The organism is Mariprofundus ferrooxydans PV-1 (assembly GCF_000153765.1).
Lineage (GTDB): Bacteria > Pseudomonadota > Zetaproteobacteria > Mariprofundales > Mariprofundaceae > Mariprofundus > Mariprofundus ferrooxydans.
On sequence record NZ_DS022294.1, the window covers coordinates 314,150 to 371,820 of the forward strand.

Annotated in this window: 51 protein-coding genes and 2 pseudogenes (1 of these 53 cut by a window edge); 23 read left to right on the forward strand and 30 right to left on the reverse strand. The window is 54.4% G+C overall.

From position 1 onward, the window contains the following. The 3 genes and pseudogenes from SPV1_RS01385 to SPV1_RS01395 all read right to left on the reverse strand — a co-directional run. Positions 1-659, reverse strand: a pseudogene (locus SPV1_RS01385) (IS5-like element ISMafe1 family transposase); the annotation flags it as partial. Positions 660-936: 277 nt separating this feature from the next. Continuing rightward, positions 937-2,088 carry an IS4 family transposase gene (locus SPV1_RS01390; RefSeq protein WP_009849287.1) on the reverse strand — a complete coding sequence of 384 codons (1,152 nt, stop codon included), beginning with the start codon at positions 2,086-2,088 and terminating at the stop codon, positions 937-939. A 48-nt stretch (positions 2,089-2,136) separates the two neighbouring features. Beyond that, complete coding sequence (locus tag SPV1_RS01395) at positions 2,137-4,101, reverse strand: N-6 DNA methylase (RefSeq protein ID WP_009849288.1); 1,965 nt, start codon at positions 4,099-4,101, stop codon at positions 2,137-2,139. Positions 4,102-4,571: 470 nt separating this feature from the next. Here SPV1_RS01395 and SPV1_RS01405 point away from each other — a divergent pair, with 470 nt between their 5' ends. Continuing rightward, complete coding sequence (locus SPV1_RS01405) at positions 4,572-5,912, forward strand: MobA/MobL family protein (RefSeq protein WP_009849291.1); 1,341 nt, start codon at positions 4,572-4,574, stop codon at positions 5,910-5,912. A 64-nt stretch (positions 5,913-5,976) separates the two neighbouring features. Here SPV1_RS01405 and SPV1_RS01410 read toward each other — a convergent pair whose 3' ends face one another. The 7 genes from SPV1_RS01410 to mgtE all read right to left on the reverse strand — a co-directional run bounded on the left by SPV1_RS01410 (position 5,977) and on the right by mgtE (position 14,402). Further along, positions 5,977-6,231 (reverse strand): hypothetical protein, encoded by a 255-nt coding sequence (locus tag SPV1_RS01410; protein WP_231288236.1) that lies wholly within the window; start codon positions 6,229-6,231, stop codon positions 5,977-5,979. 101 nt (positions 6,232-6,332) lie between these two features. Continuing rightward, positions 6,333-7,958 carry a recombinase family protein gene (locus SPV1_RS01415; protein ID WP_009849293.1) on the reverse strand — a complete coding sequence of 542 codons (1,626 nt, stop codon included), beginning with the start codon at positions 7,956-7,958 and terminating at the stop codon, positions 6,333-6,335. Between the two features lie 33 nt (positions 7,959-7,991). Further along, positions 7,992-9,872: a PAS domain S-box protein gene (locus SPV1_RS14685; RefSeq protein WP_009849294.1), complete on the reverse strand. Its 1,881-nt coding sequence runs from the start codon at positions 9,870-9,872 to the stop codon at positions 7,992-7,994. Positions 9,873-10,054: 182 nt separating this feature from the next. Then, on the reverse strand, positions 10,055-10,990 hold the full coding sequence (gene trxB, locus SPV1_RS01425; protein ID WP_009849295.1) for a thioredoxin-disulfide reductase: 936 nt from the start codon (positions 10,988-10,990) through the stop codon (positions 10,055-10,057). 67 nt (positions 10,991-11,057) lie between these two features. Continuing rightward, positions 11,058-11,939: a carbon-nitrogen hydrolase gene (locus tag SPV1_RS01430; protein WP_009849296.1), complete on the reverse strand. Its 882-nt coding sequence runs from the start codon at positions 11,937-11,939 to the stop codon at positions 11,058-11,060. Continuing rightward, entirely contained in the window at positions 11,936-12,964 is a 1,029-nt protein-coding gene (locus tag SPV1_RS01435) for an agmatine deiminase family protein (protein ID WP_040881375.1), read from the reverse strand. The genes SPV1_RS01430 and SPV1_RS01435 overlap by 4 nt, the downstream gene beginning before the upstream one ends. A 31-nt stretch (positions 12,965-12,995) precedes the next feature. Beyond that, the gene (gene mgtE, locus SPV1_RS01440) at positions 12,996-14,402 is read right to left on the reverse strand and encodes a magnesium transporter (RefSeq protein WP_009849298.1); all 1,407 of its coding nucleotides are present in this window, start codon (positions 14,400-14,402) and stop codon (positions 12,996-12,998) included. A 108-nt stretch (positions 14,403-14,510) separates the two neighbouring features. On the opposite strand from mgtE, the gene SPV1_RS01445 reads away from it, so the two are divergent. The 3 genes from SPV1_RS01445 to serB all read left to right on the forward strand — a co-directional run bounded on the left by SPV1_RS01445 (position 14,511) and on the right by serB (position 19,296). Continuing rightward, on the forward strand, positions 14,511-15,197 hold the full coding sequence (locus tag SPV1_RS01445; protein WP_009849299.1) for a response regulator: 687 nt from the start codon (positions 14,511-14,513) through the stop codon (positions 15,195-15,197). A 33-nt stretch (positions 15,198-15,230) separates the two neighbouring features. Continuing rightward, positions 15,231-18,560 carry a transcription-repair coupling factor gene (gene mfd / locus SPV1_RS01450; RefSeq protein ID WP_009849300.1) on the forward strand — a complete coding sequence of 1,110 codons (3,330 nt, stop codon included), beginning with the start codon at positions 15,231-15,233 and terminating at the stop codon, positions 18,558-18,560. A 76-nt stretch (positions 18,561-18,636) separates the two neighbouring features. Next, a complete protein-coding gene (gene serB, locus SPV1_RS01455; protein WP_050754698.1) occupies positions 18,637-19,296 on the forward strand; it encodes a phosphoserine phosphatase SerB in 660 nt (219 codons plus the stop codon). 199 nt (positions 19,297-19,495) lie between these two features. Here the strand turns inward: serB and SPV1_RS01460 are convergent, their stop codons facing one another. Both SPV1_RS01460 and SPV1_RS01465 read right to left on the reverse strand, forming a co-directional pair. Continuing rightward, the gene (locus tag SPV1_RS01460; protein WP_040881590.1) at positions 19,496-22,606 is read right to left on the reverse strand and encodes an SIR2 family protein; all 3,111 of its coding nucleotides are present in this window, start codon (positions 22,604-22,606) and stop codon (positions 19,496-19,498) included. A 184-nt stretch (positions 22,607-22,790) separates the two neighbouring features. Further along, positions 22,791-23,582 (reverse strand): ferritin-like domain-containing protein, encoded by a 792-nt coding sequence (locus tag SPV1_RS01465; protein WP_009849303.1) that lies wholly within the window; start codon positions 23,580-23,582, stop codon positions 22,791-22,793. Positions 23,583-23,617: 35 nt separating this feature from the next. On the opposite strand from SPV1_RS01465, the gene hflD reads away from it, so the two are divergent. From hflD to SPV1_RS01495, 6 genes and pseudogenes are all read left to right on the forward strand, one after another. Then, positions 23,618-24,268, forward strand: a complete 651-nt coding sequence (hflD, locus tag SPV1_RS01470; protein WP_050754699.1) for a high frequency lysogenization protein HflD — start codon at positions 23,618-23,620, stop codon at positions 24,266-24,268. Between the two features lie 84 nt (positions 24,269-24,352). Then, the gene (locus tag SPV1_RS01475) at positions 24,353-24,607 is read left to right on the forward strand and encodes a hypothetical protein (protein ID WP_009849305.1); all 255 of its coding nucleotides are present in this window, start codon (positions 24,353-24,355) and stop codon (positions 24,605-24,607) included. Beyond that, complete coding sequence (locus SPV1_RS01480) at positions 24,604-25,242, forward strand: OmpA family protein (protein ID WP_009849306.1); 639 nt, start codon at positions 24,604-24,606, stop codon at positions 25,240-25,242. The genes SPV1_RS01475 and SPV1_RS01480 overlap by 4 nt, the downstream gene beginning before the upstream one ends. A gap of 129 nt (positions 25,243-25,371) precedes the next feature. Further along, positions 25,372-26,902, forward strand: a pseudogene (locus tag SPV1_RS14765) (SulP family inorganic anion transporter). Between the two features lie 53 nt (positions 26,903-26,955). Then, positions 26,956-27,306, forward strand: a complete 351-nt coding sequence (locus SPV1_RS01490; protein WP_009849309.1) for a nuclear transport factor 2 family protein — start codon at positions 26,956-26,958, stop codon at positions 27,304-27,306. A gap of 229 nt (positions 27,307-27,535) precedes the next feature. Continuing rightward, on the forward strand, positions 27,536-28,009 hold the full coding sequence (locus SPV1_RS01495) for a PilZ domain-containing protein (RefSeq protein ID WP_009849310.1): 474 nt from the start codon (positions 27,536-27,538) through the stop codon (positions 28,007-28,009). Between the two features lie 27 nt (positions 28,010-28,036). On the opposite strand, the gene SPV1_RS01500 is transcribed toward SPV1_RS01495, so the two are convergent. Continuing rightward, a complete protein-coding gene (locus SPV1_RS01500) occupies positions 28,037-29,983 on the reverse strand; it encodes a penicillin-binding protein activator (protein ID WP_009849311.1) in 1,947 nt (648 codons plus the stop codon). Here SPV1_RS01500 and rsmI point away from each other — a divergent pair. The 9 genes from rsmI to SPV1_RS01545 all read left to right on the forward strand — a co-directional run bounded on the left by rsmI (position 29,982) and on the right by SPV1_RS01545 (position 35,943). Further along, positions 29,982-30,836: a 16S rRNA (cytidine(1402)-2'-O)-methyltransferase gene (gene rsmI / locus SPV1_RS01505; protein ID WP_009849312.1), complete on the forward strand. Its 855-nt coding sequence runs from the start codon at positions 29,982-29,984 to the stop codon at positions 30,834-30,836. The two genes, SPV1_RS01500 and rsmI, sit on opposite strands and share 2 nt — an antisense overlap. Positions 30,837-30,850: 14 nt before the next feature. Further along, positions 30,851-31,213 (forward strand): YraN family protein, encoded by a 363-nt coding sequence (locus SPV1_RS01510; RefSeq protein WP_009849313.1) that lies wholly within the window; start codon positions 30,851-30,853, stop codon positions 31,211-31,213. Positions 31,214-31,254: 41 nt separating this feature from the next. Then, positions 31,255-31,815 (forward strand): D-sedoheptulose-7-phosphate isomerase, encoded by a 561-nt coding sequence (locus SPV1_RS01515; protein ID WP_009849314.1) that lies wholly within the window; start codon positions 31,255-31,257, stop codon positions 31,813-31,815. Continuing rightward, positions 31,812-32,765, forward strand: a complete 954-nt coding sequence (locus SPV1_RS01520) for a deoxyhypusine synthase family protein (protein WP_009849315.1) — start codon at positions 31,812-31,814, stop codon at positions 32,763-32,765. The genes SPV1_RS01515 and SPV1_RS01520 overlap by 4 nt, the downstream gene beginning before the upstream one ends. A gap of 32 nt (positions 32,766-32,797) precedes the next feature. After that, positions 32,798-33,373, forward strand: a complete 576-nt coding sequence (locus tag SPV1_RS01525; protein WP_009849316.1) for a BON domain-containing protein — start codon at positions 32,798-32,800, stop codon at positions 33,371-33,373. Next, complete coding sequence (gene rfaE2, locus SPV1_RS01530) at positions 33,370-33,849, forward strand: D-glycero-beta-D-manno-heptose 1-phosphate adenylyltransferase (RefSeq protein WP_009849317.1); 480 nt, start codon at positions 33,370-33,372, stop codon at positions 33,847-33,849. Before SPV1_RS01525 ends, rfaE2 begins: the two co-directional genes overlap by 4 nt. After that, a complete protein-coding gene (locus tag SPV1_RS01535; RefSeq protein ID WP_009849318.1) occupies positions 33,846-35,009 on the forward strand; it encodes a 4-phosphoerythronate dehydrogenase in 1,164 nt (387 codons plus the stop codon). The genes rfaE2 and SPV1_RS01535 overlap by 4 nt, the downstream gene beginning before the upstream one ends. Positions 35,010-35,018: 9 nt before the next feature. Next, positions 35,019-35,570, forward strand: coding sequence for an oligoribonuclease (gene orn / locus SPV1_RS01540; RefSeq protein ID WP_009849319.1), 552 nt, complete (start codon positions 35,019-35,021; stop codon positions 35,568-35,570). Positions 35,571-35,730: 160 nt separating this feature from the next. Further along, positions 35,731-35,943 carry a hypothetical protein gene (locus tag SPV1_RS01545; protein ID WP_009849320.1) on the forward strand — a complete coding sequence of 71 codons (213 nt, stop codon included), beginning with the start codon at positions 35,731-35,733 and terminating at the stop codon, positions 35,941-35,943. Positions 35,944-35,993: 50 nt separating this feature from the next. Here the strand turns inward: SPV1_RS01545 and SPV1_RS01550 are convergent, their stop codons facing one another. The 15 genes from SPV1_RS01550 to rpsP form a co-directional block, all read right to left on the reverse strand. Continuing rightward, complete coding sequence (locus tag SPV1_RS01550) at positions 35,994-36,692, reverse strand: phosphoadenylyl-sulfate reductase (protein WP_040881378.1); 699 nt, start codon at positions 36,690-36,692, stop codon at positions 35,994-35,996. Between the two features lie 46 nt (positions 36,693-36,738). Beyond that, positions 36,739-38,118 carry a cysteine--tRNA ligase gene (gene cysS / locus SPV1_RS01555; RefSeq protein ID WP_009849322.1) on the reverse strand — a complete coding sequence of 460 codons (1,380 nt, stop codon included), beginning with the start codon at positions 38,116-38,118 and terminating at the stop codon, positions 36,739-36,741. Positions 38,119-38,122: 4 nt separating this feature from the next. Then, positions 38,123-39,550: a glutamate--tRNA ligase gene (gltX, locus tag SPV1_RS01560; RefSeq protein WP_009849323.1), complete on the reverse strand. Its 1,428-nt coding sequence runs from the start codon at positions 39,548-39,550 to the stop codon at positions 38,123-38,125. 110 nt (positions 39,551-39,660) lie between these two features. Further along, positions 39,661-40,014 carry an FtsB family cell division protein gene (locus tag SPV1_RS01565; protein WP_009849324.1) on the reverse strand — a complete coding sequence of 118 codons (354 nt, stop codon included), beginning with the start codon at positions 40,012-40,014 and terminating at the stop codon, positions 39,661-39,663. A gap of 8 nt (positions 40,015-40,022) precedes the next feature. Further along, positions 40,023-41,300 carry a phosphopyruvate hydratase gene (gene eno / locus SPV1_RS01570; protein WP_009849325.1) on the reverse strand — a complete coding sequence of 426 codons (1,278 nt, stop codon included), beginning with the start codon at positions 41,298-41,300 and terminating at the stop codon, positions 40,023-40,025. 148 nt (positions 41,301-41,448) lie between these two features. After that, on the reverse strand, positions 41,449-42,273 hold the full coding sequence (gene kdsA / locus SPV1_RS01575) for a 3-deoxy-8-phosphooctulonate synthase (RefSeq protein WP_009849326.1): 825 nt from the start codon (positions 42,271-42,273) through the stop codon (positions 41,449-41,451). Further along, positions 42,270-43,904 carry a CTP synthase gene (locus SPV1_RS01580; RefSeq protein ID WP_009849327.1) on the reverse strand — a complete coding sequence of 545 codons (1,635 nt, stop codon included), beginning with the start codon at positions 43,902-43,904 and terminating at the stop codon, positions 42,270-42,272. The genes kdsA and SPV1_RS01580 overlap by 4 nt, the downstream gene beginning before the upstream one ends. A gap of 63 nt (positions 43,905-43,967) precedes the next feature. Then, positions 43,968-47,876, reverse strand: a complete 3,909-nt coding sequence (gene purL, locus SPV1_RS01585; RefSeq protein WP_231288237.1) for a phosphoribosylformylglycinamidine synthase — start codon at positions 47,874-47,876, stop codon at positions 43,968-43,970. Between the two features lie 70 nt (positions 47,877-47,946). Further along, complete coding sequence (locus SPV1_RS13880) at positions 47,947-48,684, reverse strand: ferritin family protein (RefSeq protein WP_231288238.1); 738 nt, start codon at positions 48,682-48,684, stop codon at positions 47,947-47,949. A 114-nt stretch (positions 48,685-48,798) separates the two neighbouring features. Then, a complete protein-coding gene (rplS, locus tag SPV1_RS01595; protein WP_009849330.1) occupies positions 48,799-49,167 on the reverse strand; it encodes a 50S ribosomal protein L19 in 369 nt (122 codons plus the stop codon). A 26-nt stretch (positions 49,168-49,193) separates the two neighbouring features. Further along, positions 49,194-49,727, reverse strand: coding sequence for an RNA methyltransferase (locus tag SPV1_RS01600; RefSeq protein ID WP_009849331.1), 534 nt, complete (start codon positions 49,725-49,727; stop codon positions 49,194-49,196). Continuing rightward, the gene (locus tag SPV1_RS01605) at positions 49,720-50,325 is read right to left on the reverse strand and encodes a rhomboid family protein (protein WP_018293947.1); all 606 of its coding nucleotides are present in this window, start codon (positions 50,323-50,325) and stop codon (positions 49,720-49,722) included. Before SPV1_RS01605 ends, SPV1_RS01600 begins: the two co-directional genes overlap by 8 nt. Positions 50,326-50,446: 121 nt before the next feature. Beyond that, positions 50,447-51,112, reverse strand: a complete 666-nt coding sequence (gene trmD / locus SPV1_RS01610) for a tRNA (guanosine(37)-N1)-methyltransferase TrmD (RefSeq protein WP_009849334.1) — start codon at positions 51,110-51,112, stop codon at positions 50,447-50,449. Beyond that, entirely contained in the window at positions 51,091-51,639 is a 549-nt protein-coding gene (rimM, locus tag SPV1_RS01615) for a ribosome maturation factor RimM (protein WP_009849335.1), read from the reverse strand. Before rimM ends, trmD begins: the two co-directional genes overlap by 22 nt. A gap of 42 nt (positions 51,640-51,681) precedes the next feature. Then, on the reverse strand, positions 51,682-51,921 hold the full coding sequence (gene rpsP / locus SPV1_RS01620; RefSeq protein ID WP_009849336.1) for a 30S ribosomal protein S16: 240 nt from the start codon (positions 51,919-51,921) through the stop codon (positions 51,682-51,684). A gap of 149 nt (positions 51,922-52,070) precedes the next feature. Between rpsP and SPV1_RS01625 the strand changes: the two genes are divergently transcribed. Further along, on the forward strand, positions 52,071-52,691 hold the full coding sequence (locus tag SPV1_RS01625; RefSeq protein WP_009849337.1) for a carbonic anhydrase: 621 nt from the start codon (positions 52,071-52,073) through the stop codon (positions 52,689-52,691). A gap of 69 nt (positions 52,692-52,760) precedes the next feature. Here SPV1_RS01625 and SPV1_RS01630 read toward each other — a convergent pair whose 3' ends face one another. Both SPV1_RS01630 and SPV1_RS01635 read right to left on the reverse strand, forming a co-directional pair. Beyond that, complete coding sequence (locus tag SPV1_RS01630; RefSeq protein ID WP_009849338.1) at positions 52,761-54,395, reverse strand: potassium channel family protein; 1,635 nt, start codon at positions 54,393-54,395, stop codon at positions 52,761-52,763. A 79-nt stretch (positions 54,396-54,474) separates the two neighbouring features. Beyond that, the gene (locus tag SPV1_RS01635) at positions 54,475-54,855 is read right to left on the reverse strand and encodes a DUF6394 family protein (protein ID WP_009849339.1); all 381 of its coding nucleotides are present in this window, start codon (positions 54,853-54,855) and stop codon (positions 54,475-54,477) included. Positions 54,856-55,316: 461 nt separating this feature from the next. Here SPV1_RS01635 and SPV1_RS01640 point away from each other — a divergent pair, with 461 nt between their 5' ends. The 3 genes from SPV1_RS01640 to SPV1_RS01650 form a co-directional block, all read left to right on the forward strand. Continuing rightward, complete coding sequence (locus SPV1_RS01640) at positions 55,317-55,853, forward strand: hypothetical protein (protein ID WP_009849341.1); 537 nt, start codon at positions 55,317-55,319, stop codon at positions 55,851-55,853. A gap of 21 nt (positions 55,854-55,874) precedes the next feature. After that, the gene (locus tag SPV1_RS01645; RefSeq protein WP_040881382.1) at positions 55,875-56,546 is read left to right on the forward strand and encodes a hypothetical protein; all 672 of its coding nucleotides are present in this window, start codon (positions 55,875-55,877) and stop codon (positions 56,544-56,546) included. A 162-nt stretch (positions 56,547-56,708) separates the two neighbouring features. After that, on the forward strand, positions 56,709-57,671 hold the 5' portion of the coding sequence (locus SPV1_RS01650; RefSeq protein ID WP_040881384.1) for a hypothetical protein. Its footprint extends 3 nt past the window's final position; only the first 963 of its 966 coding nucleotides appear in the window; it begins with the start codon at positions 56,709-56,711; its stop codon lies beyond the right edge, outside the window.

Sequence of the window (57,671 nt, forward strand, 5' to 3'; positions counted from 1 at the left end):
AGCTCATCAATCAAGGACTCGGAGATCTCACGCGCCTCATTGAGCAGGCCGAGATCCGTCGGAAAGCGGATCATCTGGTCGGCCACCGTCGCATCCATCAGCAGCTTGCCATGGTGTGTCACGTCCTCTGCCTGCGCATCAACCGCATCAACCGGTGCCGGTCGATCCTGGTCGGACCCATCCCCGCAGGAAGAAGGAGGTGACCCATCACCGCCGGACGTGCTGACCCGGGTTGGTTTCCGCTTCTTTTGGATATGCACCGCCCGATCCACTATCGCCTGCTCAAACGCATCAAACACTTCCGCACCCATGCGCTTGCGTATCTCCACGAACAGGCTCGGAACAAACGGCGGTGCATCCACATATGCACCAAGGCCGCAAAAAAACTGGAGATAGGGGTTCTCCTGGATCTGCAATACTGTCTCTTCATCGCTCAGGTTCAGCTTGTGCTTGATGATCAGCGCACCGATCACCAGACGCGCAGGCTTCGCAGGCCGACCCTGCGTCGCGCTCATCACGGAATTGTAAGCCACGGCAAGATCATCCCAAGGCACAACCTCCGCCAGCTTCACCCAACGATTCTCAGAATTCAAATCACATCCAAATGGATGAATAAAGTCCTTCAACTGAAGTTGCCGGTCACTTGTCTCTCGTATCATGTGCAAACCTTTTGCGCCAGATGCGCCCATTCCCTTGCACTTCAGACTACCATGAACATCGCTTTGTCTCAATATATCAATGGGTTGTGACTTTTTGAGGGGAATCTACATAGGCGTTGTGTTCGGCAAGTGATTAAAAGGGATGCTTTGAATGCTTTGATTGAACAGGAATTTATATTTTTTTGATCGTTCGCCATACAAATCAAAGTGATAAACACCTGCTAAACCCTCAGGCTTTTTCTTGCCTGTTTTGATAAGGAAATTCACTGTTGTCCGGTTAAGCATTGATGAGGCACATTTGTCGCTGATTTATGGCGAATCGTCGCTTTGGCGGCGGTGGGGAATCAGCCAGCAATTCGAGCAAGTTTCGTCGCTGCATGAGGTTGACGGAAACGAGTCTCGCCAGTTGTTGCATGGATCGGCTTGCAGGCAGGATCCTTCTTGCCATGTGCAGCAGCAGATAGGCGATCATGGCAATGATAATCTGGATTTTGACAGCGTTCTCGGATGTGCCGATGAAGCGTTTGATCTTCAGGTTCTGTTTAATCCACCTGAAGAACAGTTCAATTTGCCAGCGCTGTTTGTACAGGGCTGCGATGGCTCCGGCGGAGCGCTTCAGGTCATTGGTGATAAAGACAAGCTTCTTGCCATCTTCCTCATGCACGAAGCAGATGCGGCGCAGGATGGTCGGACATTCCTTCCTGCCTTTGGCCGATGACAGACGGATATGCTGGTCTTCCAATACACCGTCATCTGATACAGGGAGCGTTGCCACTACCTCGAATTCCGCGTTGCGCTTCATGCGGCTGACGAAGCGGATATCCCTTTGTGTCAGGTCATGGAACCATGCGTAATCGTTGTAGGCCCTGTCGAACACATAAGTGGCGCCGGGCAACAGGGGCATGTGCTCCGCAGCCTTCTTGTCATGCTTTTTGGCTGCGGTGATGGAAAAGAAGGTGGGAACCTGCGCATCAGGGTCATACACCGTATGCACCTTCACGCCCGATTTGCCGGTGCGGAAGCTCGCCCATTCAAACTGATGCTTGCACAGGTCAATCGTCGTGGAGTCAATCAGCCGAACGGCATCCTTGCGGTGGATGCCCTTGCCGCGAAACTGATGCAAAAGCCAGTAAAACAGCTCCAGATACATGCCCGCAGAGCGCTTCACATTGGCATCAGCAAGCGTGGAACGCCTCACCGAGCCTGCTCCCAGGTGATAGTGCCTGCTGGCGTGACTTTCCCATGCCGAAACCACATCCCGCAGAGACTGCCGGGAGCAAAGCTGCGCATAGAGCATGACGCAAAACTGCGTCCAGCAGGACAAACTGCGGATACGCCTGTCACCATCATAACGCCTGACAACCTCCTCAAAACGGTGACGCGGAATCACTCTGAGCAATTGATGAAAAACCGTGTTAGCATGCTTCATGGTCTGAATTCTCCGGGGCGTAGATTTGCTGTCTCAATCACAATAAATCTACCATATCCCTTGGGAATTCAGACCTTTTTTTATCCCTCCGGATTCCTTAACCGGACAGCCGTGAAGGAAATTAATTGAAACACCCTGTTGAATATCGAACACGTTCTCGTCTTTGCTGCCATCAGGCGAAACTTCTTTTTTCTTGCTGTTACCATGCAAATCGATGGTATAAATCTTGTCGTAAGTCTTAAGCAAGTTCCAGCGCATGCCGCGAAAGGTCGGATTATCCAGAAAGCCATGTGGATTAATGAAAGCCAATATGCCTTCGCCATTCTTTTCAATGAAGTGCTGGCCGTAGCGCATGAATTTCACATAATCATCATTAATCCATTTCGGATTGCGTTCTTTCAGTTTCTCTTTACCACCGGGTTCCTTTTTATAATCCTCCATAAGCTTCATAATCCACTCACCCTTATTGGCGCTTTCACCACTGTACGGCGGATTACCCATCACTACCATCACGGGGGTGTCGCGTTTGATATGATTGGCTTCATTGGCTTCGGTACTTAGCCATGAGGAAAAGAGCGTGCCTGTATCGGGATGATGCTCTTCCAGTGAATTGGTCAGATAAATGTTTAAGCGCTGTTCCTTATTGGCCACAAAGCCAGTATCACGCAGCAGCATATCCAGCTTTAGATGTGCCATGGCATAGGATGCCATCAACAGCTCAAAACCATTGAGGCGCGGAATCAGGTGTTCATCGACATAACTGCTCCATGCGCCTTGCATGGCTTTGAACTTGCCGTTGTATATGAATTTGACCACTTCGGCCAAGAAGGTGCCCGTACCGGTGGCCGGATCAAGCACCTGAACCTTATGCACTTCTTTTTTCTGGATAAGCGGTTTGCCTTTGTTGCGCCCTTTGCTGATAGCCGCGCCTTGTACCTGTACTTCAATGGTGGTCTTGGAAGTATCCGCAAGTCCGTCTTTTAAGGCAAACTCGGTTTTCAGAATTTCATCGACGCCGCGCACGATGAACGAAACTACCGGCTCCGGTGTGTACCAGACCCCCCTGGCTTTCCTTAGTTTTGGATCATATTCGGCCAGAAATGTCTCATAAAAATGGATGATCGGATCATGGGTTTGCGTGGCGCGTCCAAAATTCTTTAGCAGCGCCTTCACATCCGTGGCACGGAACACATCGGCAAGGTTGTCCACTGTGGTTTTGATACGCTCGTCAATATCGGCACCGGCTACATGATTGAACAGCTTGCGAAGAAAAGGATTGCTCTTGGGAATCAGCTCCGCTGCCTCCTGGCGGCTGAATGTATCCAGCGTATCATCATGCAGGCGGGCAGCGAACATGCCGTAGGCCAGTGTTTGCGCATAGATATCAGCGAATGCAGCAGGCTTTAGATCATGGATCAGAACGTCCTTGAACGTTTTGAACTGCTGTTGCAGTGCCGTGTTATCCTGAGTCTGTTCATCGGAAGTAATTGCTTTTTCGAGGATGATTTGTAGCAGCCGAGCTTTGGCTGCCATCATGGAGGCCAGTTTTTTCGGTGAGCGAATCGTCTGACCGACAAATGTGCAGAAGTTCTGGAGCAGAGTGGTTAGTTCTACAAAGTTGTCAGGAATCGGAATGACTCTGCCCTTTTCGATAGAGGCAATGCGAACTTCGTGTTCCAATTCCCCATTTTGAAAGAACTGAAAGCAGAGATAATCCGTAATAATCAGGTTGTCCAGGGCCTTGCGATAACGATCAAATTGATCCTTGTAGGTTTTGCTGTTCAGGTCTTTTCCGATGTCTTTGGCTTCGATAAAACCAACCGGAATATTTTTTCGGGTAATCACATAGTCCGGGTTGCCGCAGTCGGTTACCTGTGACGGTTCGTTGATGACTTCGATTTGAGGAACAAGTTCCCGTATCAGTGATTCAAGATCACCCCGGTAAGCATGTTCGCTGGCCATGCCAGAGATGTAGCGATTGTTAATCGTTTCAATGTACTGGCTCAGGCTCATGCATGTTCTCCTGAATGAAGTGTTTCGAGACTCTTAATATAAATTGGCGGCCTTCTCCCCGTAACCGCGACGCCATGGCTCAGATCCAGCACGGTCTCCAGCAGCCGGTACGGCACCCGTTGCGCAGCATTCACTGCATTATTCTTGTTCAGCCAGTTCAGAAGGGGCATGCAAGCACCCCGCATTCAGATTTCAACGATCATCCCTCCACTCTTCACCCCCATACTGTGTCAGCAGAGTGGGTGCTTGCAAAGTATTTGCGCCATGATCCAGATGATTCAAGTTTTTTCCGGGTTGTCCGATAAAATGGACGAGCGCCTGTTTTGGCCCCTCTGGCCTGAAGAGCGCGCTTAGGCGTTTCTCTGCGAGAAACGGCGCGTAAGGGGCCAGCCCCTTAACCCCACCGCCTCACGGCGGCTTTTTATGACGTTATCTATTCAAAATTCTCCTGAAGGAGGAATGGATACGTCATGGCCATATTTCACCTCTCGCTCAAAATCGGAGCAAAGGGCAAGGCCGCCCCGCACTTCAACTACATCACCGCATCGGAAAAATATGCAGCCAGGCGCGGCGTGGTGCATCTCGAGCACGGCAATATGCCGCTATGGGCTGCCGCCAAGCCTGCTCTGTTCTGGCAGGCATCGGACGAGTTCGAGCGGGCCAATGGCACAGCCTATCGGGAGTTGGAGGTCTCTTTGCCCCGAGAGCTGCCGCTTGCGCAGCAGGTCGAGCTTGCCCGCCAGCTTGCAGAGGAAGCATGCGGTAACCAGCACGCCTTCAGCTTTGCCATTCACCATGCCAAAGCCAGCGATGGCGGCATGAATCCCCATGTGCACCTTCAGTTTTCCGAGCGTATTGACGATGGCATCGAGCGAGACCGGCAGCACTATTTCAAGCGTGCCAACAGGAAAGAGCCAGAGAAAGGCGGCTGTGCAAAGGACAGAAGCTGGCAGGCCAGTAAGCGCGGCAAGCAGAAGGTCGCCGAATCAAGCGAGCGCCTGCTGGACATTCGCAAAAACTGGGAAACGATGTGTAACAAGGCGCTGGCAGAATTCGGCAGTGATGCCCGCATCGACCACCGCAGCCATGAGGCGCGCGAGATAGAAACCGCTCCACAGCCCAAGGTGGGCGCGAAGTCGTGGCATCTGTTCCGGCGCACCGGTGAGAAGAACGAGCGCTATTGTCGCTGGGAACAGGTCATCGCCAGCAACAACGCCATTATCACCAGCGCTGCCAGCAAGCCATCCGCGCAGGAGCGCTATCACGATGCCATGCAGGAACTGCAAACCGTGCAGCGCCAGCTTGCAGCCCTTCAGCCTGTTCGCAGACCGGACAAGTCAGCCATCCTCAGGCGCATTGCCGAGAATCAAAAGCGTGTCAGGCGACTGGATGATGAGATATGGCAGCTTGAGCATAACACCATCCACAAAGCCTATGACGCGATGGTGAATGCCCGATGCAGGCGCGATGCTGGCAGCAATTTCTTCATGCGAGCATGGAACCGCTTTTACTATGGCGGCGACTATGTCCGCCTCACTGATGCTTATGAGAAGGTGCTGAAGCGGAAGGCTGACAAGACCAGAGAGCGCAACAACCTGATTGAACGTATTTGCCAAAACCCGAAGGCACAAGCCAAGGCTTCCGCCGATTACGCAAGGCAGGCAAAGGAGTATCAAGCCTATATCCGGCGCAAGGTCGAACTGGAGCGGGATTTGCAGTCAGCGCAAAGACAGGTGCAAGCCTGCAAACGATTGTTGCCACAGGCGCAGACGCAGCGCCGGAATGACGCTGGCCTGCATCTGACCATATAGCATCCGTTATGCTGCGAGCAGTGCCTGATTCCGCCCGTGATTCACCAAAACAAGCCGGTACAGACTACAGAACACCGAACATGCACTGCACGTCCACCATGATGATGACGACCGACAGATATTCTCCAGCCTTTGCAGCATGCACAGTCCACGGCTGTTCGGGCTTTGCCTTGGGAGCAAGGCTTCTTCTGGCTTTTTCCACCAGAGCGCAAACGCACTGGCTGCGATTCATGCCTCTGCGGGCAGCCATTCGGTCTATCCAGTTGTACAGTTCAACGGGCATCCGGATGCCGGATGATTTTGTGGGTGGTTTGGGCATAAGATTCTCCTGTTACTTTCTCCAGCATATCGGCGCAAACAGGGGATAACTTGAGGCCATCCCCTGTGCACGCCTTGTGCATCATAGAAAATCCGCCCGTCTCAACCAGAAGAAGCAGTGCTACATGTCAGCGCCTCTTTCAGCCCCTTCAGGCCGTGGTTTACCAGTTCCGCCCGGGCAAGCAGCGCTTCCGCCTCCCGGTTCGCTTCGGTGATAATCACACCGGCCTGACCGGTGGAGGCAACTTCATAGATAACCCCTTGCTCGAAGAAGTAGAGGCACAGCCCCGCATCACGAAAGGCGGCATTGATTCGGGCTCGCAGCTCATACAGTGCGGCATCCTGTTTCTTGCGGTAGCGCAAATCGAAGATGGCCGCCGATAATCTGTCCACACGCTCCTGCACCGGCGAGAAGGTGCGCAGCTCTGCCTCTTTCGACTCAATGGCAAGCCGCAGTTCATCGGCTGCCTGCATGGCCTTCATATACCGGTTCCGCGCATCGGTCAGCATCGCACCATCGGCCATGCTGAACAGTTCGGCAAAGCGTTCGACCTGTTTCTCCGTATCGGCCAGCCTGCCGCGCAGGATGGACAGTTCCGATTCCAGCGCCTGCCGGTTGTTGGTGTGACCGCCAAGGGCTGAGAACCAGTCCACCTTGTTACTCAAAGCCACCAGTGCGGCGGCCTCTACTTCCCTGTAGCGCCAGCGCTTGTCACACGCGCACCCGTTCGACATATAGTTGCTGTTGCAGCGGAACATATGCAAGCGACCGTTCCTTATCAGGCGGTAGGTGGTACCGCATGCCCAGCACTTGCACATGCCGGTAAACAGGTTGGTGAACTTCAGCCCCTTTCGCCCAGCCGATGCCGGGTTTTGCCGACTGACCCGCGCGGACTGCGCCTTGTAAAACAACTCCTCGCTGACAACGGCAGGATAATAGTCGGCAATCGCCTCGCCAATCGGCTCTCCCTTCTGCTTCGGCTGATATTCACCAATGACCGATTTGCTGCGGATAATCTTGGCAATATAGGAGGAATGCCACATGTCGCCACCGTTGAAGGTGGGCACGCCGCGCTCGTTCAGGTTTGCGGCAATCTTGCGTTGGCCGGTTCCGGCGATGCTCTGCCGAAAAATATCGCGGATAATCTCGGCGCGTTCCTCAATCACCTCGAAGCGGGCTTTGTCATCAGACAGGCGTAGCCACCGTGGGCATTGGCCGGTCATCGGGCGTTTACCCTCAATTGCCAACTTACGCCGGTTCTCCCAACTGGCGGCAAGGCGTTTGGACTTCACCGCTGATTCCTCATGGCTGCGGCTCATGGAAATCAGGCTGAACATGAGCTGGCCGACATCGTTGATGCTCTCGGCGGTGTAGTGCTGGTTATCCGCCAGCGTCACAATCTCGATACCAGCGGACAGGATAGAAGAAAACAGCCCCAGCGCGGTGAACACCTGCTGGCGTGATAGTCTGTCCAGACTCTCCAGAATCAGCACCGAACCTTTCTCGATGCGACCGGCTTCGACCAGCTCGATGAACTTCTTCAATGCGCCTTCGGTGGCGTTCTTCCCCTTGAATGCACTGACGCCAATATCGCGCAGGGAATCATCCAGAATCATGTTGTGCGCTTCGGCATAGGCGCGGCTGGCCTCAAGCTGGCGGCGCAGGCTGTCACCCTTCAACTGCTGCGGGCTGGAAAATCGAATGTAGGAATAGGCTTTCTTTTGCATATCATCGGCTCCTTCTTTGGCGAGCCTTACCGTTTATCGGCAGAAACTCGCGCTAATGTAGCCGAAGTATTTGAAATCGTGCGCAATGCCGCCAACCAGCGTACCGACCGCCTCCATTTTCTGGGCCTGCAGAAACTGATCCTCCAGCCTCTTGTATTCGCTCATGTCCTGCTGCAGCGAGACATAATGCGTCACCTCGCCGACATCATCATGAATCGGAGCCACACTCATCATGGCCGGATAGAAGGTGCCGTCCTTGCGCCGGTCAACCAGCGTACCGTGCCAGACATGCCCCTCACTGATCGTGCGCCATAACTCCGTATAAAACTGCGGGTCCTGGGCCTCACTCTTGAGCATAGAGGGCGTATTGCCGATGGCCTCCTCCTCACTGTATCCGGTGATTGAGGTAAAGGCCGGATTCACATATTCAATCACCGCATTACGATCGGTAATCACTACCGCCTCATCGGTTTCTGTAATTGCCTTGAGCAATTTCCTCTGTATCTCCTGAGCCTTTACCTGCTCTGACAAGTCGCGGATCATGACCGTCATGACGACTTCATCTCCGATGACCTGCTTGGATATCGATGACTCCATGGGGAACTCTTCGCCGTCATAACGCCGTCCGACCATACCGGCCCTGCGGTGAATCAGCGGCTGGTCACTCCTGACCATGAAGCGCTCAACCAGTGCACGATGGCTGACATGAAAACGTTCGGGGATGAGCATTTCGACATGCTCGCCCACGATATCAGCGGCAGTGATGCCAAACATCTCCTCGGCAGCCTTGTTGAACAAAATCACCTGCTGCGCTGCATTGATCGAGACAATTGCATCGTCAGCCATTTCGACGATGCCCGAGAAGCGCATCCGGCTCTCCAATAGTTCATTTTCAGCTTTCTTATGCTCCGTAATATTCTCGGCAATACCCACAATACGCACAACATCGCCATCTTCATTTGATACCCTGAAAGCACGGGCATATATCCACCGCTCTGACCCGTCCGGCAGCTGAATCCTGTATTCCGGAAACCGTATTTTCTCCACACCGCTGTTGATACAATCGTCGATGGCTTCGAGTACCTGAGCCTTATCTTCATCGACTATTGAATCGATCCACTGCATCGGATTGGCATACAGACTTTCACAGGAGCGTCCCCAGAGCTTTTCATAATTCGGGCTGATATAGTGAATTTCACTCCAGTCCGGAGAGCCAACCCAGAACACTTCATCGATATTTTCTACCAGTTCCCGAAAACGTTCGCGGCTCTCTAGCAGGTCATCTTCCGCCCGCTTGCGTTCGCTAATGTTTTCAAAAATCACACCAACCGATTGCTCGGGTAACGCAAATGCCCGAATCGAGAAGATAGATTGCTTAATCCTTTTATCGCCATATGTTATCTCATCAATAGTGAACGACTTGCCCGTGCGAACCACGTCAGCATATTTACGGGGCAGATCAAGCGCACGAATATCGGGAAAAGCCTGATCAATAGTCAGGCCAACGAGCTTGCCGATATTCGCGCTGGTAAATTCCGATGCTGCCGGATTTGCTCTTTTCAGTCGCAATGTCCGGTCATCATCGATCTTCTCCAGCTGGTAAACAACCAGAGCAACCTGCATATTATTGATAATATCATGGATATAAGCGTCAGATTTCTGCGCCAGATCACTCGCGCGCTCCGCCTCCCGCCAACGGCGGTAAGCGAACCAGGCAGCGGCCAGCGACATGAACAGCAGTACAGCAAGCAGTTCATCATCCCCCCACCGAACAGAGGAGTTGGCGGCATCATGCAAATAGGCGAACAGCTTAAAATAAACCCCGGCCCCCCACATTGAAACAACCGTGACGACGGCAATCATCAAATCGCTGCGATAACGACTCTGACGCCTTTTCTTCTCTGGTTCAGTCATCAATACAACTGCTCATTCCGCATAATACAACCCCTGCCCGGACTGCCTGTTTTCAGCGCCTCTGAACTTGAGCAATATCAGTGCCAATAAAAACGTTATACGGGCTGATGTCTACTCCCCCTATCCTGCACGGGGGGACGAAAAAGAAAAAGGGCACTGTTTACTCGCAATGATGAAGCCGGTTATTCCTGTGCAGCCAGCCAGCGCTCGGCATCGAGTGCCGCCCTGCAGCCTTCACCCGCAGAGGTGACAGCCTGACGGTACACCGGGTCGGCCACGTCGCCTGCGGCGAATACGCCTTCAACCGAGGTGGCTGTACCCTTGCCGCGGGTTTTCAGGTAACCGGTTTCATCCATCTCCAGCTGACCGCCGAGGAAATCGGTATTCGGCTTGTGTCCGATAGCAATAAACACACCATGTACCGGCAGGTCGGTGACGTTGCCATCAATGGTGGATTTCAATCGGATCGCAGTCACGCCGGAGTCATCGCCGAGGATCTCTTCTGTCGTGCTGTTCCATGCCACATCGATATTATCGGTGGCCAGCAGGCGATCCTGCATGATCGGCTCAGCCCTGAGCGCATCGCGGCGATGAATCAGCGTCACCTTGTTGCACAGCTTGGCCAGATAGATGGCCTCTTCAACCGCCGTATCACCACCGCCGACTACCGCCACATCCTTGCCGCGATAGAAGAAGCCATCGCAGGTGGCGCATGCCGAAACACCGCGCCCTGCAAATTCATCTTCGCTTGGCAGCCCCAGATATTTGGCTGAAGCGCCGGTAGCAATAATCAGTGCATCGCAGGTATAGGTGCCGTCATCGCCCTTGAGCGTAAACGGACGTTTGGAGAGGTCGGTTTCATTGATATGATCCCAGATGATTTCAGTACCAAAGCGCTCGGCCTGAGCCTTGAAATCTTCCATCATTTCAGGGCCCTGCACGCCATCCTTGTAACCCGGATAATTATCCACATCGGTAGTCGTGGTCAGCTGTCCGCCGGCCTGCATACCCTGGATCACCACCGGATTCAGATTGGCGCGGGCGGCATAAATCGCCGCGGTATAACCGGCTGGGCCGGAACCAAGAATAATCAGCTTGTGATGGATAGCCTGGGACATGATATAATCTCCTGAATTTGGACGGCGAGACTAGCCGGATGAACGGCGAATGAGAACCGCAGAATCGTTAATCCCTGTATCTTAATGTCAGCTCATCATACATATCGATGCGCCGGTCACGCAGGAAAGGCCACATACGGCGCACCGCCTCGCTGCGTCTCAGGTCGACATCGACCACCATCACACTCTGCTCATCAGCTGCTGCAACACTGAGCATTTCACCCTGCGGCCCAACCACAAAGCTGCCGCCCCAGAACTCCAGACCGCTCTCCTCATACGGATGCGCTTCAAAACCGGTACGATTGGCACAGATCACCGGCAGGCCATTCGCCACGGCATGTCCGCGCATACTGATCTCCCAGGCATCGCGCTGACGCAGCTGTTCATCCTCAGGCTCCGAGGGAGCCCAGCCGATGGCAGTCGGATAGATCAGCATATCGGCTCCGGCCATGGCCATTAACCGGGCGGCCTCCGGGTACCACTGATCCCAGCAGACCAGTACGCCGAGGCGGCCCACCGATGTATCAATCGGCTCAAAGCCGATATCGCCGGGGGTAAAATAGAACTTCTCGTAATAGGCCGGATCATCCGGGATATGCATCTTGCGATAGATGCCGGCAATGCTGCCATCCGCCTCCAGCACCACAGCCGTATTGTGATAGAGCCCTGCAGCCCGCCGCTCGAACAGCGAGGCAACAATCACCACCCCGAGCTCGGCCGCTACCGCGCCCAGAATATCGCTGGACGGCCCCGGTATCGGTTCGGCCAGATCAAAATAGCCCGGATCTTCAACCTGACAAAAATAGGGCGTGCCATGCAGCTCCTGCAACACAACCAGCCTTGCTCCCATGGCTGCCGCCTCACGTATACCCTCGATACTGGCGGCCAGATTGGCCGCCTTATCCTCGCTACAGCGCTGCTGCACTACACCCGTTCGTAATACACTCATGGTAACACCCCCTGTGGAAACTGCATGGTCATGCAGTGCAGGCTACCGCCCTGCTCGATCAATACTGTCGAATCGATGCCGATCACCTCACGCCCCGGAAAACACGTCGCAATCAGGTTGAGCGCTCTGGCATCGGCCGCGTCGTTGTAGGTAGGTACCAGCACGGCGCCGTTGATAATCAGGAAGTTGGCATAGGAGGGGGCCGCCGGCTCACCCTCGCTGTTCAACTTCGGCTTCGGCCAGGGCAGCGCTACCAGCCGGTAGGGCTCGCCACTGAGCTGGCGAAGCGCCTGCAATTCGGTCTGCATGGCGGCAAATTCAGCATAGTGCTCATCATCCGGATCATCGCAGTGCATATGGATAATTGTGTCGGGTGCGGCAAAACGGGCCAGAATATCAATATGACTGTCGGTGTCGTCTCCGGCCAGATGACCATGGTGTAACCACAGCAATCTCTCCGCGCCAAACAATCCGCACAGCTGCTGCTCGATCTCCGCCTGTGACAGGTGCGCATTGCGATTATAAGAGAGCAGGCAATCGGCAGTGGTCAGAATGGTGCCTGCCCCGTCGCTGTCGATCGAACCACCTTCCAGAATCAGCGGGAGTGACGTCATCGGGCTGCTACCGAGCACGCCTGCGGCATGCAAACGGGCGCTCGCCTGATTATCCAGATTGGCTGCGAATTTCAGCCCCCAGCCATTGAAGTTGAAATCCAGCAGGCGAAATCCAGCGCCTTCTTCCACAGTGATTGCACCAAAGTCACGTACCCAGGTATCGTTGGTCGGCAACTCAATCATGCGTACCCGCTCAGCCTCTGCTCCTGCTGCAAGCAGGAGCAGCCTGACCCGCTCGCTATCATCAACCACCAATATGACTTCCTCGAAGCGACTGATAGCAGCCACAATGGCCGCCACACACGGCTCAACCTTTGCCAGCATATCAACCCAATCACTGCCTGCATGCGGCCATGCCAGCATCACCCCGCTCTGCGCTTCCCATTCGGCCGGCAATCTGCGTCTGCTCATCTCTGCTCCTGACATGCTTGCCATGATCAACTCAAATAAGGAAAAGTGTAGCCAGGCCGAGAAACGCAAAGAAGCCGACCACATCGGTCACCGTGGTCAGAATGGTACCGGAGGCCAGTGCCGGATCGATATTCAGGCGCTTGAGCGTCAGCGGAATCAGTGCGCCGGCAAGTCCGGCGGCAAACAGGTTGAGCATCATCGCCGCGGCAATCACAGCTCCAAGACGCACCCCCAGGTCCGGGAACCATAACGATGCGATCGTACCGATAACAAGGGCAAAAACCAGACCGGAAACCAGACCGACAGACACCTCCTTGATCAACGTACGTCGCGCATTGGCAAAGGTAACACGACCGAGCGCAATGCCGCGCACGATCACCGTCAGCGTCTGCGTACCGGCTATGCCGCCCATGCTGGCCACAATCGGCATCAGCACGGCCAGCGCCACGATCTGCGCAATCGTCGCCTCGAACTGGGCAATGACCAGTGAAGCGGCAATGGCGGTGATCAGGTTAACCATCAGCCAGACGCCGCGTCTGCCTGCCGTGATGGTAACCGGCTCAGCCAGATCGTCCTGATCGGACAGTGCGGCCAGGCGGTACATATCCTCGGTAGCCTCTTCATGAATCACATCGATCACGTCATCAGCGGTAATACGGCCGATCAACTCACCCAGATCATTCACCACCGGCAGTGCCAATACATCGAATTTTTCAAAGATACGAGCCACATCTTCCTGATCCTGTCCGGCCAGTACACGCGGAAAATCACGATCTGCCAGATCGGTGACCATGACGTCCGGCTCGGCAAACAGCAGTGTATGCAGCGAAAGCACGCCCTCCAGCAGATCCTCATCATTGACCACATACACGTAATTGAGGTTTTCAATCTCCCTGCCGAAACGGCGCAACACCTGCAACACCTTCTCGACCGACCAGCCTGTACGCACCTTGAACAGCTCGGCCTGCATCAGGCCGCCGGCAGTCTCCTCGTCATGACTCATCAGCTGTTCGATTTCACGGCGATCCGATGGCTCCAGCCGCTCCATCACCTCATCGGCAACACCCTTGTCCACAGCCTGCAGGAAGTCGGCCGCATCATCGGAATCGAGATGCTCAACCACCTCCTCAACTTCATCGGCATCAAAATCGGTGAGCAGGTCTTCCTGCATACCTTCCGGCAGCTCAAGCATCGCCTCACCGAGCAGTTCATCCGGAATCGATTCAATCAGCCTGCTGCGCTCTTCATCCTTGCGACAAGAGAGCAGCAGCTCGGCAAGTTCGGAGGCGTGCATCTCGCCCAACAACTCGCGCAGACGCGTTTCATCCCACTTCGCCAGCTGCAGTGCTTCATCGCTGCTCAGCAGCGAACTAATTTCAGGGACATCTGACAAGCGCGCCTCCTCCGGGTATCTGATCGGCAGATTTGCACCGCTCATCTACCGGGCGGCAAGGCTACACCAGTGGTCGTAAGCGTGAAATGGCAACTTCCATCATGGCTCGACTACTGTTACAGTTTTAGGCTCTCAATCGCTGGAGATATCACCATGACTGAAAAAGCACATATTCTGATCGTCGATGATGAAGAGATCATCCGCAGCATCCTGAAGAAACTGCTGCTGACGATGGGACATGAGGTCACCACCGCCTCCGGTAGCGAGGAGGCCATCGCGCTGATTGAACAACAACGGCCGGATATCATCCTGCTCGATATTGTACTGCCCGGCGACAACAGTATGAACATCGTACAGACCGTTCGTCAGCCTCACAAACATCATACGGCAATTGTCATGATTTCCGGCCACGACAATCTGGATACCATGGCCAAATATATTCAGGCCGGAGCAGACGATTTCCTGCTCAAACCATTCAACGCCACGTTGTTCAGGGCCAGGGTCGGTCGGATACTGACGGAGATCAACGCCCGCAAAACCATCCGGCAACTGCAAAGCCGCCTGGCCGAATCCGAGCTCAAGCTGCACATGGCCGAACAGGCGCAGGAAACGTTTTGCAGCAAGCTTTCTCATGACCTGAACAACTCCCTGACCGGCATCATGATGAGTGCGGAAATGGCACTGATGGAAGAACTGCCCGAAACCACGGTGCACGCCATCAACGAAATCATCCAGTCCAGTGACGAAATCAATGCCATCATCAAATCTCATCGCGCCACCATCGGCAGCAACTCCGATCAACAATCCGATGACCCGGATGAGATGCTAGCCGGTAGCTGAGGCTTAAGCTTTGCGGCAGCATGCCGCGCCAGCATGCAACCGACCATAAACACCCCCGACCCATCATCCCCGCCCGGGCTGGCCTGGCAGCTGGCGCAGCTGGCCACAACAGATCGCTTTACAGTATGGATCTGTCCGGATTTGCGCAGCTACCGACAACTGGCCGAGGAAGTGGCATTTTTCCTGCGCGATCAGCCGCAATGCCTGTGGCGCATGCCTGCATGGGAGGTGCTGCCCTATGATCGCGTATCACCGCACCACGGCATCGTCGGCGAGCGCTTTGCCACGCTGGCCCGGCTGCTCAATACGCCTGCACCACAAGGACTACTACTGACAGCGCTGCCTGCATGGTTGCAACGTATTGCGCCGCCCGAGGTGGTCGCAGCTCACGTATGGCAAATCAAACCCGGCGACATGCTCGATATCGCCGCACTGAAATCCCGCCTGGCTGAAGCCGGCATGTCGCCGGCGGATCGGGTTCTGGCTCAGGGGGAGTTTGCCGCCAGAGGCGGCCTGTTCGATGTGTGGCCTGCGACCGAAGAGACGCCGTTGCGCATTGATATGTTCGGCGACGACATCGAATCGATTCGCCGTTTTGACCCGGAAAGCCAGCGCTCGGGAGAGTCCCTGTCGGCGTTCACCTCGGTACCTGTGCGTGAAGTGATTCTCGATCAGCGCGGCCGGGAATGCTTTGCCGCCGCCTTTCGCACTCGCTTCCCCCACCTGCGCAAGCACCCGATGCTCTCATCGGTTCAGGCAGGACGTCCTCACCCCGGCATTGAAGCACTGCTGCCGCTGGCCTATGACAATACGGCACGACTATCCGATTACCTGCCTGATGGAGCTGTCATTTACAGTGTCCGCGATATCGATGTACGACGGAGTGCATTCGCCGAACAGGTGCGCGGACAATTTGAAATGGTGCGTTCAAGCACCGAGCCGAGTATCAGTCCGCAGGAGCTCTATGCTGTCGATACAGCAATCAGGGCAGAATCGTTATCGGCTGCACGTCCCGCTATCCGGATTGAGCCTGCGCCTTCACTGATCGATTACGCTGATAAAAAACAGCCTCTGCATGCCCTGCGCGATGCACTGACAAAACAGCTCAACCATGGCTGGAAAATCGAACTGATTGCGCACGGTCTGGGGCAGCAGGAGCGCATGCTGGAAGCCTGCGCGGAGCTGAGCGATACCTTTGCCGGCGCCATCAGCAGCTGTATCGGCTATCTGGATACCGGCTTTGCCCTGCCGCAGCAGAAGCGACTGTTACTTACCGGTCGCGAACTGCTCGGCCAGCGCCTGCCACGCAAACGCAGGTCCGGGCCTGCCATCCTGCATGCCGATATTTTCAGCTCTCTGGCCGAGCTGAAGCCGGGCGATCCGGTCGTCCATGAGGATCACGGTGTCGGTCGCTATCACGGACTGGAGACGATTGATGAGGATGGTGACCTCGCCGACTTCATCAAGATCGAGTATGCCGACAAGGCGCATGTATTTGTGCCGGTCGAGGAGCTGGCACGCCTGCATCGCTATACGGGCGAAGATGCCCCCGCACTCAACAAGCTGGGCTCGGAGAAATGGAAGCGCACGCGCGAACGGGTCAAACGCGACCTGCTGGCAATGGCCCATGAACTGATCGATATCGAGGCTGCACGCACCAGCGCATCACGCCCGCCATGTCTGCTGCAGGGCCCACTGCTGGATGCATACGAAGAGTTTGCCGCCCGCTTCCCGTTTGAAGAGACCGATGATCAGGCTCAGGCCATTGATGCCGTACTGACCGATCTCGCACTCGACAAACCGATGGATCGGGTGATCTGCGGCGATGTCGGTTTCGGTAAAACAGAAGTGGCCATGCGGGCGGCCTTCGTGGTTGCCGAATCAGGTCGCCAGGTAGCAGTCCTCGCCCCGACGACGGTGTTGGCCAACCAGCACTATGCCAGTTTTGCCGAACGCTTTATCGGCACCGACCTGAAGGTGGCGATGATCTCACGCCTGCAGGGCAAGAAAGAGGTTGAGCAGATCTGTCGCGGGCTCGCCGGCGGCGATATTCGCATTATTGTCGGCACCCACCGTCTGCTCTCGGATACCTTCGAGTTCGCCGATCTGGGCATGGTCATCGTCGATGAAGAACAGCGCTTCGGGGTCAAGCACAAGCAGAAACTGAAATCGCTGCATGCCAGCGTGGATCTGCTGACGCTGACCGCCACGCCAATTCCCCGCACGCTGCACCAGACCATGAGCGGCCTGCGCAGTGTATCGATCATCAGCACGCCGCCGGCCGAGCGGGAGGCGATTCGCACTATGGTCTCCAGTTTCGATCCGCATATCGCCCGTGAAGCTATCCGGCGTGAGCTCTACCGTGGCGGGCAGGTCTATTATCTGCATAATCATGTGCAGAGCATCGAACGCATTACCGCGCGACTCAGGGAAGATGTACCCGAGGCCGAAATCGGCATCGCCCACGGTCAGATGACGCCGGCTGAGCTGGATCGACAGATGCTGGCCTTTTATGAGGGACGGCTGCATATCCTGGTCTGCACAACCATTATCGAATCGGGGCTTGATGTCGCCAATGCCAATACGCTGATTGTCGAACGCGCCGATCTGCTGGGGCTCTCACAACTGCATCAGATTCGCGGACGCGTTGGCCGTAGCCATCGTCAGGCCTATGCCTATCTGTTCACCCCCGATGCCCGCGCCATGACAGCCGATGCCCGCGAGCGTCTGCAGGCGATCGCCGAGCACTCGGAGCTGGGGGCGGGTTTTCTGCTGGCCCGGCAGGACATGGAAATTCGCGGCGCCGGCAACCTGCTCGGAGCCGAACAGAGTGGCCGAATTGATGAAATCGGGCTGGATATGTATCTGGATATGCTTTCCGATGCCGTTGCTGAAGCGCGTGGCAAGATGCCAAAACCGAAACAGCCGCTGGATATGCATCTGGGCGTTAATGCCATCCTGCCACCGGATTATATGCCGCAGGCGGGCGAGCGGCTGAACCTCTACCGGCGCATTGCACGGGCTGACGATGACAGCCAAATCACGCTGCTGTTTGAAGAGATGACCGATCGTTTCGGGCATATGCCCGATGAAGCCAAATACTGCCTGGAGAATGCACGCATCCGCTGGCGAGCACAGGCACTTCACCTCTCCGGCATCAGGGCGGGCTCTCTGGGTTTACGCCTGAGCTTCACTGCCAGCTCCCCGATTGAACCGACATCGCTGTTCATGCGAGTACAGAAAGAGCCGCAACGCTTCCGCCTTACCCCGGATGGTAACCTGACACTGCTGCACAGCAGTGAAAATCAGCGCGAACGCCTGAAAGAGTGCATCGCCTTTCTCGACGAACTGCTGACTCCCTGAGCTGATATTGCCTTAGCTTGCGTCCTCTGTGATGAAGGACGCTGGAAATCACGCTAAAGCTTGGCAGCATAAGGCCATGACATATCAACGCCCCACCCTCACCCAACCTGGTCTGCTATTTATGGATATGGACTCCACACTGATTCAGTGTGAATGTATCGATGAAATTGGCGCATTTCTCGGCCTCAAGGCACAAATCGCTGAAATCACCGAGCGCGCTATGCGCGGTGAACTGGATTTTGCCGCCTCGCTGACCCAACGCACCCAACTGCTGGCGGGGCTGGATGCCGGCATTCTGGAGCGGGTCTATGACGAGTGCATTGAGCTGACCGACGGCGCAGAACTGCTGATTTCAACCCTCCATCAACATGGCTGGAAGGTCGGACTGGTTTCCGGCGGATTTACCTATTTCACCGACAAGCTGGCGCAGCGCCTGCAGCTGGACTTCAGCCGCGCCAACGTACTGGAAATCCATCACAACAAGCTGACCGGCGGCGTCATCGGCGATATTGTCGATGCCCAAACCAAGCGCCGCTGTCTGCTGGAACAGGCCGATATTTTCGGCATCCCGCTTGCCCAGACGGTCGCCATCGGCGATGGCGCAAATGACCTGCCGATGATTCACGCTGCCGGCCTCGGCATCGCCTTTCATGCCAAACCGAAAGTCGTCGCCGAAGCACCCTTTGCGATCAATACAGGCGGCCTCGACCAGGTGCTGACACTGCTGGACGGGTAAGCGTTGGCTCAGATCAGCTGTGAGAGTGTATCTCTCTCGTCATAGCTATCGCACAGAGCCTTCGCTATGAATACGCTCCGTGGTCTCAGCTCTCCCTCGTGGCAAAAATCGAGAACGTTACATCCGCCATTCAAGGCCTAGAGCCCCCCGCCCACTTTTAATGAATAGCCCACCTAGAATTAAACCAAAGGAAAATAATCTATATCAATAATCTATAATCGTATGGAGCAGCACCAAATCCGCTGAGATATGTTCCAACACGTGCAATTGCACTAGCTGAAGTAAGAGTCACAGGAAGTTGTGAATAGTAATCGAAATTGTTCCAGTCCATTTTTGATAAGCCTAAAATCTCTGAAGCCACTTGCTCCAAGTCAGACTGCCCTAAATGTCTACGAATCAATAACGGCGAAGGAATTCGACGCTTACCTTGATAATACTTCCAGTTTGGATTTAGTACGTTTGGAGCCGCACCGTGCACCCAAAGCAATGCAGAATGTTTATCCAAAACAATGGAAGTACCCCTTGGGACAGGAAACGAGTCAATTCCCAACCTCCCACTAATCAACTTGGAAGACAGATATTTTAAAGATGGCTCAATATTTATTTCTATGAGCTCAATATTGCTTATGCCTTCTAACCCTTGCGTTAATCCTCGTTTTTCTTCTTGAGTGAAATATGTCTTTTTGTGAATAACAACTCGATCAGGCAATCTCATTTTTGCATCAAAGAATAGTTGCCGAATAGTTTCTCCTGTCCTGCGAGCATCATCTTCAGACATAAATGGATTCTTACCCCTGTATATAGGGTTTTCTATACGCCCAAGCCTGAACTGTAGACCTTCTCCTCTTGCGCTATAGAGATGACTGCACCCAAGAAGGACATGATTTCCAATAGATGCTTCTTGGTCGATGCTATATCCAATTCCAACATATGCTGTTTGGTCGTCTATACAATCTAATCTCCATGGTGACCTTAGAGCTTTTACGTACAGAGCAAGGGACAGCCACCAATATATGCGACACTTCTGACCGCCAGCCATGGTTTCTTCCCTGATAAATTGTGTACTAAGTCCCATCCGAGCAGCAAATGCTTTTATGTAATCATGAAGGTTAAAGTGTTCAATATCAGTACGAACAATATTTAGTTCTCGCCAACGCGATGGGACGAATATGACTACAACTGACCCTGGGTTCAGGCTTCGAATCACATTTAGTTCGTTGCATATTCGTCGGCCAAGAGTTTTAGCCGCTTCAAGAGAGTTACTTGGAAGAGAAGAGTCATCCAAATTCATCCAAGTTGGATCTGAATGGCTTGGTATTGATAATGGTGTTCCAAAAGCATTAGCAAATCCAGGATATTCTAATAGATAATCTTGTTCCGTTCTTGATGGCTTGAATCGCGCATGAAGACTCGAAAGAAAAGAAGAAAAGCGCTGAGTGTCTTGCCTTGGACATAGGACTGATACTTCCACATTAGGGGACAGGCCTTCAGTAGTTAGGCTGTAATCCCATGGTCGGTTGTACAATAAGCCTTTGAGAGGGTTGGCATCTCGGCACTCAGAACCACCATCTTTAGAAGCAAACACAAGCGGAACATCTGGCAAAATAAACCCATGCTGTTTAGCAACACGACGATATTCTAGTGTTAAAGGCGGTTTGTTTTTCTCAATTAAGCCAGCATACCAAGAGGCTTTGGTAATTCGAAAAACTCCATGACTCCAAGCCTGAATATCGATATTGGTCAGCTTGTCCGTAAAGTGCCTAAGGTCATCATCAAACTCTTTGTTGTGCTGATAACCGTACACTTCATTTTTAATAACTTTGCTGGATTCAAAATCTGCTATGGAGCCTTCATTGTTTGTTATAATCACTTCTGGTGTTAAGACAGAGACAATTTTCCCTTGCAAGTTAATTAACTTAATTGAAACGGCTTTATGGATCTGAAATCGCTTTCCCTGATATAGTTTCCTATCATAAGGGAGTGGTTCCCATAAGCGATTTGTTAAGTTAGAAGAAAACCCTAATTGCTTCGCAACGGCACATACCAGAGCACGCTGCATGAGTGACCTTATTCGGCCATCACGAGAGAGTTCATATATTGATAACTCTACCGATTTAATTTTACCTTTTACTGCAGAGCCTAGAGCATCGATTATCTCTTCAGCATTTCCCAATACTAAAGCTCCATCATTTCCGAAGACGACCCCACTAACATTTATTGGATCTAGCTTCTCATTAAGCCAATCCCTCGGTTTCGCTCCATCTGGATACTTCAAGTTAATTTTCAGTGCACTTAGAGGCAAAGACACTGGATAAGCATTACTTTTGAACAGGGAACTAGGAGGGCTAGCGGGGACAACAAATGGTTTTGTTACAGTTTGCTCGCTACCTAAAACTTGTAGGAGTGCTTTTGCATTATTGAGCAAGTCTCCTTCGAGATACCGCAAGGATAGCCTAGAAATCATATCATCAAAGCCATCTGTGTTTACATAAAGCGCTTCACGCCCCGAGGCCTTTATCTCTTGAAGGAAGCTAACTACCTTTTCAGATGGAGATTCGCCATATCCACACCAATATATTCGTGAAGATGATTTATTATTTGTGAATGCATGCCGAAGTACAGCCATAAGCGATTCATCTCGACCACTATAACCAGCTACAATGAGGCTGCAGTTTTCCAGTTCTCTTTCTAAAGCTTGCTCTAGGTTCGACTCTTGCTTTTTTAGTTCGTCCTCTGTGTTTTTCAACTCATCATAGCGAAAGTCCCCATGAAGTGAGACAGTCCGTAATTCCCCCTGAACGTATGGTTGAATAGCGCGCTGGCTACAGTCGACCCCAACCTCTACAGTCACCACATCTGAAGCTGCACATGATCTAGCTACCAATCCATCAAAATTTGTAGTCCAAACGGAACGAATAAGGCCGCCTTTTACTAATAGCGGAAAGAGCTGATACCCTATGTGCGGTTTTGCTTGCCGAACGAATGAAGCAAAAAATTGACGCCTGTCTTGATGGGTCGGGTAACATGCTTGAGCATAATAAGAATACTCATTATCACTATTTATTGGCGGATAATCCCCCCGCATATCCAACCAGTCCTGAATTCGAGTTCTTGTGCCTGGAAGTGAGAGTTCTCCGACTGATTCACTGAGAGAAGGATTATTTGTTACAAATATTTCCCGTTTCCATTCCCAAACACACCTTTCGGCGCTTGGCATCCCTGAGGAAATTGAAGCTCCAGCGCCAAGAAGGAAGCAATAAGGAGTTCCCTTATTTATTGCTATTGATCGAACAAATGTATCGATTGCCAAAGATGCGACTTTACTATTGTTCTGAGTATTCAATGAAGTTCCGAATTTTAGAACCGCTGTTTAAAGTCATTCCCTCGCCCCCCGAAGAATCAATACAACGATAGACGCTTTCGCACCGAAAGGCAATTTCCATCAAACGGAAACAAAAAAGACACTGCAATGTGGTGGCTAGTTATAGGCGCTATCACTTCAGCAGATCCATTTCTCTCTGACTAAAACCCGCCTGCTCACGCGCGCTCATATTGTAGGGACCCTTCACGCCTTGCGGAAGGTGTATGGCCAATAACTCGGTAAATGTCGTCAGCGGGTCAATCTGTCGCTGCTCGCAGCAATAGCGGAACCAGCGGTTGCCGATGGCGACATGCCCTATTTCATCACGCAGGATAATATCCAGCAGACTAACGGCATGATGATCACCGGCCTGTGTCAGCTTCTGCTGAATGCCCGGCGTCACATCCAGCCCGCGAGCCTCCAGCACCCGCGGCACCAGCGCCATACGCGCCAATACATCGCCGGCTGTTCTTTCACACATCTCCCACAAACCGCCATGCGCATCAAAATCACCGTATTCAGCCCCCAGATGACGCAAGTGCGCCCGTATCAGCTCAAAGTGATAGGCCTCCTCCTCGGCCACCGTCAACCAGTCGTCATAAAAGCCTTCGGGCATCCCGGCAAAGCGCTGCACAGCATCCAGTGCCAGATTGATCGCATTGAATTCGATATGTGCCACGGCATGCATCAGGATCGCCCTGCCCCGGACACTGACAAACCCCCGCCTGGCCACCTGCGTCGCCTGCACCAGATGCGGCTTCTCAGGTCGTCCCGGCTCGCAGTTGCTGATACAGGGAGAAGCGCAATCCGGCTTCAACGTCCCCTCCCGCCGCATGCGGGCAAGCCTGCGAACCTGTAACAGCTTTGCATCGACATCCGAACACAACAAAGCCGTTGCCGCTGCCTTACGTAATTCATTCGCCACTTGAGCATCCCTCCCTCTGGCTCCAGCATAGCCCCATGTCGCAACTATCCCACAACAGCATGATCCGCCAGCGTGCTATAGCACTGGCCGCTATAACGCAGGCAGTCTATCTGGTCGACAGCATTGCCCGCAAAGGTCTGGCTGATGCGGAGGACTGTCGCACGCTGATGAACAGCCTGTTTGCCGATACTGCCCGGGCCGAACATGATGTTGCACAACTGTATGATGGCATCACCAATCTGCAGACAGGCTTACGCATCTGTAGCAGCATACTCAAAGGCGACACCTTGCCACAGCACAAAACTATCATGAGCTATAGTGCCGGCCTGATGGCGCTGGAGAGCAAACTGACCAAGGAGAACAACGTCCGCCAGACGTTGGCAAGCGGCATGCAACGCATCGCAGGCCAGCAAAAATATTTTGGCGACGCCATGCATCCGAATATTATCGCAGCCGTAGCTGACCTGTATGGTGAAACCATCAGCACGATGAAACCACGTATTATCGTACGCGGAAAATCCGAGCACCTGAGCCAGCAGGCCAATACCAGACGCGTGCGCGCCCTGCTGATGGCAGGCCTGCGTGCAGCACATCTGTGGCACAGGCAGGGCGGTGGTCATATGAACTTGCTGTTCAGACGCAATGCCCTGGCAAAAGAGATGGATGCGTTGCTGCATATAGCCTGAGCAACATCATACTTCTCCTGTTTTTTGCTATTTAACAGTTCGCTGTCTATAATTTTGCGACTATTTACAGGAGGAGGGGACATTATGCGCATTTTATTTATGCTCACTGCACTGCTGGCGTTTGCACTGCCTGCACAGGCGAAATTATTCACCAGTATCGAAGAGCGCAGCGACGCTATTACGGCGGAATTACAGGGAAATAACAATTACCACGCCAATCTGGCTCGTGAACTGGCATCTATCGCCAGTGAAGAAAAAGGTCAGCATGATCTGGGTGCAGCCAGAGTTTTTATCAAAATGGCTGAAGAAGAAGCGGCCAAGGCCGGAGGTGCAAAATGATAAAACATATCGTTATAGCTGCTGCGGCAGCCCTCTCCCTGTCGGCCTGTGCACCATACATGAACTTAGGCAGCAGTGAGCTCGACAATGCCCGCAAGGCCGTTGCCGATGCAAAAGCCGCCGGCGCCGAGAAATGCGCCCCCAAACTGCAGGCGGAAGCCGTTGCCTCTCTCTACTGGGCTGCCCATGAGGTTACCGAGCGCGGTGTCCATCCGGATGAAAATGCCGAGTTGATCGCCACCGCGATTGCCAAGGCCAATGCAGCACGCGCGAAAGCCATTAAGGGTTGCACACCGGAAATCATCAAGCTTGAAGGCGTGTATTTCGATAACGACAGTGCTAAACTCAGACCGGCTTCCGTGGCCACACTGGACAAGGCTGTGGCAACACTGAACCGTCGCGCCACAATCAAGGTTGAAGTTGCCGCACATACCGACAGCAGCGGCAGTGATGCCTATAATCTGTCACTGTCCGAACGCCGGGCTGCCAGCGTCAGGGATTATCTGGTTGCCCACGGCATTGACGCCGCCCGTCTGACCTCGAAGGGCTATGGCGAAACCCAGCCTATTGCCAGCAACGCAACGAAAGAAGGACGTGCCAAGAATCGTCGTGTTGAACTACGAGTGATGAACTAAGCTACATTTGCATTCCACCCCCCGTACGGGCTGCCTTTGGGCGGCCCGTATTTTTTTGCGGCCAGGCAACCTTGCACTCACCACACCTGTCCATAGAGTTTCACACCGTTTGATTGATCAGGAGTCTCCATGTTTCAGCTCTACTACGACCATGCCGCAAAAGCCAAGGATGACGTCCTTTCCGGACTGACTGTTGCCTTCGCACTGGTGCCGGAGGCGGTCGCCTTTGCGTTTGTTGCCGGCGTCAATCCGCTGGTCGGCCTGTATGGCGCCTTCCTGATGGGGCTACTGACATCACTGGTCGGCGGTCGTCCGGGCATGATTTCCGGCGCGACCGGTTCCATGGCCGTGGTTATGGTCGCACTGGTTTCACAGCACGGCGTGGAGTATCTCTTTGCCTGTATTATCCTGACCGGTCTGCTGCAGGTGGCCTTCGGCGGCCTGAAATTCGGCAAATATATCCGCATGGTGCCCTACCCGGTCATGCTCGGTTTCGTGAACGGGCTGGCGATCGTCATTTTCCTGGCCCAGATGCAGCAGTTTAAGGTCAAGGGCGCTGACGGTGTCATGCACTGGCTCTCCGGCACACCGCTCTTCAGCATGCTGGCTCTGGTGGCATTAACCATGGCAATTATGTTTTTTCTACCCAAAATCACACGCGCCATCCCGGCCGGCCTTGCTGCGATTATCACCATCAGCATGATCGTTATCTTCGGTGGCGTTGATACCAAATCGGTCGGCGACATCGCTGATATCAGCGGTGGTTTTCCCGGCATTTCATCTGCCTGCCGTACCCTTCACCCTCGAAACGCTCTGGATTATCCTGCCCTATGCCGTGATTCTCGCCGGTGTCGGCCTGATTGAGTCACTGCTGACGATGAGTGTAGTGGATGAGATGACCGGCACACGCGGTCAGGGCAACCGCGTCTCCATCGGTCAGGGGCTGGCCAACACCGTTAACGGCTTCTTCGGCGGCATGGGCGGCTGCGCCATGATCGGCCAGACAATGATCAATGTTACTTCCGGCGGCCTGCGCAACCTCTCCGGCATCGCTGCAGCACTATTTCTGCTGGTATTCATTATGTTCGCCTCCGGACTCATTGCCATGGTGCCTGTGGCGGCACTGGTCGGCCTGATGTTCATGGTCGTGATCGGCACTTTTGAGTGGGGCAGCTTTAACCTGCTGAACAAGGTACCACGTGAAGATTCCTTTGTCGGCATCCTGGTGGCTGTTGTCACCGTATTCACCGATCTGGCCACGGCCGTCATTATCGGCGTGATTGCAACAGCACTGATCTTCTCATGGAAGCAGGCACGTCATATCTACACCATCCGCGAAGATCAGGCAGACGGCTCCCGTATCTACCGGATGCACGGGCCGCTCTTCTTTGCCTCCGTACATCGCTTCAGCGACCTGTTTGATCCGGAAAATGATCCGGAAAATGTCTATATTGATTGCGCCATGTCGCGCATTGCCGATCACTCCGCCATCGAAGCGATCGACAACCTGGCCGAGCGCTATAAAAAAGCAGGCAAGCATCTGCACCTGACCCACCTGAGTCCGGAGTGTATCAAGTTGCTGACCACTGCCGCCGATCTGGTGGAAGTGAATATGCAGGAAGATCCGAACTACCACGTCGCCGACGACAAGCTGGCTTAAAGACACCAATTGGATAGCTGTATCTATTACTGTTAAGGAGGTTAACCTCGCCAATGAATAAAGAGCACGCTCACGCATTTGCCCAGGAGTGGATTTCAGCCTGGAACTCGCACAATCTGGAAAAAATTCTTTCGCATTACGACGATGATTTCGAAATGTCATCGCCCGCGATTACAAAACTCACGGGAGAACCAAGCGGCGTACTTCGCGGAAAGAAGGCGGTCGGCGAATATTGGTCCGGTGCTCTCAAAAAATTTCCAGATCTGAAATTTAAACTGCTTCACACCCTCATAGGCGCAAATAGTGTTGTACTGATATACGAAGGTGTGCTGGGTCTATCAACCGAGGTGTTCCATTTCGGCCCTGACGGCAAAGTTATTAAGGCATTTGCACACTACACATAATATCCAGACATCTTTTTGCGCTGCATGTTAGGCGCCTGTGGCGGTGTTATGATGCATCCTATCCGTCACCGGTAACTATTTATGTCAAAGCAGATGAGTCTATCACCTGCTAATGCATCTTCTCTTACAGCAGCCTGCACAAACTTAGCCATGCAGGATGGTTTACCCCAAATCTTCTTTTTCCGCTATAATAAGACGCGATCCGGCACAGCGAAGGAGGGAGGGGGTGATGGGTTTTCTGGACAAACTGGAGTCTCTGCCGGGCAGACTGATCAACTATTTGCTGCCAAGCATCAGAAGAGATGAAGAAAAAATTGTGGTCAGCCACGGCGGTGATACGGACGAGCTCTATTCAGGTACGGACAGGCGAAAACATGTCCGTTTTCCGGTTAACCTGGCCGTTCAGCATGGCAATCAAATGCCTCTGCAATATCAGGACTTTATACTCAATGCAGGAGAAGGCGGGGTATTTATCCAGTGCGATAACCCCTTACCGACAGGAACCCCTCTCATACTCCACTTTTACATCCCCCCGGAGGAGATGTTGCTCGCCGAATTCAAAGGTGAAGTCATCAATATCAGCAGATGCGCAAAATACGGAAGCGGCATGCATGTAAAATTCACCCATTACCACAAGGAAGATATGGAACATTTCCTCTCCTACCTGGAAGAGAAGCGCCACTTGCTGGATGTTAAGGCCTGAGTGATACCGGTTCTGACCGGACAGTCGCTACCCTGCAGGGACGATTTCACCCTTGCGAATAGTAAAGATATCCAGCTGTTTCTGGCCTACACCCGCGTCATCAAAGCGCACATGCCCGGTCACTGCTGGAAAGCCTTCCGGGTCCCGCAGACCGCGAAGAATCGCCTGATCGCTCAAACCCAACCTGCTGGTCAGCATCGTGGCAATACGCATGCTGTCATAGGCCAACAGCAACAAATCGGAAGTCGCATCACTACCCCAGGCCTCGCGCAACATAAAGTGAATGCGGTTGAGTAACGGATCATCATTTTCCCCGGCCGCTTCCTTGCCGGAGGCGACGAAGCGGGCACTGGAGAGGTAACGTCCCCGATCATCCAGCAGGTGCCCATCCTGCCAGCGGCTGCTGCCATAGAGGGCAACATCGCGAATATCTGCATAGGCCAGCTGGCCTGCCAACAACGCGACCTGACGCCCAGGCAAAGCCAGATAGATCGCATCAAAGTTGACAGGCATATGAATTTCGACGTCCATTTCCGGCAAGAACACGGAGAGGTCTTCATCCAGTGCAGCCAGTGTCTCTTCATCATCGGTATCAAAGCGCAATTGCCGCAACTGATCGCGGTAGTCCAGACCCTCTTTGTCCAGCTTCACGGTCTTCACCAGCTCGCCACCCAGCGCTTCAAATGATGCGACAAACGTATCGGCTTCCGCCTGATTTTCATCCGCATCGGTAATCACGACCATACGCTTGGCGTCATGCTGCCATGCATAGTTGGCCATAGCCGATACCTGAGCCAGCGGCGAGAGCGTGTGAATAAACAGAGACGGCGAACGATGCGCAAGCTCGGTGTCACCTGTCAGACTGATTACCGGCAACCCCGGCCTCAGATAGGGCAGAATTGCTTTGGTTGTTTCCGCCAGCAACGGGCCGATAATCATATTGACCGATTCGTTACTCAACTGTCGATAGGCTTCAATCGCCTGCGTCTTATCTGAAGCCGTATCCTCTACACGCAACGTGATATAGGCATCAGATTCCAGGCTCGCCAGCGCAACACGTATGCCCTGCAGCGCCTCACGTCCGTAGCGGGCATACTGCCCCGTCAGCGGCAACATCACGCCGATCGTTGCCGCCCTCATCTCGCCCGACGCCCATGCCTGCAGCTGTTGCAGTTGCGGTGCCCGCGGCATGGATGCAGCCAGGAGAACAGCGATGCGTTGTACGGCGGCAATATCACCGGTCATCAACCGTGACTGGCCGCTGTAGAGTGCAAACGCAGGCAGCAACTCCCGCTGTACCGTCGGGTCGGCAAATACGCGCTCAACCGTGTCCAGCGAACTGCGGCGGGCGGCCATGCGCAACCAGGTGTCACGACTGGCTACATCAATATAGGCGGCCGCAAGAAACCAGCGGACAGCTTCCATCTCGGATGCGACACGGGCAGTTGCAGGACCAATCTCGAGAATTCGGTCGGCCAACTCGCGCGTCAGGCGCGGATGCAGCAATGCCGTACGCATGTCTGCCAGTGCCCGATCAGACTCCCCCTGCTTAAGCCACCATTCAGCACGCCATACATAGGCATACGGTACCAGTGCATGCTGCGGATAACGTGCCAGCGCGGCGGCAACAGCCTGCTCGGCTCCGGGCAGATCATACTCCAGCATCACTTCGGCCTTGCGGAACAGCGCTTCCTCCCGCATCGGACCTGCTGCACCGGCAATCATCGTATCAAATTGTGCGAGGATTTGATTCATATCGCCGCCGGCGGCCGCCTGAATCATCAACGACCGTATCTCGGTCGCCGTTTCAGGCGCTGTGGCCAGTTGACGGGAGACCGTTTTTTGTCCGGCGACACTGGCGCTCGGAGGCGTCTTCGGCTGACAGCCGGCAAGCAAAAGCATGGCTGCCATAGCAGCGATAACGATAGCCGGCATTGCAGATAAGCGGCCGGACGGATAATGTTTCCAGAGCATGGAATCGCAACCTAATCATCCACAGGCCATTGGCCAACTATTCGTCGTCGCCACACCCATCGGCAACCTCGCTGACATCACCTATCGGGCTGTCGAAACACTGAAGAGTGTTGATATTATTGCCGCCGAAGATACCCGCACCAGCTTGAAACTGTTGCGTCATTACGGCATTGATACGCCAATGCTGGCGCTGCATGAGCACAACGAATCGGCCATGCTCGAGAAATTACAGGCCCGGCTGGAAAACGGCGAGTCCATCGCGCTGATATCAGACGCCGGTACCCCACTTGTTTCAGACCCGGGTTATCGACTTGTACGTCACCTGCGTCAGGCGGGCATCAGGGTCACACCGCTGCCAGGAGCCAGCAGCGTGATGGCGGCGCTCTGTGCCGCCGGCCTTGCAACCGACCACTTCCGTTTTGCCGGTTTTCTGCCACGCGGCGGTAAAGCCCGTCTGCAAGCAATCAGACGTACGGCCAGCAGTGATGAAACCAGTATCCTGCTGGAATCACCCCGCCGCCTGCTGGCAACACTGCAGGATCTGCAGGCCGAGCTGGATGCGGCGCGCGAACTGGTGGTCGCCCGCGAGCTGACCAAGCTGCATGAGGAGTTCGTTTCCGGCACGGCTGCCGAGTTGATTGATCACTTTAATCAGCATGCGCCACGCGGGGAAATTGTACTGCTGGTCGCTGCCGCCCATGACGATGCGGTTGCTCTTAGTGACCGGCAAATTATCGAGTGTCTGGCCAGTGCCGCAATGCAGGCCTTGCCACCCTCGGCCCGGGCCAAAGCCGTTGCCAACACGCTCGATATCCCGCGCGCCAGAGTCTATGCACTGATCAGCGCAGAATAAAAGGCAAGGGCCGGATGAGCACCCGCGACGGCAACATCGGAGAATCAGAGGCCAGCCGCTACCTGCAACATCACGGCTATCGCATTCTTGATCGCAACGCGCGTCTGGGCCGGGGAGAGCTGGATATCGTCGCACTCAGCGGAGAGATCGTGGTATTCGTCGAGGTCAAAGCCCACCACAATCGCGAATCGGCGCTGCTGGCTGTGCATGAGGATAAGTGCGCCCGACTGAAATCGGCAGCACAGATGTGGCTCGCCCTGCACCCACGCTACGCCAGCCTGCAGTGCCGCTTTGATTTAATCATTATCACCCCTAGAGTCGGCTTGACTGCATGGCTGGGATCGTGCATTGAACATATGGAGGACATTATCCGGTGAGTTGGGATTCCACGAACGGGCGCGCTATCATCAATCGGGCCATGCACGATGGCATTGAACTGCGCAGACAATGCATAGATACGCTGAGCGAGCCTCTGTTGAAGGCAAGCGAGATGATGGTGGCATGCCTGCAAAAAGGCGGCAAGGTACTGGCCTGCGGCAATGGCGGATCAGCGGCCGATGCCCAACATTTTGCCGCCGAACTGGTCAACCGTTTTGAAATGAACCGGCGAGGACTGGCTGCCGTAGCCATGACCCATGATGCCTCCGTCATCACCAGTATCGCCAATGACTTCTCCTTCGACCGTATCTTCTCCCGTCAGGTTGAGGCGCTGGGTCGCCCGGAAGATCTGCTGCTGGCCATCTCAACCAGTGGGAATTCGGAAAATGTTGTGGCTGCTGCCAAAGCCGCCGCTGCCATTGGTATGCAAACCATCGCCCTCACAGGCAAGGATGGCGGCCTGCTCGGCCAGGTGGAGACAGTGCAGGTGCTGCTGAATATCGACCACCCGTCCACACCACGCATTCAGGAGATGCATATCACCTGCCTGCATATCCTCTGTTCGCTGGTGGATGAAACCATGTTTGGAGATGACGCATGAGCATCAAACCTCTTTCGTTGAAAGGTCTGACCACCGTGCCACTATCCAGCCGCACGATCGATAGCGACAGCAAGGATTTCGGCGCACCCTATCAGGCAGGTAGCGGCTTCGATCATTTCCTGTGCAGCCTGCCTAACCTCGGCTGTGCCGGAGATCTGTTTCGCCTGCGTGATGCCATTATTACTGCCCACCGGCACGGCTATGCGATCATTCTCGCCTGCGGCGGGCATGTACTGGATTCAGGGCTAGGACCGCTGATTTGTCGTTTAATCGAGCAAAAGCTCGTCAGCGGCATTGTGCTCACCGGCGCTGCACTGCAACAGGATGTGGAAATTGCCATGGTCGGCAATACCACCACCTCGGACGAATACGAACTCCAGGATGGCAGTTACTGCCTGACCGATGAGACAGGCACTCTGATCAATGATGCCATCAATTTCGGGGCACTGGAAAACAGTGGCATCGGCCAGAGCGTCGGTCAGCGGCTGCTGGAATCGGAGCTACCTCATCTGGATCACTCTGTTGTTGCCACAGCTTGCCGCTATGGCGTACCGGTTTCCGTACAGCCTGCCATGGGCGCAGATGCATTCTGTATCCATCCCGCATCGCATGGTGAGTCTCTGGGCGCCGCCAGCATGAATGATTTCAGGTTGCTCGCCGGTATGATGTCCGCCGCCAGCAATGGCGTAGTCATCAATATCGCCTCCAGTGCCATCATGCCGCGCGTACTGCTGCAAGCCGTGGATGCCGCCCGCAATGTTGGTGAAAACATAGGAAACATGACGACCGCAGTGATCGATTCGGCTGCCAGCACTTCGGCCATCCATAATGTGGTAGACTGTCTGTCTCAACCGGACGGTCAGGGCTTCTGGCTCTCAGGCCCCGATGAAATACTTCTTCCCCTGCTCTTTGCCTCAGTCGTTGAAGCACTGGGCGATGATATTCAATAGATGAAACTCATACTCAACACACCGGAGACACCATGTTCAAATTTCGTTTAATGACCGCACTGATCATCTGTTTCAGTCTGCCAGGCTGTCTGGCAACTGCCATCGTGGGCACTGCTACAGGGGCCGCAACAATGTCCCATGACGAACGATCGCTGGGAAGGCAGTTCGACGATGCCGCCACGGCCTCCAAAATCGATGCACGTTTGATTGCCGAGAAGAATATGCCCTCGCGCTGGATCAGTATTGATGTCGTCAACGGCGAGGTTACGCTGACCGGCTCCCTGCCCACACAGAACCAAATTGACCGGGCCATCTATATCACCAAGTCCATTCACGGCGTACGTTCGGTCGACTCAAAACTGACGGTAGGCGCACCAAAAATGCGCTCTCTGCTCTCGGATTCATGGATCACAACCCGTGTCAAAACGCGCCTGTTGAATGACAAGGTGGTTTCCGGCCTGAAAATCCATGTGGAAACAGTCAATGGCAAGGTCTACCTGCAGGGCGAGGTTAAACAGGCCAGCGAACGGGCCAGGGCAAAAGAGATTGCCCATTCGGTTGCAGGCGTCACCGCAGTCGTCGATTTGATGCAATCCGCCGGCTCATGAAGGGGGCAAGCGACCTGCCGGATGCCCTGTTACAGATCAACAACTGGCGCGAGCAAGGCAAGCGCATCGTTTTCACCAATGGTTGTTTCGACCTGCTGCATCCGGGTCACATCGATTATCTGGAGCGCGCAAAGGCACTTGGAGATGCACTTGTTATCGGCCTCAACGATGATGACTCCATTCGCCGCCTGAAAGGAGCGTCACGGCCGGTGAATCCGCTTGCCGATCGGGCCATTATGCTGGCTGCACTGCGCTGCGTGGATATGGTCATACCTTTTTGTGAAGATACACCGTTCAATCTGATCAGCGCGCTAAAACCGGATATTCTGGTCAAGGGTGGCGACTACAAACCGGATGACATTATCGGTGCAGATATTGTGCGTGACACAGGCGGAGAGGTCGTTGTTATGCCGTTTCTGGACGGCCACTCATCCACCGGTCTGATTACCCGAATTCATGCGCAACAGCCATCATGAGCAATCGGCTGAATATCGTTGCCGATGCCCATATCTGGGGCGTGGAATCAGCCTTCGCTGATTTACCCGGATTTGATGTCCGTCTGCAACTACTGGAGAGTAGCGAGATCAACCGGCAAGCATTGAAGAGTGCCGACATCCTGCTCACCCGCTCAGCCACGAAAGTAAACGAATCATTGCTTGCCGGCACACCGGTACGCTTTGCCGCCACGGCAACCATCGGCGATGACCATTACGACACGGCATGGCTGGATGCCAATCGCATCGTCTGGGCCAATGCCGCCGGTTCATCCACCGGATCGGTTATAGAGTATATGCTGGCACTGCTGATTGATCTGCATCTGCGCGGCCAAATCAGCATCCCGGACACCACCATCGGCATCATCGGCGTCGGACGCATCGGTAGCGCGCTGGCAGAGATATGCAGGCAGCTTGGCATGCAGGTACTGCTCAACGATCCACCGAGAGCACGCGCAGAGGGAGAAGAGGGCTTCAGCTCATTAGAAGACCTGCTGAACCGGGCAGATCTGATCACACTGCATACGCCATTGATACGGGACGGTGAGGACCGCACATTTCATCTGCTGGGTAGCGAACGCCTTGCCGCCTTCAGGGGCACAGGCATTATCAATGCCGGGCGTGGGAGCTGTGCAGACAACAGCGCGCTGATCGACTGGCTGAACGGCGACGCATCCCGCTTTGCCGCACTCGACTGCTGGGAGCATGAACCATCTCCGCTGCGCGCGCTGTTCAACCATCCGCAGCTGCTGATCGCCACGCCCCATATTGCCGGTCACTCGCTGGATGGCAAAGCGGCCAACACCCTGTTTGCCTACCATGCACTGTGTCGGTTTCTGAATATAGAGCCGCAATGGCGGATGGCACTGCCACCTCCACCGAGGGCTACAACAGTGACAACCACCATGAACCCCTGGGCCAATCTGCATGCTGCCGTGAGCAGCCTCTACCCGCTGTGCGAAGACAGCGATTCTATGAAATCCTGGGCCGATTTAACTGATCCGGAGCTGTCCCATGCCTTTACCGGCTATCGCCGTCACTATCCGGTACGTCGCGCCTGGCAACACTGTCCGATCCATTTCACCACGGCCGATATAGAGACCCGTCGACTGGCAGATGCCATCGGTTTGAAACTCGTATAGCCTGCCCCAATGATTGCCTCGCCCAATAACCTCGTATGGATGGATCTGGAAATGACCGGGCTGGAACCCGATCATGATACCATTATCGAAATCGCCACGATTATCACCGATGGCGAATTAAACATCCTTGCCGAAGGGCCGAATATTGTCATTCATCAACCGGATGAAGCACTCGACGCGATGGATGAGTGGAACACCACACATCACGGCGAATCGGGCCTGACAGCCAGAGTCAGGGCATCGCGGACCTCCATGGCGGTAGCCGAGCAGAAGACGCTGGATTTTATCCGTAAGTATGTACCGGAAGGCAGTTCTCCGCTGTGCGGCAACTCCATTCATCAGGACCGTCGCTTTCTCGTCCGCTATATGCCGAAACTCGAATCCTATGTGCACTATCGCAATATTGATGTCAGCACGATCAAGGAGCTGGCCAAACGCTGGTATCCCGATGATAAAGCCCCGATCAAACAGGCTGAACATCAGGCTCTCTCCGATATCCGCGAATCAATCAATGAGCTGATCTGGTACCGCCAGCATATCTTTCGTCAGCGACGGGCTTAAGCCACCCGGATTGCATCTGCAGCAATCCAGCCGACACGCAGCCGACACACCATCATTGCCCCCCTCCTCTCATAACTACACAGCTCTGGACAGAGCGACATCCGACAGCCTATAATCAAATGGACAAGCTTGTTTGTAAGTGCGACAGAGGAGGTTTGAGATGTATCTAAGAAATGCTGAAACAGGTGATCTTGCACATGTGGTCAAGCTATCCGAACTGACCGACCCTAATCTGGCTACCGTGATGGTTCGTTATCACGCGGGCGAAGAGGCGGGCGAGCCGATGAGTGAGAAAAAATCAGCCATGGCCTTCCCTTCCGGTGAACCACTGCCCAAATGCTGGCAGGATCCCCACTATCGAGTCGATTTCTAAATCGCGATGCTGCAGCCTTAAGTCTGCACGGTAAAAGCTGGGTTCATTCCTCAGCTTTTACGCTTGATGGGACTGGCATGCAGGCCGCATTCAGCCACACCCTCTTCCTGTTCCCACCACCAGCGACCGGCTCTGGGATCTTCTCCCACAGCAATCGCACGCGTACATGGCGCACAGCCAATAGACGGATAATGCTCGTCGTGCAGGGCATTATACGGCACATCATTCTCGCGGATATAGGCCCAGATATCGGCCTGACTCCATTCAATCAACGGATTGAACTTTTTAATACCGAAGGCGACATCATCCTCGATCGCCGCCATCTGCTGACGCGAATCAGCCTGCTCACGACGCACACCCGTCACCCATGCTTTTCTGCCGGCCAGGGCACGACGCAACGGGTGTATTTTACGGATTTCACAACAGCGTTTACGCTTCTCGACCGAATCCCGAAACAGATTCATGCCATGCTCGCGCACCATCGCCTCAACTTCTGCTGCATCCGGGCAGTAGACTTCAACCGGTAGCCCGTAGCGGGTACGGCAGGCATCCATTACATCATAGGTCTGCTGGGGCAAACGCCCTGTATCCAACGTTACGATGGTAATCGCGCGGGCAGAGCGACTGATCAGATCCAGCATCACCACATCTTCCGCGCCGAAGCTGCAGGCAAAGACGATATCCGGCGCAAATTCTGCCTCCGCCTGCTGCAACAGGGCCATACTCGCATCTACTTTAGAGTGATCCATGCTTTTCTCCACCTGTTCAAACTACCCGTTCAACCTGCTTCCTGCGTCAGTTCTTTTTCCACGTTGTGCCGCTGGCGCTGTCTTCCAGTACAATGCCCTGTGCACTCAGTTCATTACGAATGGCATCGGCACGAGCAAAGTCACGGTTTTTTCTGGCCTGCAATCGCTCTTCGATCAGCGCCTCTATGGCAGCAGCATCGACATCGCCGCTCTGAAACCAGATAGCAGTATCCTGTTGAACAATGCCCAGCAGCGCGCTCATGGCCGTAAATTGCCCTGCCAGCGCTGTAACGTCCTGAGCCTCGTTCAAGCCTTTATTCAATGCGCGGCTGGTATCAAACAGTACGGCCAGCGCTTCAGGCGTATTAAAGTCATCATCCATGGCTGTAGTGAAGTGATGAGGAAGCAGTGCTTGCCCTCCTGCACCGGTAACACCCGACTCCTGACAACGCTTTGCGGTTTTATACAGGCGATCCAGCCCCGATTTGGCCACGTCCAGCGCCGCATCGGAAAAATCCAGCGGTGAGCGGTAGTGCGTGCCGAGCATAAACATGCGCAAGACTTCCGGGTGATAGCGCTCGGTTACTTCACGAATGGTAAAGAAATTACCCAGCGACTTGGACATTTTTTCGGCATTAATATTCACAAAACCGTTATGCAACCAGTAGCGGGCAAAGCCACCGCCATTGGCAGCTCGCGCCTGGGCAATCTCGTTCTCATGATGCGGAAACTTCAGATCCATGCCGCCACCATGAATATCAAACGTATCACCCAAATGGCCGCAACTCATCGCTGAGCATTCAATATGCCAGCCGGGGCGACCCTGCCCCCAGGGCGAAGCCCAGGCCGGCTCATCCGCCTTGGCCATTTTCCACAGCACAAAATCCAGCGGGTCGCGCTTGCTCTGATCCACATCCACGCGCGAGCCTGACTCCAGCTCATCAATCTTCTTGCCCGATAATTGTCCGTAATCGGAAAATCCGCGCACGGCATACAGTACATCCCCGGATTCGGAGACATAGGCCATATCTTTCTCCATCAATGCCTGAATCATGCTTATCATCGCATCCATGTGCGCGGTGGCACGGGGTTCGTGCGTCGGACGCAGACAGCCCAGTGCATCGGCATCGGCGTGAAAAGCATCAATCATCTCATTGGTCAGCGCATCAATGGCAATGCCCCGCTCTGCGGCACGTTTGATGATCTTGTCATCCACATCGGTGAAGTTGCGTACATAATCGACGTCGAAACCGGAGTGCATCAGCCAGCGGTAGATCACATCGAATACAATCATTACACGTGCATGGCCGACATGGCAGTAGTCATACACCGTCACACCGCAGACATACATGCCGATATGCCCCGGCCTGATCGGCACAAAGGCCTCTTTTTCACGCTTGATTGTATTGTATAACATCAAACTCATCGTTTTATACCCCGTCAGGCCTTATCTGGCAGGCTTGCTGCAGTCGCGCCATCACTCCATCCGGGCCGAGAAACTCGATAATAGCCGACATCTCCGGCCCGTGCAGCGCGCCACTGAGCGCCACCCTGAGAGGCATAAACAACCCCTTCCCCTTACAACCACTCTTTGCCTTCACATCATTCAGCCACGCCTTCCAGTCATCGCCATCATGCGTCTGCCAAGCCTCCGCAGCTGTAACAAAAAACGCCGGTCCGGCTGCTTTCAATATGGCTGCAGGCTCATCACCCGGCACTGCTTCGGCATCCAGCAGGCGCGCGAAAGCGGAAGCATCCTCTACCCGTTCAATATTACCGCCAATCAGTACAGCCATCCGGAGCAGGCGCTCAGCATCCACATCCGGCAGGTATGGTTTAATCAGCGGCGCCAACTGAGCGGCATCAAGGCCATGCAACAGCCGCGTATGCCAACGCCACATCTCATCATCCGACCAGCGAACAGCTGTGGTTGAAATGTGATCTGCTTCAAAGTGGGCCAGCAGACTTGCGGCATCCAGCGCATCTTCCGGCATATTCGGGTGGCCAAGGCGGGCCATCGCCTGCACCAGTGCAGCCGGCAGCAGACCGTCCTCCCTCAGCTCCACCACACTGTGAGAACCACTGCGTTTGGAGAGTTTGGCACCATCGGCGCCCAGTAGCAGTCCATGATGCAGATATACCGGCGGTTTATAAGACAAGCGCTCCAGCAACCAGACCTGATAGGCGGAGTTGGTCAGGTGATCATCACCACGCAGCGCATGCGTTACGCCATCGAGCGCATCATCGACTGCATTGGGCAGCAGGAAGGTAAAACTGCCGTCTGAGCGTACAACCACAGGATCATCGAGATCACGCAGGGCAAACAGCACCTCGCCACGCAACGCATCCTGAACCCGCACATCACCCTGCTCTGTATGCACCGCCATACGCCACACGAACGGTTCAGATTCTGCTCTGCCGACTGACTCATCAGCAGAGAGGCCACGACAGCGTCCGCTATAACGAGGCGGCAGCCCGCGCGAAGTTGCCAGCTTGCGATCCAGCGAGAGTTGATGTTCAGAACAAAAGCAGCGGTAGGCCTGACCCTGTCTGGCCAACATGGAGAGCGCATCACTATGGCGCCCAGCATGCGCCGACTGAAACAGCACATCGCCGTCCCACTTAAGTCCCAGCCAGTGCAGGTCTGCCTTGATAGCCTCGATATATGCCTGTTCGGAACGATCCTGATCGGTATCTTCAAAGCGAAGCAGGAAACGACCGCCATGCTTTCTGGCATAGAGCCAGTTCAGCAGCGCTGTTCGTACATTACCCAGATGCAGTAACCCTGTCGGTGATGGAGCAAACCGGGTCACTACCTCTGATGGCTGAGGGGTGAGAGGTGATGTGTCATGCATCATGCACAACCTCGTCTTTGCAGAGAGTGAAGCAATCTGCCGGGCAGGCTAAATAACGTATCCAACTGATTACTCACCTCTTCGAATATAATCAAGGCTAAAGGGAAAATGCTTCACTCCCCTCCCCTCACGCCTTTCTTCTCACGCCCGTCACCCGCAATGTCTGCCCCACCATCTGCCTTCTTCGGCATAATCAACATAAACTCATCGGGGTAGACATACCCCAGATCACGGTGAACCAGCTTCTCCAGCGCATCCGGATCGTTACGCAGATGCAGAATCTCCTTCGCCAACGCTTCACGTTGCTGCTTCAGCCGGGCAACTTCCGCGCGCAACTGCTGCAGCTGCTGCGCCTCATTCCGGTATACCAGATAACCATGATCAGAGAACACCAGTGTCCAGCTCATATAGGCAACAGCCATAAGCCCGGCACTCCACAGCAGCCAGCGAATGACAATCCGTCCCATACTGATATTTAGCGCGCGAACGCACCCCGACCGGCATAGCGAGCCTGAGCACCCAGCTCTTCTTCAATACGCAGCAGCTGATTATACTTGGCCATACGATCGGAACGGGAAGCCGAGCCGGACTTGATCTGACCTGTGGACAAAGCCACGGCCAGATCGGCAATCGTAGCATCTTCCGTTTCACCGGAGCGATGCGACATCATGCAACGGTAGCCTGCATCATGCGCCATGTTTACGGCCGCAATCGTCTCGGACAATGTACCGATCTGATTGACCTTGACGAGCAGTGCATTGGCCACACCCTTGTCGATGCCCTCTTTCAGAATCGCTGGGTTGGTCACAAACAGGTCGTCACCTACCAACTGCACGCGATCACCCACCTGATCCGTCAACAGCTTCCAGCCATCCCAATCAGCTTCATCCAGACCATCTTCCACAGAGATAATCGGATACTGCCGGCACAGTGAATCAATCAGGTCAACCAACCCGGCGGAATCCAGCTTGCGGTTACCTTCACCGGCCAGCACATACATGCCGTCATGGTAAAATTCGGAAGCGGCCATATCCGAAGCAAGCGCAACATCAACGCCCGCTTTCAGGCCGGCCTTCTCAATCGCTTCAAGAATAACGGTAATGCCCTCTTCATTAGAGCCCAGGTTCGGCGCAAAACCACCCTCATCACCTACAGCGGTCACATGACCACCGGCTTTAAGCACGGATTTCAGTGCATGAAACACTTCCGCACCCATATCAAGCGCCTGCGCAAACGAGGATGCACCTACAGGAGCAATCATATATTCCTGGAAGTCGATGCTGTTATCCGCATGCGAACCGCCATTGATCACATTCATGCACGGTACCGGCAACAGGTTGGCATTATCGCCGCCCAGATAGCGGAACAGGGAGATGCCCTGATCGGCGGCCTGCGCCTTGGCCACTGCCATAGATACGCCAAGAATAGCGTTGGCACCCAGGCGGCCCTTGTTCGCTGTGCCATCAAGTGCAATCAGCTTATCATCGAGTCCCTGCTGATCAGCCGCATCCAAGCCGCGTACGGCTGTGGCAATCTCACCATTCACATAGCCGACCGCCTTTCTTACACCCTTGCCACCCAAACGGCTGTCGCCATCACGCAACTCAACCGCCTCGCGCGTACCGGTGGATGCACCACTGGGTACCGCTGCCCGGGCAAACGCGCCCGATGCCAGCTTTACATCGACCTCAACAGTCGGGTTACCGCGCGAATCAAAAATTTCGCGCCCGTGAACGGATACAATTTCACTCATGTTTTACTCCTTGTCGGCCCCATGCCAACTTCTTCGTTTGATAATCATTTAATTTTGCCGAAAGGTACGTAGGAGGAGATTACTCGTCTATTAAATAAGGGAATAGCGTCACACTCCTCAGTGCGATCCACGCCGGCAGGTCGTTTAGCTATGCTTTCACAACCTCATCAAGCCGTTTTAATGTAGTCAGTAATGCTTCCAGATCGGCCAACGCCAGTGAGTTAGGCCCGTCCGACATCGCTTTATCCGGCTCAGGATGTACTTCCATAAACAGCGCCGCCACGCCGGTTGCCACAGCAGCACGGGATAACCCAGGAACAAACTCGCGATTGCCGCCGGTTGCGCCGCCCAAACCGCCCGGCTGTTGCACCGAGTGGGTCGCGTCATAGACAAGCGGCGCACCAAATTCGCGCATCACCAGCAGGGAGCGCATATCAGATACCAGATTATTGTAACCGAAACTGGCACCGCGCTCGCACAGCATGATATTCTCATTGCCGGTGGCCTGCGCTTTTTCCAGTACATGCTTCATATCCCAGGGCGCCAGAAACTGCCCCTTCTTGATATTCACCGGTTTACCGGTTCTGGCAACAGCTTCAATAAAATCGGTCTGGCGACAGAGAAATGCCGGTGTCTGCAGAATATCCGCCACTTCGGCCACGGCTGCCACCTGATGCATCTCATGCACATCAGTCACCACCGGCAAACCCAGCTCATCCTTCACCCGCTGCAAAATACGCAAGCCCTCGTCCAGACCGGGCCCACGAAAACCGTCCTTACTGGTACGGTTGGCCTTGTCGAAACTGGACTTGAACACCAGAGGTACACCACAACGCCCGGCAATCGCGGCAATTGATTCCGCCGTTTTCAGCGTGAAGGCTTCTCCCTCGATCACGCACGGCCCTGCCAACAGCACCAACGGCAACTCATTTCCGAGTTGAAGCGGACCGACAGCAACGCTCTTCTGAATCATAAACCGGCCTGCGCCTTACTGGCACCGACAAAAGCGGCAAACAATGGATGCGGCGCATAAGGACGTGACAGAAATTCCGGATGGAACTGACAGGCGACAAACCACGGGTGATCGGCCACCTCCACCATCTCCACCAGCGAGTTATCCGGCAGTGTTCCGGAGACAATCAGGCCGGCAGCTTCCAGCTGCTCGCGGTAGGTATTGTTAAATTCATAGCGATGACGATGACGCTCGCGAATTTCGCTACTGCCATAGGCAGCATAGGCGTGCGTACCTTCAATGACACGGCACGGATAACCGCCAAGCCGCATCGTACCGCCCAGATCGCTATCAGCACTGCGCTGAACACGCGCACCTTCCTGCTCCCATTCGGTCATCAGGGCGATCACAGGGTGCTCAGCCCGCTCATCAAATTCACTACTAACAGCATTTTCAAGGCCGGCAACATGACGGGCAAACTCAACCACCGCCAATTGCATACCCAGACAGATACCCAGAAACGGTATTCTGTTTTCACGCGCGTAACGAATCGCAGCCATCTTGCCTTCGGTACCGCGCTCACCAAAACCACCCGGGACCAGAATGCCATGCATGGATTCCAGACAGGCAACGCCTTTTCTTTCCAGCGATTCAGCATCGATATATTCGATTTTTACACGTACGCCACTGGCCATGCCGCCATGAATCAGTGATTCATTCACCGACTTGTATGCATCGGCCAGCTCAACATATTTACCAACCATGGCAATGCGAACCTCATCCTTCGGTTCACGGATTTTGCGGCAGATATCCTCCCACACCGACAGATCCGGTTCGACGTCATCCATACCGAAATGTTTCAGCACAACCGAGCCCAGTCCGCCTTCGTGCGATTTCAGAGGCACGCCGTAAATCGTATCTACATCCGGCGCATCAATCACTGCCTCTCTGTCCACATTACAGAACAGCGCAATCTTGTCTTTCTGCCCCTTGGGAATCGGATGCTCGGAGCGACACAGCAACACATCGGGCTGAATGCCGATCTCACGCAGCTGCTTGACCGAATGCTGCGTCGGCTTGGATTTCATTTCACCGGCAGAGGCAATATAGGGAACCAGCGTCAGGTGAATATAGGCGGTATTCTTGCGTCCCAGATCGAAGCGCAGCTGACGAATCGCCTCCAGAAAAGGCTGTGACTCAATATCACCGACCGTGCCGCCAATCTCGATCAACGCGATATCCACATCCGGAGAGCGCAAAGAGAGAATGGCATTCTTGATTGCATCGGTAATATGCGGAATCACCTGCACGGTGGCGCCCAGATAGTCACCGCGCCGCTCACGCCGAATCACCGACTCGTAAATGCGCCCGGTGGTGAAATTGGAACGCTTGGACATAACGGCATGTGTAAAGCGCTCATAATGACCCAGATCCAGATCGGTTTCAGCCCCGTCATCGGTCACATAGACTTCACCATGCTGGAACGGACTCATCGTGCCGGGATCGACATTTATATAAGGGTCCAGCTTCTGTATGGTCACGCGCAAGCCGCGAGCCTCAAACAGTGCGGCCAGGCTTGCCGCAGCAATGCCTTTTCCAAGCGAGGAGACTACCCCGCCGGTAACAAAAACAAATCGAGTATTAGTATTCATGACGGGGCGGCAAGTTATCAGAATCGTCCGCTTCCCGCCACTGCCAGCAGCAGGTCAGCACCCTCAACCCAACCATACACGTGCATTGCGGAACATGCGCATCCACGGACCATCTTCGCTCCACTCTGCCGGATGCCAGGAGTGCTGCACGGTACGGAACAATCGCTCCGGATGCGGCATCATGATGGTGAAGCGACCATCGGCTGTGGTAAAGCCGGTCAAGCCATCGGGAGAACCGTTCGGATTATGCGGATATGTGACAGCCGGGTTCCCGTCAGGCCCCAGAAAACGCATCGCAGCGATGGCATCCTGTTGCTGCTGCACAGTATCAAAACTGGCACGCCCCTCACCATGCGCCACCACCAGTGGCATTCGGGACCCGGCCATGCCGGAAAGGAAAATTGATGGAGACTCCAACACCTCCACCTGCAACAGACGAGCCTCAAACTGTTCGGAGCGATTGCGCTCAAAGCGAGGCCAGTGCTCTGCACCCGGAATGATCGACTTCAGAGAACTCATCATCTGGCAACCGTTGCATACGCCCAGTGCGAAGGTGTCGGAACGATGGAAAAAAGCGTTGAACTCATCACTGGCGCGCGCGTTAAACAGCACGGAGCTGGACCAGCCGCGACCTGCACCCAACACGTCGCCGAAAGAGAAACCACCGCAGGCAACCAGGCCATTGAACCCGGCCAGCGACACACGCCCCTCAATGACATCGGACATATGCACATCAGCACAGTCAAAACCGGCACGGTCGAAGGCCGCAGCCATCTCCACCTGCCCGTTGACGCCCTGCTCCCTGAGAATCGCCATGCGCGGACGCGCACTGTGCACAAACGGTGCGCAAATATCTTCAACCGGGTCAAAACTCAGCTCAGCATGCAGCCCTCGCGCATCGCGATCTGCAATGACATCAAAGGCCTCTTTGGCACAGGCCGGATTATCACGCAGTGCCTGCATCCGATAACTTGTTTCAGCCCATGCCTGGTGCAGCTTTTGTACATGCTGATCGACCACGGTGCGCTCATGGCAGGCCATATAGACGATGCCGTCCTTGCGCGGATGACCGATGATATGCGCGATATGGGCCAGACCGGCATCAGCCAGCATGGAGAGCACCGCTTCACGCTGGTCACGGCGAATCTGGATGACCGCGCCCAACTCCTCGGAGAAGAGCAGGCGCAGCTCATTTCCACCGCGATCGCCGCTGAGTGTTTCCAGATGAATCGTCATGCCGGCACGGGCGGCGAAGGCCATCTCGCACAACGTGACAAACAGGCCGCCGTCGGAACGATCATGGTAAGCCAAAATCAGGCCGGCTCGATTGAGCGCCTGCACCGCCTCGAAAAAACCTTTCAACAGTGCCGCATCATCAACATCGGGCACAGCCTCACCGGTCACACCGTATACCTGTGCAAGCGCCGAGCCACCGAGCCGATGTTGCCCGCAACCCATATCCAGCAATAGCAGGTCGGTATCACCCTGATCCATCTGCAACTCAGGCGTCAGTGTCTTGCGGATATCACTGACCGGAGCAAAAGCCGAAATAATCAGCGACAGAGGTGAAGTCATCTCCCGCCTGTTCTCCTGCTGCTGCCAGACCGACTTCATCGACAGCGAATCCTTACCCACCGGAATCGAGATACCGAGTGCAGGACACAGTTCCATACCGACAGCCTTCACCGTGTCATACAGGCGGGCATCTTCTCCTTTGTGACCGCAGGCCGCCATCCAGTTGGCCGAGAGCTTGATGTCGCCGATCGCGGCAATAGAGGCTGCAGCAATATTGGTCAGCGCCTCACCGATAGCCATGCGCCCGGATGCAGGCGCGTTCAGCACGGCAAGCGGCGTACGCTCACCCATGCACATCGCTTCACCGGTGTATTGTGTGTAATCGGATGCTGTGACCGCCACGTCTGCGACCGGCACCTGCCACGGACCGACCATCTGATCGCGCGCCACCATACCGGTAATCGAACGATCACCAATGGTGATCAGAAACTCCTTACTCGCCACAGCCGGCAGACGCAGCACGCGCCCCACCGCCTCCTGCAGATCAATCGAGGCCAGATCCAGCGGCACGGCGGCTTCTGGCTGATGCGTGACATCGCGCGTCATCTTCGGTGCCTTGCCCAGCAATATATCCAGCGACAGGTTAACCGGCTGATTGTCGAATTCCGGATCATTGACCACCAGGTCGCGTTTTTCCGTTGCTTCGCCCAGTACAGCAAACAGGCAGCGCTCACGCTCACAGATTTCGGTGAACAACGCGCGCGAATCCGGCGCAATGGCCAGCATATAGCGCTCCTGCGCCTCATTACACCAGATCTGCATCGGGCTCATACCCGGCTCCATATTATGTACCGCGCGCAGGTCTACCCATCCCCCGCGGGAAGCATCATCAATCAGCTCGGGTACGGCGTTGGAGAGACCTCCGGCACCGATATCGTGGATAAACAGAATCGGATTGGCATCACCCATCTGCCAGCAGCGATCAAGCACCTCCTGACAACGGCGTTCCATCTCCGGGTTACCGCGCTGTACCGAATCGAAATCCAGTGATTCGGCATTGGCGCCGGTATCCATGCTTGAAGCAGCGCCGCCGCCCAGGCCGATCAGCATCGCAGGGCCACCCAGCTGGATGATCAGACTACCTGCCGGCACCTCTTTTTTATGCACATGGCGGGCGTCGATATTGCCCACTCCGCCGGCAATCATGATCGGCTTGTGGTAGCCGCGCAGATCACTCATATCCTGAGCAACCGATACATCCTGCTCATAAGTGCGGAAATAACCGGCCAGATTCGGGCGTCCGAATTCGTTGTTAAAGGCGGCGGCACCGATCGGACCATCGATCATGATATCAAGTGCGGAGACAATACGGTCAGGTCTGCCGTAATCGACCTCCCACGGCTGTTCAAAACCGGGGATACGCAAATTGGACACGGAGAAACCGCACAGACCAGCCTTGGGTTTGGAACCGATACCGGTAGCACCCTCATCGCGAATCTCACCACCGGAGCCGGTAGCGGCACCGGCAAACGGAGAGATCGCTGTCGGATGATTATGTGTCTCCACCTTCATCAAGATATGGGTCTCATCCGCATGCGTGCGGTAGTGCTTGTCCGCATCAGGGTAAAAGCGCTTGGTCTGCCCACCCTCAATCACCGATGAGTTATCACTGTAAGCCACCAGCGTACCGGCCGGATTCAGCTGGTGTGTGTTGCGGATCATGGCAAACAACGACTTTGCCTGCTCTTCCCCGTCAATCACCCAGTCGGCATTAAAAATCTTGTGCCGGCAATGTTCGGAGTTGGCCTGCGCAAACATCATCAGCTCGGCATCGGAAGGGTTACGCTCCAGGCGGGTAAAATTCTCCAGCAGGTAATCAATCTCATCGTCGGCCAGAGCCAGCCCCATCTCCCGATTGGCCGCCACCAGCGCATCGCGCCCTCCGGTCAGCACATCAACAGTCAACAGCGGCGCCGGTGCATGATGGGCAAACAGCTGCGCCAGATCATTCACATCAGCCAGCACCGTCTCGGTCATGCGATCATGCAGCAGAGCTGCCGCAGCCTGATGCTGCTCATGACTGAGCCCGTCAATCTCATAGACAATACCCCGCTCCAGCCGCGACAATCCACTCATCCCACACAAGCCGGCGATATCGGTTGCTTTGGATGACCATGGACTGACCGTACCAATACGAGGTACAACAACAAATTGAGTATCAGATGCATGGCCCGTGAAGACCTCCGGCGCATGCCCCAACAGTCGAGCCAGCAGGTCGGTTTCCGCCTGCGACCATGACTCGGCCACCTCGGCAACATGAATATAGCTGGCGCGAACATCGGTGGGCCGCATCCCCTGGCCGCGCATGGCATCAAGCAGCTTGTCTCGTCGGAAGTCGGACAAGGCACCTTGTCCTTTGAGTGACAGAATTCGGAATTGGATGGATGGAGAGCTCATGCTCGCATCCTAGCCTGCATCATTAACAAATAAAGCTGCACACGTGCAGCTGGCATACTCCCGGCAACACTCAGCTGCCCGGCAACCTGATCTCCTTGTACCAGCTCAGTGGAAAACCACAGATCGGGCATTTCTCCGAGGGCAGCACAGTCAGCGTCGAACCACAGTTCTGGCAAACAAAATAACGTGTTTTCGTTGAACGGAATCGGGCAGCCAGCATCCCGAAAAACATACCGGTACCGGACTGGATATCCTTGATCAACTCACGATGCTGCTGCTCGGCTTCCCATGCATAAGTAATACGCTTGACGGCACTACTGTTGTTCTCCGGCTTGATCCGCTGCAGATATTCAGGGTAACGGACATCTATCTCGGCCAGCTCCACATCGGTAGCATAGCGCAAGTTCTCTTTGGTGCTGGCCGTGGTAATATGCAGTTGTCCGGCCAAAGCTTCAGGCGAATCCGGCTGCACCCCCAGCTTGACCAACAGCCCACTGAAGTGATCTGCATGTACCGCCTCGGATGCGGCTATAGCCGCAAACATATGAGCAATATTGACATGTCCTTCTTTGAGTGCCCGCGCTTCAAATGCCTTATAACGGAGGTTTGCCTCGATTTCGCCGCGATAGAGCATCTGTAAAACGGCAATCGTCTCCTTGTAGGCGGACGCGGGATCTTCGACAGACCACAACGGGCGAGGCAGAGCCAATGCCGCCAGAGCGGCACCAACCCAGCCTAAAAACAGCCGGCGCGATACAGCTACCGCGTTTACAGCCGGGGGATCGGAATATTCAGCAGGCTCACTCATCATGGGACATCCATATGCATACATCTGTATATATGCAGCAGATATCATAGCACAGCCATAAAAAAAAGGGGAGGCCGAAGCCTCCCCTGGTCAAACATTACATGAAGAAAGAACCTAGAAGCGACGCTCGCGGATACGTGCAGCCTTACCGCGCAGTTCGCGCAGATAGTACAGCTTGGCGCGACGTACGCGACCATGACGCACCACCACGATGCTTTCCAGCATTGGTGAATGCAGCGGAAATACACGCTCCACACCGAAATTGCCGGACATCTTGCGAACGGTAAAGGAGCTGGAGATACCCTTGTTATGACGGGCAATAACAATACCCTCATAAGCCTGAATACGCTCACGCTTCTCCACACCCTTCTTGGTCTCTTTAAAATCTACCACGCGCACATTCACACGGACGGTATCGCCCTCGCGGAATGCCGGGATATCATCACGCAACTGATCCTTGGTTACATCATCCAGTGCACGCATTGTTTAAGCCTCCAAAACTAACCCTGTCAGTCCTTTAATTGCAGACGATCCAGATAGATCGCCAGAGCACCCCTGACAGAAAGGTGGCGCACTTTACCTACACCTTCTATCGGTGACAACCATCCATTTGCATGTGGCATGTTTTTCGCGTCCAATCCCCAGCCGGTTCCGAACACAATCAGGTGCTTTCCGTCCATCTTTGGCAGCGCTGATGGCTCAGTACATGCCGCCCCCGGAGGGGCTGCAGACGTGTACCACAAACGATAATCACCCTCGGCCTGTGCCTCTTCCAATGATTTTACCATGCGCACAGCACTGAGCACTTCACTACGAGCCGGGTTGCGTTTGCCTCCTGCACCCGAGCGGTAATAGTCGAGCATATCATGCACCATTGCGTGCATGCCCGGTGCCGGATGCACGATATAAACAGGCCCGACGCCATAAAAAGCACAGCTGCGAGCAAAGTCATGCACATCAATCGGCGTGATCGCAGTTGACCCCGTGCCCCCGCTCCGGTTCAGTATCGGGTGGTGTACCAGCGCTACAGCAACATCAGCCATGCGGAGGAGTCCTGCCGGATGAGTGTGGCCGGCGCGGTGGCGGCGTATCACCCCAATACTGCGGGTTATTGCCCGCTCTGGTAATTTTCCCCTGATGCAGGGCATTAAAAAAAGCAAGACCGGTCAGGGTTCCATATATCTCCACCATCCATGCCACGCCTGCAGTCGCCCTGGATGACTGCGATATACTCAGAACAGCCAAACCATCCAGGCCCACCTTGGCCACAAACAGCAGCAGAAACAGGCAACCAAGCCAATAACCCAGAGAAAAGCGTTTATTTTCAAGAATCAGAAACCAACAGGCAATCATCGTGGTCATCGCAGCAATACCAAATGCTCCACGATATAAAAGTGTATGCGGCGAGGTGATCAGCAGCAGCCCGGTAATGATTGGCATCGCCACTGCAAAGCTGAGTATCTCCTGCCATAATCGCGTAAAGCGCACGCTCAGCAGACCAAACAGAAAGAGCATACCGCTATTAATCAACAGGTCGCGATAACGCAGGTGCACCAGGTGCGCCGTCCATAAACGCCACCATTCGCCAGACACAATAGCATCATGATCATAGGCCAGCATTGCCACATGATGTGGAGACATATACCAGACCCCCCAGCAGGCGACGGCGAAAAACATCCCTGTCATGGCCGAAGATGCACACCGGCGTGACTGATATCAGGCGCCTTGTCGGCCAACGCCTCCGACAGCGCTGCAATGCATATCATTGACCCGAGCGCCGACTGCGCTGCTGCGCCTGCTCCCTGCGCCAACGTTCAATATTGGCATGGTTACCGGAGAGCAGCACCGGCGGCACCGCTTTTCCTTCAAATACTTCGGGGCGGGTATAGTGCGGCCAGTCGAGAATCCCCTCCTCGGTGAATGAGTCGAGCACGGCCGATTCAGCACTGCCCAGCACGTCAGGCAGCAAACGAATCACACTGTCCAGCACGCACATGGCTGCAGGCTCGCCACCGGAGAGCACATAATCACCCAGCGAAAGCTGTTCATCGACATAATCACAGATACGCTCATCAAAACCTTCATAGCGACCACACAACAGGGTAACAGAGGTTTTTTCGGTATATTCGAGTGCCTTGGCCTGAGTAAAACGTGTACCGGACGGAGTCAGCATCACCACATGCGTATCAGGCTGCCTCTCTCTGGCCGCCCGAATGGATGCAACCACCGGATCCGGCTTCATCAGCATACCCGGACCACCGCCGTAAGGGGTGTCGTCTACCGTGTGATGTTTATCTGTAGCAAAATCGCGAATCTGGATGCAATCCACTGCCACAAGACCGGTGGCAATCGCACGCTTGGGAATCGAACAGGAGAGCGGCGAATCAAAGAACTCCGGAAACAGCGTCAGGATCTGGGCGTGAAACATACGTCCATTCCCTCTGGCAGATCCACAGTGATCACGCAGTCGTCCAGATTTACATCCGTCACCACATCTTCGATAAATGGAATCAGCCACTCGCCCGGCTCTGCCGCATCATCCGGCGTCTGCACCAGCAGATTGTCCTGTGCGCCATACTCTTCCAGCGCGGTCACCGTACCGAGGGGCTCAAGCGTACCCTCTTTGATAACCCGACAACCGATCAGCTCTTCCCACAGGTATTCATCATCGTCTGTTTCAACGACATCAATGGGAACCCATACTTTAAGCTTTTTGAATAGTGCGGCCTGATCACAGTCGCTAACGCCTTCAAGCTCAGCCAGCATACGCTTGCCATGCTGCCAGCAGCGCCTGACCGGATAGGCCTTCGCCGTTGCGGCCGTTTTGCCAATCCACCAACAAGAATACCCGGCGATTGCTTGCGCAGGCCGGGTATGCGAGAAAACTATCAACGCACCCTTGAGGCCATGCGCCCCAAGGATATCGCCAATATGTAATAATGATTCAGCAGTCATCAAACAAAGCCTGATGCAGGCTTCATTGATCAGTCAAGCTGATTACGCGGATGCCTTGGCGATCAGGCTAGCCACGCGATCGGATACCTGGGCACCCTGATCGGTCCATGCTTTCACACGCTCAAGGTCCAGCTGGATCACTTCAGGATCTTTGCACGGATCAAAATAACCGAGCTTCTCGATAAATGCGCCATCACGACGCTTGCGGCCGTCCATGACGACTACAGAATAAAAAGGACGCTTCTTGCGTCCACCACGGCTCAGGCGAATCACAGTTGCCATATTTGTTACCTCCGAAAAATCAGGCGGCGCACTATAGTAGGGGAAGACGCAAGGGGCAAGGTATAGGTGAAAGGAGGCACACAGAGGTCCTCCGGAGAAACAATGAAACGTGAAGACAAACATGGAAAACCTCTGCTAGCATCCGCTTCATGCCAACTATCAAGGAAATGCTAGCCGCTAACGAACAGTGGGCCAATGACATCAAAGAGGCGGATCCGCAGTATTTTATCCGGGCGGCTAAAGAGCAGAAGCCGGAACTGCTATGGGTAGGCTGTGCGGATTCCCGCGTAGGCCCGGACCAGTTGATCGGCCTGCCAATGGGTTCGATCTTCGTACATCGTAATATCGGCAACATCTTCGCCACCAATGACCTGAACTGTCTGGCCGTACTGGAATACGCCATTGATGAGTTGCGGGTGCCGCATATCATCGTTTGCGGCCATTATCGCTGCGGAGGCGTCCAGGCTGCCATGACGCATAGCGGTATCCAGCCTGTGGACCTGTGGCTGGACCAGATCCGCTTCATCTATCAGCGACACAAAGACGAACTGGGCGAGCTCGACAAAATGGCGCGCTGGAACCGGCTGGCTGAACTGAATGTGGAGGCTCAGGTACACAACATCTGTCGCAACACCGTAGTACGTGAGGCATGGAAACGCGGTCAGGAGGTTAATGTGTTGGGGCTCATTTACGACATCCATGACGGACGACTCAAACAGCTCGGTCTTGAGTTCCGCTCACAGGCTGAGTGGGAGGCGCACTACAGCTAATAAAGAGACACCGACTTGTTATCGTCATGCCAATGCAAGTCAGTGAATAACGCTGTGCTTACGACAGCATTACCCGGGCTGTCTCTCCTCCTCCAGCGACTCTGTTTCCAGAGCAAAATTTAACGCTTCCTTATGATAGAGCGCTGCGCGCCATGCCGTGGTTCGATGGCCGCAAAACAGTAGCTTCATACCCACCTGCAGTGGCTGGGAGCCTCCGGGCAACATCCAGCGGGAATCATCCTGCCTGGCAAACAGCGCAATATACGGCTGGGTCTTCTCCGGGTGCCACGGATCCCGAAGCAGATCGGCAATCCGGATTTCACGCCCCTTCTCCAGCAACTCGGTAATGGCCGGCGCCTCATAATCGTTGATTTCCAGCTGCCATGTTTCAAATTCATCCACCGGAACTCTGGCTTCAATGCGCTTCAGGATGGATTCCGCGACCGCATCGGAAACAATCGAAAGGTCGCTTGAGAAGTCCTGCAGCAACGGCATGGAAAGCCACGCATGCGCCTTGCGCACAACCACGTAATTGGGCTGCATGATCATATCCAGACCACACGCCCCGAACAGCGCGTCGTCGGTGCGCGTCTCCTGTCTGGCGACCAGAAATACCCGATCGTTCAGTTGCTTAGCTGCCATCATAATGGAGAGGTTATCGGCATCATCGCTTGTCGCCGCGATAATACCTCCTGCGGACATAATACCTGCCTGTATTAACGTCTCTTTCTGCGTTCCGCGCGCTATGATGGAGCCATCAGGCAATGCGCTCTTGTCGGGGAATGCATCTATGACCACAACCTTCACACCCACAGCGGTCAGCGATTTATGAATGGCCTGCCCCAACCGGCCGAAACCGCACAGAATCCACTGTGAATCGCGCAGCGATGATGCGCGAGCGGCGAGATCGACGGGGTCCAGCCGCTCGGCAAGCAGACTCTGAAAGCGGAAATGCGCCGGACGCACCAACAGGTTTGCCATGTCTTCGGCAAAAGCTTCGAATGGGTCAATCACATGGTGAGTGCCAAAGGCATGCATACTGGCCGTGACATCGCGATGTTCGGAACGGGCAACGACAATGAGATCCGGATGCAACAGGCGGGAGGTGATGGCGATCTTGAGGTTCACCTGGTCATTGTCGGTAATCGCCGCAATCGCCCGACACATCGGATGTTTCAGCCCTGCCCTGACAAGATGTTCGGATTCGGAAGCATCCGCACTCAAGCCCGGCACAAACAAGTGCAAATCATCAATGGCCAGCTCGCTGATAAATTGTTCATTCACATCAATAACAACGCACTGCCGGTTTTCATGGGTCAGGCGATGGACCAGCAGCCGCCCGGATGTACCATAACCGCAAACAAGATAGAACGGTTCGCGGATATTACGTACATATCGCGCATAAATGGTGTGGTAGAGTGTCTGACGAAAGGCTTTATCCTGCATCAGCGTCAGAATCGAACCGAACGTATAAAGCCATGCGATCACGGTCGGGTAGATGCAAAGAGCAACCCAGAAACGCTGCCCCACGGTAAAGGCGTACGGAATTTCGCCAAAACCAATCGTCGTGGACATAAAGCTGACGAAATAAAAGGCCTCAAAAAACGTCATGTGATAGGGGTGACCCGACGCATCTACACCCGGGATCAGCACCATCCCCAGAATAGAAATAGAACTCACGCTGATCATAATAATCAGCGGCATTCTCATGCGCCTCAGGACAAGGAAAACAATACTTCCCCGATTAGTCGGGTCGGGCTGATAATGCTTCATGCGGATGTCGCTAGCGACGCAGCGTGGCTGCTTCAATAACCATTAATGTCACGGATACGATATTGGCAACAAGCGCCCCTCCGGAAAGCGACACAGCCACGGCCACAAACTCCGGTGTTACATTGCCGGAGACGTGATTGGCATACCCGAGCACCATGGCTGCAGCCAGCAACCCCGCATCGGCAACCAGACTGCTGGCAAGCATCAACGAGCCGAAGTGAGATCGCTCTCCGAGCTTGAGAATGGTCGCAATCAGGTTGATGACTATCGCTCCAAACAGCTCATAGAGATTATGGTGAATGGCATTGTCGATCTGTCCGTAAAAAAAACCGAAATTCATTGATAGCGCCAGCAATACAAAAAACGCAAAGAAAACGCGTTGTAAACTCATACTCCCCTCCGTCCGATGATCAGAACCTAGCCCCTCACATGGGCTTGTCCAGCCGCCACCAACACGTCAGGGGCCAAGCTCGACTTTTCCTGTAGACTGTCGTGATTCGAGCCATGACGCACCAACAATGCAAATCCCGACAGACATGTTTGCAACACATAAGTAGCAGCAATATTCATGAACAATATTGTGTCAGCCCTCGCGCACAGATTTTGCTTACAACCCCCGCGATAAGGCAGCGTCGCATACAAAGCTTTTTGCCCCTGACGCTAACGGGGAGTGGATGAATTTCCGGTGTGCTAATATTCATCATAAATTAAAGCATGCCGGCGATACTGCCAATGATGATCAGCCCGAGCATTACAACAAAACACACTGTCATCACGGGACTCCCACTGATGATACCGGCTGACATGACCTGCACTTAAAATCACACACAACCCCGGCAAGGAGGCACAACCATGACCAAACAACCGGAAAACTTTATTGGCGCCGTATTCGCCAATCCCGATGACGCCCATACCATTGTCGAAGACATGGTACGACACGGATTCATGATGGATCAGGTATCCATACTGCACAAGGCGGGTGGTCAGGGCGATGACTTTCTCGGCATCGCCTATACCAATGAAAAGGAGCGATTCAGGATCTGGGGCACCCAGGGAGCGCTGTGGGGATCTGTGGGCGGCCTGCTCGCCGGCGCCGCCGGACTGGTTCTGATCCCGGCTATCGGACCTGTGTTCATTGCCGGCCCGCTGGTAGAGATCATCGCCGGCGCAACCGTTGGCGCAGGTATCATGGCTACCGGTGCCGCCGCTTCCCACTTAACCATAGCCATGCGCCGTATGGGCCTGCCCGAAGAGAAGCTGGATACGCTTCATCAGGCCATCATGGATGGAAAAACTGTCGTCATCATGCACTGCGGCTACGACGATCCGGACACATGGCGTCAACGCCTGAGCTGGAATGGCGCTGACCCTGTACTTGTTATGCCGTAAATTAATAAAGGGAGAACACCAATGAAGCGACAATCCATCATTACCAGAAAACGACTATTGTGCGCATGCGCCCCTCTTCTGGCACTCTCCTTCAGTATGCCGGTCGCCGCCACAGCCTCGCCAAAGCCCGGCAACTACTGTCCTGATACGGTTGCCACATTGCACGCCGTGGCAAATGACCTTTCAGCCGGTCTTGATTTGACCATGCGCTCCAGATCGGCGCAAATCAATGGCAATCCGGCGACGGCAGTCACTGACCTGAACTCCGTCGGAAGCACATTAAGCCTGGCAGCAAGTCATGGTACGGCAGCACGCACAAGTCTGTTGATTGATGCCATCATACAGGCGAAACCGGCCGCGGACTATGCCCGGCTGCTTACATGGTTTCCCCTGCTACATGCATCATTGCAACCGCTCGGGGATGACGCCGCGGCAAGAGCTGCCGATGATTTAATCAGCCGGGCCGAAGATATCATGCAGGGCGATCAGGAAGGCGACCCGCTGCAACTGCTCAATGAGGCGCGTCATATGTTGGCCTGTGACGGGCTGGACATCCCCCTACAGGAAGCAATACAGGCGCGGGATAAGCTGATCAGCAGCTTCAGTGAGCACACAAAAGCCAACGCCTACGATCCCCTGCTGAAAGCACTACACAGCGCACTGGCTTATACGCTGAAGAGCAATGAACCATGATCTTCACACCTGTTACATCCGAAGCACACAATATATTCATCTAACAGTCATGAACGACCCACAGCAGTTTCATATTTCACGGCCTACATTTCCGCCCGGTCGGATGCAGCGCCACGGATGCTGAGCTGACCGGATTAAAACTGGAAAACAGGAGCGTATGTGATGAAAAACAGAAGCATAAATAGTCGTATCAACACGATGGTAAGTGCCGCAGCCATTTGCGCTACAACACTTGCTTTCGGCATCAATGCACAAGCCGGAGAACACCATGCCATAACCAGCTCGACCACTGTCACACCTGTCAACACGCTGACCAACCAGGAGAATCAGTCACTCTCCCTGGCTGCTTCCCGGGTCCTTTATCACGCGGAGACAGCTCAACTGGCTCTCGCCGACAAAAAAAAGGACGATGCACTAACACAGATTGATCAGGGGCTGAAGCTGATCAAAATCATCAAAGCCTCTGTCCCGAAATATAAAATCACAACATCCATCAAGGCGCCCGGGGAAAGCTACAAGAGCTCTGAACAGGTTCCCCAGCGCTATGTAACCGTGCTTAGTGATGCTTATCTTGAAGATATCATCGCGCCTGTCCTTCAGAGCAGAAAGAGTAAAGGCGGGCACCACAAGGCTACGTCAAACCCGGAAGAGGATTTTTCCATGCAAGGCCGGGTCATCATCTCATTGGATACGATTCTTGCAGAGCACATGCTTAATCAGGCGAAGTCCGACCTGAAAGCCAACAAACTCTCCGATGCCGACAACGCGTTAACGACGATAAAAAACGAAGGCGTTGTTTTTGAATCCGTATCCGTACCGCAGCCGTTAGCCGAAGCGGCAGATAATCTCTATCTGGCAAAAACTGAAATGTTCAATGGTCGTTATCACAACGCCTATGTGACGCTCAAGGAGGCGTCAAAGGATTTGAAGGCCTATGAATCGATCAGCGGCAATGTTCGTGGCAGGGATGCACGCGGACTTCGCATGAAAATCGATACATTAACGGCGAAAATTGACGCCCTTAAAGACAAAAATGAAACCAGAAAAATCATAAACGACGCCAAAGACGATATTGTCTCATGGGGTCACGAAGTGAGAAGCTGGTTCGGCAAACAGTTGAACCGC

Excerpts from the sequence above, each read along its gene's own strand:
- SPV1_RS01550 (WP_040881378.1), bottom strand. The coding sequence starts at position 36,692 with ATGGATCACTCTAAAGTAGATGCGAGTATGGCCCTGTTGCAGCAGGCG.
- kdsA (WP_009849326.1), bottom strand. The coding sequence starts at position 42,273 with ATGATTCAGAAGAGCGTTGCTGTCGGTCCGCTTCAACTCGGAAATGAG.
- SPV1_RS14685 (WP_009849294.1), bottom strand. The coding sequence starts at position 9,872 with ATGACTGAACCAGAGAAGAAAAGGCGTCAGAGTCGTTATCGCAGCGAT.
- SPV1_RS13880 (WP_231288238.1), bottom strand. The coding sequence starts at position 48,684 with ATGAGTGAGCCTGCTGAATATTCCGATCCCCCGGCTGTAAACGCGGTA.
- mgtE (WP_009849298.1), bottom strand. The coding sequence starts at position 14,402 with ATGAGCGGTGCAAATCTGCCGATCAGATACCCGGAGGAGGCGCGCTTG.
- SPV1_RS01490 (WP_009849309.1), top strand. The coding sequence starts at position 26,956 with ATGAATAAAGAGCACGCTCACGCATTTGCCCAGGAGTGGATTTCAGCC.
- SPV1_RS01600 (WP_009849331.1), bottom strand. The coding sequence starts at position 49,727 with ATGGCTGATGTTGCTGTAGCGCTGGTACACCACCCGATACTGAACCGG.
- SPV1_RS01565 (WP_009849324.1), bottom strand. The coding sequence starts at position 40,014 with ATGGGACGGATTGTCATTCGCTGGCTGCTGTGGAGTGCCGGGCTTATG.
- SPV1_RS01510 (WP_009849313.1), top strand. The coding sequence starts at position 30,851 with ATGAGCACCCGCGACGGCAACATCGGAGAATCAGAGGCCAGCCGCTAC.
- SPV1_RS01390 (WP_009849287.1), bottom strand. The coding sequence starts at position 2,088 with ATGAAGCATGCTAACACGGTTTTTCATCAATTGCTCAGAGTGATTCCG.
- rpsP (WP_009849336.1), bottom strand. The coding sequence starts at position 51,921 with ATGGCAACTGTGATTCGCCTGAGCCGTGGTGGACGCAAGAAGCGTCCT.
- SPV1_RS01640 (WP_009849341.1), top strand. The coding sequence starts at position 55,317 with ATGACCAAACAACCGGAAAACTTTATTGGCGCCGTATTCGCCAATCCC.
- rplS (WP_009849330.1), bottom strand. The coding sequence starts at position 49,167 with ATGCGTGCACTGGATGATGTAACCAAGGATCAGTTGCGTGATGATATC.
- SPV1_RS01580 (WP_009849327.1), bottom strand. The coding sequence starts at position 43,904 with ATGAATACTAATACTCGATTTGTTTTTGTTACCGGCGGGGTAGTCTCC.
- SPV1_RS01475 (WP_009849305.1), top strand. The coding sequence starts at position 24,353 with ATGCGCATTTTATTTATGCTCACTGCACTGCTGGCGTTTGCACTGCCT.
- SPV1_RS01635 (WP_009849339.1), bottom strand. The coding sequence starts at position 54,855 with ATGAGTTTACAACGCGTTTTCTTTGCGTTTTTTGTATTGCTGGCGCTA.
- SPV1_RS01435 (WP_040881375.1), bottom strand. The coding sequence starts at position 12,964 with ATGAGCAGACGCAGATTGCCGGCCGAATGGGAAGCGCAGAGCGGGGTG.
- trmD (WP_009849334.1), bottom strand. The coding sequence starts at position 51,112 with ATGTTTCACGCCCAGATCCTGACGCTGTTTCCGGAGTTCTTTGATTCG.
- SPV1_RS01605 (WP_018293947.1), bottom strand. The coding sequence starts at position 50,325 with ATGTCTCCACATCATGTGGCAATGCTGGCCTATGATCATGATGCTATT.
- SPV1_RS01415 (WP_009849293.1), bottom strand. The coding sequence starts at position 7,958 with ATGCAAAAGAAAGCCTATTCCTACATTCGATTTTCCAGCCCGCAGCAG.
- SPV1_RS01405 (WP_009849291.1), top strand. The coding sequence starts at position 4,572 with ATGGCCATATTTCACCTCTCGCTCAAAATCGGAGCAAAGGGCAAGGCC.
- mfd (WP_009849300.1), top strand. The coding sequence starts at position 15,231 with ATGCAACCGACCATAAACACCCCCGACCCATCATCCCCGCCCGGGCTG.
- hflD (WP_050754699.1), top strand. The coding sequence starts at position 23,618 with ATGTCGCAACTATCCCACAACAGCATGATCCGCCAGCGTGCTATAGCA.
- SPV1_RS01515 (WP_009849314.1), top strand. The coding sequence starts at position 31,255 with ATGCACGATGGCATTGAACTGCGCAGACAATGCATAGATACGCTGAGC.
- purL (WP_231288237.1), bottom strand. The coding sequence starts at position 47,876 with ATGAGCTCTCCATCCATCCAATTCCGAATTCTGTCACTCAAAGGACAA.
- cysS (WP_009849322.1), bottom strand. The coding sequence starts at position 38,118 with ATGAGTTTGATGTTATACAATACAATCAAGCGTGAAAAAGAGGCCTTT.
- SPV1_RS01445 (WP_009849299.1), top strand. The coding sequence starts at position 14,511 with ATGACTGAAAAAGCACATATTCTGATCGTCGATGATGAAGAGATCATC.
- SPV1_RS01525 (WP_009849316.1), top strand. The coding sequence starts at position 32,798 with ATGTTCAAATTTCGTTTAATGACCGCACTGATCATCTGTTTCAGTCTG.
- orn (WP_009849319.1), top strand. The coding sequence starts at position 35,019 with ATGATTGCCTCGCCCAATAACCTCGTATGGATGGATCTGGAAATGACC.
- SPV1_RS01410 (WP_231288236.1), bottom strand. The coding sequence starts at position 6,231 with ATGCCCAAACCACCCACAAAATCATCCGGCATCCGGATGCCCGTTGAA.
- SPV1_RS01535 (WP_009849318.1), top strand. The coding sequence starts at position 33,846 with ATGAGCAATCGGCTGAATATCGTTGCCGATGCCCATATCTGGGGCGTG.
- SPV1_RS01545 (WP_009849320.1), top strand. The coding sequence starts at position 35,731 with ATGTATCTAAGAAATGCTGAAACAGGTGATCTTGCACATGTGGTCAAG.
- rfaE2 (WP_009849317.1), top strand. The coding sequence starts at position 33,370 with ATGAAGGGGGCAAGCGACCTGCCGGATGCCCTGTTACAGATCAACAAC.
- gltX (WP_009849323.1), bottom strand. The coding sequence starts at position 39,550 with ATGATGCATGACACATCACCTCTCACCCCTCAGCCATCAGAGGTAGTG.
- SPV1_RS01495 (WP_009849310.1), top strand. The coding sequence starts at position 27,536 with ATGGGTTTTCTGGACAAACTGGAGTCTCTGCCGGGCAGACTGATCAAC.
- SPV1_RS01500 (WP_009849311.1), bottom strand. The coding sequence starts at position 29,983 with ATGCTCTGGAAACATTATCCGTCCGGCCGCTTATCTGCAATGCCGGCT.
- rsmI (WP_009849312.1), top strand. The coding sequence starts at position 29,982 with ATGGAATCGCAACCTAATCATCCACAGGCCATTGGCCAACTATTCGTC.
- SPV1_RS01630 (WP_009849338.1), bottom strand. The coding sequence starts at position 54,395 with ATGCCGCTGATTATTATGATCAGCGTGAGTTCTATTTCTATTCTGGGG.
- SPV1_RS01625 (WP_009849337.1), top strand. The coding sequence starts at position 52,071 with ATGCCAACTATCAAGGAAATGCTAGCCGCTAACGAACAGTGGGCCAAT.
- SPV1_RS01520 (WP_009849315.1), top strand. The coding sequence starts at position 31,812 with ATGAGCATCAAACCTCTTTCGTTGAAAGGTCTGACCACCGTGCCACTA.
- serB (WP_050754698.1), top strand. The coding sequence starts at position 18,637 with ATGACATATCAACGCCCCACCCTCACCCAACCTGGTCTGCTATTTATG.
- SPV1_RS01430 (WP_009849296.1), bottom strand. The coding sequence starts at position 11,939 with ATGAGTGTATTACGAACGGGTGTAGTGCAGCAGCGCTGTAGCGAGGAT.
- eno (WP_009849325.1), bottom strand. The coding sequence starts at position 41,300 with ATGAGTGAAATTGTATCCGTTCACGGGCGCGAAATTTTTGATTCGCGC.
- trxB (WP_009849295.1), bottom strand. The coding sequence starts at position 10,990 with ATGTCCCAGGCTATCCATCACAAGCTGATTATTCTTGGTTCCGGCCCA.
- SPV1_RS01480 (WP_009849306.1), top strand. The coding sequence starts at position 24,604 with ATGATAAAACATATCGTTATAGCTGCTGCGGCAGCCCTCTCCCTGTCG.
- rimM (WP_009849335.1), bottom strand. The coding sequence starts at position 51,639 with ATGACTGCTGAATCATTATTACATATTGGCGATATCCTTGGGGCGCAT.
- SPV1_RS01645 (WP_040881382.1), top strand. The coding sequence starts at position 55,875 with ATGAAGCGACAATCCATCATTACCAGAAAACGACTATTGTGCGCATGC.
- SPV1_RS01395 (WP_009849288.1), bottom strand. The coding sequence starts at position 4,101 with ATGAGCCTGAGCCAGTACATTGAAACGATTAACAATCGCTACATCTCT.